Source organism: Actinosynnema sp. NPDC049800 (assembly GCF_040656635.1).
GTDB lineage: Bacteria > Actinomycetota > Actinomycetes > Mycobacteriales > Pseudonocardiaceae > Actinosynnema.
Genome location: NZ_JBFAMT010000013.1, coordinates 1 through 55,138, shown reverse-complemented (window position 1 = coordinate 55,138; position 55,138 = coordinate 1). Strand labels below are relative to the sequence as shown.

The following is a 55,138-nucleotide window of genomic DNA, read 5'->3' as shown; positions in this document are numbered from 1 at the left end:
TCGGCTGAAGTTCACGAAGGGCCCGGTTCGCCTCTGGCGAACCGGGCCCTTCGCCGTGCCGGGGTGAGGTGGGATGGAGGCGTGGGAGGGCGGCGGCGTACACGATCGGGTGAGATCAACCAAAAAGTGTACGGAAACACCGTTACCGCCCCTCGGTTAGAACGAGACGGAACCCCGAACCACCCACCCGCCTACCCACCGCCTGACCCCCCGACCCCGCCAGTCCACCCCCGACGCCGCCAGTCCACCCCCGACGCCGCCAGTCCACCTTCGACCCCGCCAGTCCGCCCCCGGACCCCGCCAGTCGACCCTCGACGCCGCCAGTCCGCCCCCGGCCCCCGCCAGTCCGCCCCGACGCCCGCCGACCGTTGCCCGACATCACCTGCCCGGCATCACCTGCGCGACACCCTTGCCGGAACTCGAGGACTGGAGTTGACCACGTGCTCATCGCGCACCTGAGCGATCCGCACCTGCGGACGGATGCGTTGGCCGCCGAGCCGGCCGCGTCGTTGCACCGCGCGTTGGGAACGGTGCTCGCGTTGGATCCCCGGCCCGACTGCGTGGTGATCACCGGTGACCTCGCCGAGCACGGGCGGGTCGAGGAGTACTTGCGGTTGCGGGAGGTGATCGGGGCGTTTCCGTTGCCGCTGCACCTGGTCACCGGCAATCACGACAATCCGGCGGCGCTGCTGGAGGTGTTCGGGGGATCGTCGTTCCTCGGCGGCGGGTCGTCGGCGCACTACGCGGTCGCGCATGCGGAGGTCACGGTGGTCGCGCTCGACTCCTGGGTGGAGGGCAGTCCGGCCGGGCGGGTCGGTGACGAGCAGTTGTCGTGGCTGGACGACGTGCTCGCCCAGCGGCCCGATGTGCCCGCGTTCGTCTGCCTGCACCACCCGCCGGTGGCGGTCGGCATCCCGTTCCTCGACGGCATGCGGCTGCACGACGGGCCGGCGCTGGGTGAGGTGCTCGCCCGGCACGGCAACGTCGCCCGCGTCCTGGCCGGGCACGTGCACCGGGCGATCAGCGTGCCGTTCGCGGGCACGGTGGTGACGGTCGCGCCCAGCACCTACCGCCAGACGTCGCTGACCCTCCGCGCGGACCGGCAGATCGGGTACCTCGCGGAGCCCACCGGGTTCCTGTTGCACGTGGCGACCGAGTCCGGGTTCGCCACGCACACGGTTGCGGTCAGTGATGCGGGAGCGGTGATCGGGGCGTTCTGACGTGGGGGAATTCGCCTGGTCGGGTGGGGTGGTGGTGGCAGAAAGTTCAGGCCCCGAAACACACGAACGGGCGACGTAGAGGGTCCGCCGCAATGGCTTCGGCGAGGGCGTGGGACACCGGTTTGCCGTCCGCCAGCAACTTGTGGAACGTGCCCATGGTCATCGCGGCGGCCCGGTCGCCGACCTGGTTGACCGCGGCGACGACGGTGCGCGAGCCGCTCGCCAGCAGCGCGCCCGCGAATCCCAGCGCCTCGTCGCCCGGCCGGATGTGACTCAGCGCGAGCGAGCACGCCGCGAGGATCACTTGTTCGGGTGTGGTTCGGAGGCGGGCGGTCTCGTGGGCGAACAGCGGGCCGTCGGCCAGCTCCAGGCGTGAGAACAGGGCGTTGTCGGCGACGTGCTCGCCGTGCGCCGCGATGTGCGCCAGGCGGGCGCCGTCCAACGCGGCCAGGACGTCACTCACCGCTTCCGCCATCACCGCATCGGGGTACGTGCCGCGCAGGTCGCTCACCTCCCCGACCACCTCGGGCAGGTTCGGGCCGGCGACCAGCACGACCCGCTTCGCCGACGTCCGCGCCGCCATCGCGTTCAGCCACGCCGTCGCCGAAGGGGCGACCACGATCGGGCGACCGTGCAGCGACGGCAGGGTGTTCCACGGCACCGCGTACAGGTCACCGGTCGGCACGACGACCAGCTCGCGCTCGCCGATCAACCCGCCGAGCGGCCCGAACAGCGCCTCGTCCAACCGCTCCGCCCGCCGCGCCGCCGACGCCGCCACCGCCGCGGCGAGCAGCGGCGACAGGTGGTCCGGCCCGAGCACGTCGACATCGGCGTGCAACTGCCGCGCCGACTCGAACACCTGCGCCGTCCGCCCCAGCCGCACCAGCCTCGCCTCGCCGGCCACCAGCACGACCGCCGACAGGACGTCACGGTGCGTCACGAAGCTCACCATCGCGCGATCACCCAGGGCGGCACGCACCTCGGTCACCCCGCGCACCGGCCGCGGCCGGCCCCACACGCTCGTGTGCCACCCGAGCCGCGCCACCTCGCGCTGCAACTCGTCCAGCCGGGCCTCCAACTCCGCCACCGGCCGACCGTCCAACCGCGCCTGCTGCACCGCCCGCGACAACGACCGCGACTGCGCCACCCGCCGGGCCAACACCGGGTCGTCGATCGCCGGCAACGGCTCGTACCGGTACACCTGCGCCCGCGTGCGCTCCAGCCAGTCGAACGTCGCCTCCGCGTCGCCGTCGTGCTCCAGCACCAGCCCGACGGCGAGTTCGCCCAGCTCACGGCCGTGCACGGCGGTGCCGCAGAGCAGGTCCAGACCACCCATCCGATCACGGACGCGGCCGAGCTCGGCCAGGCCCTCCTCCGCTTCGCGCAACGCCGGCCCCGGCTCGCCGACGGCCACGGCCAGCTCGGCCCGGCACAGCCGCAGCAGCATCCGGTGGTCGATCGGGGTGATGGGGCCCGGCGCCGGCACCTGGTCCAGCAACGCGCGCGCGGCCTTGGTGTCGCCGCGCCGGATCGCCATCCGCACGGCGAGGAGCCTGGCGACGGAGGCCTCGTCGGTCAGCCCGACCGCGGTCAGCCGCTCGGCCAGCCGCGTCGCGCGGGCCGGGGTGACCCGCGCCGACACCCGCGCCGACACCCTCGTCGAGGCGCGGGTGGGCAGGGTCTCCGTTCGCTCCTGCGCGGGCACGAAGGGGTCGGCGGGGGAGGTGCGGCCGGCGGAGGAGGTGAGGGCGGCGGCGGGCGTGGGGGCGGCGCGGCCGTGGTCGGCCGGTTCGGTGGGGGCCGGTTCGGTGGGGGCCGGTTCGGTGGGGGCCGGTTCGGTGGGGGAGGTGTGGGCGGCGGACGGGGTGGGGATGGCGGTAGAGGAGGTCGAGGGAGGGGTGGCGGCGTCGGGCGGGCGGGTGGCGGAGGCGAACTCGGCCCGCATGCGCATCAGCGCGGCCAGTTCGGCCCACGACTTGCTGCCACGTCGGCGGAACCGGCGTTGGGCCTGGTCCGCCAGTTGACGCGCGGTGGTCGGGTCGTCTTGCAGCAGGGCCGCCGCGGCGCGGGCCAGTTCGGCCTCCGCCAGGTCCTGGCCGACCCGCCGCCGGCGCAGCACGACCAGCGCCTCGTCCAGGTGCCCGGCCGCCTCGTCCGCCAACCCCGCCGCCAGCATCACGCGCGCCCGGTCGATCTGGGTCCGGGCGACCAGGTCCGGCGCCAGCAGCCGGAACACCCGTTCGGCCTGCTCGTGGTACGCCAGCGCACGGGGCACGTCACCCGTCAGGTGGGCGATGTCGCCGAGGTTGCCCAGCGCCTTCGCCTTCATCAGCGGCAGGTCCTCGGCCTCGGCCAGCTCGATCGCCCGGCGCATGTCGCGCTCCGCCGCCTCCGGCAGGCCGAACGCGATGTTGGTCAGCCCGCGGTTCACCAGCGCCGTCGACAACGTCGCCGCGCCGACCGCGCCGGACGCCCACCCGGCCTCCAGGTCGCGCACCGACTCGTCGTACAGCGCGATCGCCTCGGCGGTCCGGCCGGCCCGGTGGAGGATCAGGGCCTCCTGGTCCTTCACGATCGCCCGCAGGCCGACCGCGTCCGGCCCCTCGGGCAGCGTGGCGATCAGCTCGGCCGCCGTCCGCAGGCGCGCCAGGCCGTCCTCGACCGAGTCCGTCTCCGCCTCGCCGTACGACAGCGTGATCAGGATCCGGATGCGGACCGTGGTCGCTTCGACGCTCGGCGACATCACGGGCAGTGCACGCAGCGCGCGGCGCAGGAGCGTCACCGCATCCGCAGGCCTTCCTCCCGATGCCGCTCGGAACGCCTGTTTGTGCAGGTCGACCGCCACTTCGACACCGTTCGAAGTGTGTGAGGAGACCGGCGTTGCAGCACGAGACACGGACACGTCCTTAATGCCAGCACAGAGAACGTGTCCGAGAAGCCGTCTTGTGGATGCTCTCCGTGCGCCGAACGGGTTACTCTCCGTGAGAACACCACCGGCCGACCCACCCGTGACGCCGTCCTCGCGGCCGTCTGGCGGAACCGTTCCTACAACATGATCGTCGGTGTCACGACCGTCCGCCCCGGCTCGCCGCGCGAGTTCACCAGGTGCACCACGATCTGCGTGGTGCCGGCGGGCACGTCGGACAGCACGAACCGGCCACCGTCGTCGGCTTTGGTGGTGCTCGACTCGTGCTCGGCCACCCGGACCTCGACGGTGTGCTCACCCGCGGGCACGAGCCAGCCGTCGATGCGGTGCCGCGCGCCGATGGAGGTGAAGTTCACCATCAACGTCAGGTTGTCCACGGTGAACGTGATGGTGCCGGGGCTGCCGCCGCGCACGCCCGCGAACGAGCCCGCGCGTTCCCAGCGGGCCACCTCGACGTCCAGGTTCTCCAGTGCCACCGCGAACTGGATCCGTTCGACGAGCCCCGGCGGGGGCGCGTCCAACTCGTACACCAGGCGGTTCAGTTCAGTGAGGACAGCGGTGTCCTCTTGGCCTCTGCGGTCATCGCGCGGGTCGATGTCGTTCACCGCGATCCTCCTTCCGCGTCGAGATGTGTGCGCAACATGGTCAGGCACCGACCCCGGGTGGGGCCGATGCTGCCGCGCGGCATGGACAGTGCTTCGGCGACCGCGCGGTACTCCGCCCGGCCGGCCAGCACGGTGAGCCGCAGAAGTTCCTGGCACTTCTGCGACAAACGACCGAAGGCCCGCCACAGCCGGTGGTCCCGGTCGTCGACCAGGGCGGCGTCCTCGGGCAGGCCGTACTCGCTTTCCAGTTGGTCCGCCAGCTCGTCGCTCAGCGCCGCTTCGCGGCGAGCCGGTGTCCAGGTCCGTTGGGCCTCGCGGCGCGTCGCGACGACGAGCCACCCGGCCAGCGCGCGCGGTTCGACCAGCCGGTCGAGGTGCCGCAGCAGCGCGAGCCAGACCGTCTGCACCACGTCCTCCGCGGTGCTGCGGTCCAGCCCGTGCCCTCGGGCGACGTGCCACACCAGTGGCGTCAGGTCGGCGACCAGCACGTCCAGGGCCCTGCGGTCCCCGTCGCGGGCGGCGACGACACAGGCCGCGTGCCGGTCCGTCCCGTCGAGCCCCTCCCACGGTGGGCGCTCACCGGCCGTGCGCAGTTCTCCCACGTCGTCACCTCCTTCTCGGCGTCCCCCAGCCGAAGCTGATCGTCACACACCCGCGCCGCCACCGGCGCGGCGGCGGTCCGCGATGCCCCCCTCGCACCGCGGACCGCCTCCCCCCATTGCGGGCGACCTCCGATCGGCACCCCTCGAAGCCGACCGACTGCCACCCCTTTTTTTCCTCCCCCAGAGGTTTCAGCTGCCCGCTACCGGAGCGCTCTCGGCGTCCACCGGCGCGCTGTGCGTCTGGTGGTGGCCGGTGGGCGTCACCGGTGGCACTTCGTCCAGGTCCTGCTCGGGGTCGAACTCGTCGACCAGCTCCTCGTCACCCGCGAACTGCTTCTCCAGCTCCACGGGATCCAGTTCGTCGACGCCAGGCGGATTGGCGGTCATGCGGCCTCCTCAGTCGGGGTGAGGACCGGTCATTAGGTAAGGAGTGAGTAGTTCTACGCGAGATACACGACTTCGCTTTAACAGTTCACTGATGTCGTCCGCGGCCCGGTGAGAGCTATGGTCCAGACCATGCTTGAGGTCATCGCACTGGACGCCGTCGACGCCGAGGCCGCGCAGGCCGGCGGCGCGCACCGGCTGGAACTCACCGTGGACATGGCCGCGGACGGGCTGACGCCGCCGGTCGCCGTGCTGCGGGACGTGCTCTCCGCGACCGACCTGCCGGTCCGGGTCATGCTGCGCGACGCGCCCGGTTTCGCGCCCGGCGACCTGGACGGGCTGCGGCGCGACGCGGCGGCGCTGCGCGAGGCGGGCGCGTCGGAGTTCGTGCTCGGCTTCCTCGACGCCGGCGGGCGGGTGGACGAGGCGGCGTGCGCGGCGCTGGTCGCCGAGCTGGACGGTTGCGCGTGGACGTTCCACCGCGCGCTGGACAACTCGGCGGACCCCGAGGCGGCGTGGACCGTCGTCGGTGGACTGGGCTGCGACACGGTGCTCGCGGCCGGCAGCGCGCGCGGGGTCGGCGACGGCCTGGCCGTGCTGGAGCGGTTGGCGGCGCGGCAGGGCCCGGTGCGGCTGCTGGTCGGCGGCGGGCTCAAGGCCGAGCACGTCGCGCCGCTGAAGGCCGTCGGCGTCACGGGGTTCCACGTCGGCGGCGCGGTGCGGCCAGGCGGGTGGGACGCCCCGGTGTCGGCCGACGCCGTCCGGACCTGGGCGAACTTGGTCTAGACCGCTTGCCGATGCGGACATTAGCATCGCCGTTGCTTCCCGTGAAATAGCCGTTGCACATCACGCAACACGGGACACCTGAAGGGTGGGCGAGATGCGGTTCGCAGGAGCAGTCGTCGTGGGCGCCGTCGTGCTGGCCGGGTGCGCCCCGGTCCAGTCCGGCTCGGCGCCGACCGGTGGTGACGAGCGGGCGGGTCAGCTGAAGGTCTGGCTGTTCGACGAGGTCAACCGGGGTCCGAAGGAGGAGGTCGTCAAGGAGGCGATCACCGAGTTCGAGCAGGGGCACCAGGGCGTCACGGTCGACGTCCAGTACATCCAGGTGCAGACCCGCGCCGAGCGGTTCAAGGCCGCGTTCAGCGACCCCGAGAGCGCGCCCGACGTGGCCGAGTTCGGCAACACCGACCTCGCGGGCTACGTCGCGGGCGGCGGGTTCGCCGAGCTCGACCTCGGCGGCTGGGACGAGGCGAAGGACCTGCTGCCCGCCGTCGTCGACACCGGCAAGGTGGACGGCAAGGTCTACGGCGTGCCCTGGTACGTCGGCGTGCGCGCGCTCTACTACCGCACCGACGTCTTCCAGGAGCTGAACCTCCAGCCACCGGCCACCCTGGCCGAGATCGCGCCGCTGGCCAGGAAGATCCGCGCCGCCAAGCCGGACCTGCTCGGCATCTCCGCCGGCGGCAAGTACACCTACGGCGCGATGCCGTTCGTGTGGGCCAACGGCGGCGACATCGCCCGCAAGGACGGCGACAAGTACGTCGCCACCATCGACAGCGCCGAGTCGAAGGCGGGCCTGCGCCAGTACACCGAGCTGATCGCGGACGACATCTGCCCGCCCGCCCAGTGCGCGGGCAACGGCGGCGACGCCAGCGTCGAGGCGTTCCGCGCGGGCAAGGCGGCGATGGTCGTGGGCGGCGACTTCAACCGCAAGTCGGTCGACGCGTCCGCCGCGGCGGGCAAGTACGCGGTCGTGCCGCTGCCGGGCAAGAACGCGGGCGACATCGCGCCGGCGTTCGCGGGCGGCAACCTGCTCGGCGTGCTGAAGGGCACCGACCGCCGGACGCTGGCCACCGAGTTCGTGCGCCTGCTGGGCGGCAAGGAGTACCAGCGCAAGATGTTCGACGCGATGGGGAACCTGCCGACGTTCGGCGACGTGCAGGCCGAGGTGGCGAAGGCCAACCCGGTGCTGGAACCGTTCATCGCGACCCTGGAGGCGGGCACGCGGTTCGTGCCGGTCACGCCGAACTGGGCCAAGATCGACGCCCAGGCGGTGCTGCCGACGTTGTTGCAGCAGGTCGCCGCCGGCGGTGAGGACCTCGACAAGGCAGCCGGGGACGCGGCCGAGCAGATGAACGCCGCCTTCGGCTCGTGATGCGGACGTCGAAGGGCGACGGGCGGATCGCGTTCGCCTACCTCGCCCCCGCGCTGCTGGTGCTGGTCGGGCTGATGGGCTACCCGATCTACCAGCTCGTGCTGATCTCCCTGTTCGACTACGGCCAGGAGCAGGTCAGCGGTGGCGCGCCGCTGACCTTCCTCGGCCTGGCCAACTACGCGACCCTGCTGTCGGACGAGCGGTTCTGGTCCGTGCTCGGGCAGACGGTCGGGTTCGCCGCGGTCTGCGTGGCGGGCACCCTGCTGGTCGGCGCCGCGCTGGCGGTGCTGGCCACCAGGGTCCGCACGTGGGCGCGGACGGTGCTGTTCCTGGCCGCGCTCGGCGCGTGGGCGACGCCGGCGGTGGCCGGGTCGACGATCTGGCTGTTCCTGTTCGACGCCAACTTCGGGTTCGTCAACGAGGTCCTGGGCACCACCGGGCTCTCCTGGACCTACGACAAGTGGACGGCGTTCGGGCTGGTCGCGGCCCAGGTGATCTGGTGCTCGTTCCCGTTCGTCATGGTCACCCTGTACGCGGGGATCAAGGCGATCCCGGGCGAGGTGCTGGAGGCCGCCGCGCTGGACGGCGCGAGCACGGCCAAGGCGGCCACCAAGGTGATCCTGCCGCTGCTGCGGCCACTGCTGATCGTGGTGACGATCCAGTCGGTCATCTGGGACTTCAAGGTGTTCACCCAGATCTACATCATGACCAACGGCGGCGGCATCGCGGGCCGCAACCTGGTGCTCAACGTCTACGCCTACCAGCAGGCGTTCGCCGCCTCGGAGTACGGGCTCGGCGCGAGCATCGGCGTGGTGATGACGGCGTTGCTGCTGCTCGTCACCCTCGGCTACCTGCGTGCGCTGCGGCGGAGCGGGGAGGCGCTGTGAACCGGCGTGCGTCGCGAGGACTGGCGGAAGCGGTCACGGTCGTCGTCGCGGCCGTGGTGGCGTTCCCGCTGTACTGGATGGTGCTCACGGCGCTGAAGCCGGAGGCTGAGGTGATCTCGGCCGACCCGCGGCCGTGGACGCTCGCGCCGACGCTCGACAGCTTCGTGCGCGCGTTGACCGTGCAGAGCTTCGGCCGCTACTTGCTCAACAGCGTGGTGGTGGCGGTCGCGGTGGTGCTGCTGAGCCTGCTGATCTCGTTCCTGGCGGCCACCGCGCTGACCCGGTTCCGGTTCCGCAGCCGCACCACGCTGCTGATCATGCTGCTGGTCGTGCAGATGGTCCCGGTCGAGGCGCTGACCATCCCGCTGTTCTTCCTCATGCGGTCGGTGCGGGACGTGGCGCCGGCGTTCGGGCTGAACCACCTCGGCTCGCTGGTGCTGGTGCACCTCGCGTTCAGCCTGCCGTTCGCGATCTGGATGCTGCGCGGGTTCGTCGCGGCCGTGCCGGTGGAGCTGGAGGAGGCGGCGACGCTGGACGGCGCGTCCCGGTTCCGGTTCCTGTGGCAGGTGCTGTTCCCGCTGGTGGCTCCCGGTTTGGTGGCGACGAGCGTGCTGTCGTTCATCCACGCGTGGAATGATTTCCTCTTCGCCAAGACGTTCATCATCTCGGCGGCGGAGAACCAGACGCTGCCGTTGGCGCTGCAGGTGTTCGTGAAACCCGATCAGAACGACTGGGGGGCGATCATGGCCGGTTCGACGTTGATGACGATCCCGGTGCTGCTGTTCTTCATCCTGGTGCAGCGCCGGCTGGTCGCGGGCCTGGCCGGGGCGGTGAAGTCGTGATCCTGCCGCGTCCCGTCTCGTTCACCCGCGGTGCGGGCGAGGTGCCGTTCGACGGCGCGTTCCAGGTCGAACGGGTGGCCGGTCCCGCCGAGGGGTACCGGCTGTCGGTGTCGGCGGACGGCGTGCGGGTGCGGGCGTCCGACGACGCCGGTGAGTTCTACGCGCGCCAGACGTTGCGGCAGCTGAGCGGGCCGGCGGCGTTCCGGGCGGTGGCTCCCGGCGCGGTGACGTTGCCGGTGTGCGAGGTCGAGGACCACCCGCGGTTCGCGTGGCGCGGCGTGATGCTGGACGTGGCGCGGCACTTCCTGCCCAAGCACGACCTGCTGCGGTACGTCGACCTGCTGGCCGTGCACAAGCTGAACGTGCTGCACCTGCACCTGACCGACGACCAGGGCTGGCGGTTCGAGTCGCGGCGCTTCCCCCGGCTGCACGAGGTCGGCGGGTGGCGGCCGGACTCGCGGTTCGGCGACCGGCGTTCCGGTGGCATGGCCGGGCGGCCCCACGGCGGCTACTACACCCAGGACGACCTGCGGGAAGTCGTCGCCTACGCGGCGCAGCGGCACATCGCGGTGGTGCCGGAGATCGACGTGCCGGGGCACAGCCAGGCGGCCATCGCGGCGTACCCGGAGCTCGGCGCGTCCGGCGGCGGCGTGTGGACGGACTGGGGGATCAACCCGAACGTGCTGCGGGCCGACGAGTCCACAGTGGACTTCTACCGGCAGGTGTTCGACGAGCTGCTGGACGTGTTCCCGTCCGAGGTCGTCGGGCTCGGCGGCGACGAGGCCGAGGGCGGTGACGGCCGGTTCGTCCGGCGCATCGCCCAGCACCTGCACCAGCGCGGGCGGCGGCCGTTCGGGTGGGACGAGGTGCTCGGCGTCGGACCCCTGCCGACCCGCACGATCGTGGCGTCGTGGCGCGGCGAGGACGCCGGCCTGACCGCGCTGGACCGCGGCCACGACGTCGTGATGTGCCCGGAGGAGCACGTCTACCTGGACTACCGGCAGTCCGACCACCCCGACGAGCCGATCCCCGTCGGCACCGTCACGACCCTGGAGGACGTCTACCGCTACGAGCCGGCGGCGGCGGACCGGGTGCTCGGGGCGCAGGCGAACCTGTGGACCGAACACCTCGACTCGCCGCGGCGCCTCGACTACGCCGCGTTCCCCCGGTTGAGCGCGTTCGCCGAGGTGGTGTGGAGCCCCGCCGGGCGCGACGAGGCGGAGTTCCTGACCCGGCTGGCCGAGCACCACCTGCCGCGGCTCGACGCGCTCGGCGTCGAGTACCGCCCCCTCGACGGTCCCCGGCCGTGGCAGGCGCTGCCGGGCGTGCCCGGCCACCCGCGGTGATCAGTCCTCCTCGGGCATGAGGATCCAGCAGGCGAGGTAGAGGATCGCGCCCGCGCCGAACCCGAAGAGGGTGGCGGCGACCAGCAGGATGCGGACCAGCGCCGCGTCCACGCCGAGCAGCTTGGCGACGCCGCCGCACACGCCCGCGACCATCTTGTCGGTCCGGCTGCGGCGGAGCTTCTTGACCTTGTCGGTGGCTTGGTTGAGCACGTCGTTCGTCATGGCTCAAGAGTGCGCCGCGGGGGCCGTCCGGGGCATCGGGGACGCACCCTGACTTCACCCGGACCCCCGTTCTCAGGGTGTCACGAGGACCTTGCCCCTGAGGTCGCCCGCCTCGGCGCGGCGGTGCAGTTCGGGCAGGTGGGCGAGGCCGTGGCGTTCGGACACGTCGACCACCACGACGCCTTGGTCGACCAGGGCGACCAGGGCGGTGAGCTGAGCGGGGTCGAAGCGGGTCACGAAGTGGGCGTCGGGTGCGTCGCTCATGGTCGCGGAGACGACGACGCCGCCCAGCCGTGCCACTTCGGCGTCCGCGACGAGGTTGAGCACGACGTCGAACCGCCCGGTCGGTCCGTAGCCGACGACCTCGTCCGCGCCCAGCTCGCGCACGGCGCCGGCGCTGCGCGGGGACGCGGTGGCGGTGACGTGCGCGCCCGCGTGCTTGGCCAGCTGCACCGCGAACCCGCCGATGCCGCCGCCCGCGCCGTTGACCAGGACGCGGTGGCCCGGCCGGACGTCCCCGTGCTCGAACACCATCTGCCACGCGCTGAGGCCGGCCAGGGGCAGGGCGGCTGCGTCGGCCAGCGGGATGGCGCGCGGCGCGGTGACGAGCCGGTCGGGGGTGGTGACGGCGTACTCGGCCGCCGCGCCGTCGATCCAGCCGACCACCGGCTCGCCGTCGACCGTGCCGGCCACGTCCCACCCGGGCGTGTGGGGCAGCGGGACGTCGACCAGGCCCCGCCGCACGGCGACTTCCGTCGGGTTGAACGAGGTCGCGGCCACCCGCACCAGCACCTCGCCGGGAGCGGGTTCGGGGATCGGGACGTCGTCGACCACGATCACGTCCGGGCCGCCGTGGGTGTGGATGCGTGCGCTCTTCATGCTGTCGAACGTAGGCAGTGCCGGAGAGACGATCCATGCTTCCGAGTCCTGTTTTCCTGTCTAATCGTCTTCGTGGACGTGCTCAGCGACGTGATCGCGGTGATGCGGACCGGCCGTCCCGTGGTCGCCCGGGTGGCGTGGGAGGAGCCGTGGGCGCAGCGGTTCGCGCCGGTGCCGGGCGCGTCCGGGTTCCAGGTCGTGCTGGCGGGCACGTGCTGGCTCGTGCGCGACCACGCCGATCCGGTCGAGCTGCGCGCCGGTGACGTCGTGTTCCTGCCCGACGGGCGGGGGCACGTGCTCGCGGACAGCCCCACCACGCCCGTGGTCGGCGAGGCGTGCGACCCGGACGACCCGGACTTCGTCGCCGACCACCCCGTGCCCGCGCACCCGACCGCGGTCACGTTGTGCGGCGCGTACGAGCTGGAGCACGGCGTCCACCCGTTGCTGCGGGACCTGCCCCACACCGTGCTCGTGTCCGGCCCGGAGCTGCACGCCGCCGTCACGCTGCTGGCCGGCGAGCTCGAACACCCGCGCCTGGGCTCCGACGCCCTCGTCCCGGCCCTGCTCGACACGCTCCTGCTCTACCTGCTGCGCACGTGGTTCACCGGGGCCGACCGGACCACGGGCTGGGCCGCCGCGCTGAACGACCCCGTCACCGCGACCGCGTTGCACCACATCCACCGCGACCCCGGGCACCCGTGGACGGTGGCGGAGCTGGCGGCGGCCGCCGGCCTGTCACGGGCGCCGTTCGCCAAGCGCTTCACCGCGCTGGTGGGCCAACCACCGCTGACCTACCTGACGTGGTGGCGCATGACCACCGCCGCCCGCCTGCTCAGGGACACCGACGCGCCGCTGGCGCGGATCGCCGGCCAGGTCGGCTACACCTCGGAGTTCGCCTTCGCCGCCGCGTTCAAGCGCGCCCACGGCACCGCGCCGGGCCGCTACCGGCGCGAACGGGCGACTTCCCGGCGATCGAGCCGACGCCCGCGGCGCGGCGGCAAAATGACACCGTGACGCCAGAGGAGCTCGCCGCCGGGCTGGACCGCGCCGGCTACCTGCCCGACCAGGGCATCGCGACCGCCGCCTACCTGGCGTTGCGCATGCACCGGCCGTTGTTCTGCGAGGGCGAGCCGGGCACCGGCAAGACGTCCCTGGCCGTCGCGCTCGCCCAAGCCCTCGACCTGCCCCTGATCCGGCTCCAGTGCCACGAGGGCATCGACGCCACCCAGGCCCTCTACGACTGGGACTTCCCCCGCCAGCTCCTGCACCTGCGCGCCCTCGAAGCCGCCGGGCCCGTCGACGCCGAGCAGGCCGAAGCCTCCCTCTACACCCGCCGCTTCCTCCTCGCCCGGCCGCTCCTGCGAGCCCTCGAAGACGCGCCGTGCGTCCTGCTCGTGGACGAGGTGGACCGGGCCGACGACGAGTTCGAGGCGTTCCTGCTGGAAGTGCTCGGCGAGAACGCGGTGACGATCCCCGAACTGGGCCGCGTCACCGCGAAGACCCCGCCGCTGGTCGTGCTCACGTCCAACCGCACGCGCGAGGTGCACGACGCCCTCAAGCGCCGCTGCCTCTACCACTGGCTGGAACACCCCGACCTGGCCCGCGAGGTCGCCATCCTCCGCCGCCGGCTGCCGGGCGTCACCGAACGGCTCGCGCACCAGGTGGCGTCAGCCGTGCGGCGGTTGCGCGACCTGGACCTCCTCAAGCCGCCGGGCGTCGCGGAGTCCCTGGACTGGGCCGAAGCCCTGCTCACCCTGGGCCGGACCGAACTGGACGCGGAATCGGCGGCGACCACGCTCGGTGCCGTCCTCAAGTACCGGGAGGACGCCCAGCGCGCCCTTTCAGCCGGTGTGCTCGGCGGCGTGACCGGGAGCACAATCGTGGGATGACGGGAGCCGGGGCGTCCATCGGGCTCGTGGGGTTCGCCCGCGCGCTCCGGCACGGTGGCGTCGCGTGCGGGCCGGACCGGGTGCAGGCGTTCGTCGCGGCGGTCGACGTCCTCGACGTGGCACGGCGCGAGGACGTCTACTGGGCCGGCCGGGTGACGCTGTGCGGCGAGCCCGACGACCTGCCCCGGTACGACGCGGCGTTCGCGGCCTGGTTCGGCGGGGTGCCACCCGCGGCACCGGGCAGGCGCGTCCGGCAGACCAGCCACCTGGCCGCGCTCGGCGACGGGGCGGGCGGCCGGAGCGGTCGGCGGGCGCCCGCGGTGAAGGCGGCCGCCAGTGACGTGGAAGTGCTGCGGCGCAAGGACATCGCCACGCTCAGCCCCGCCGAGAAGCGACACCTGGACGAACTGCTGGCCGTCCTCGAACCCGTCCCGCCGAAGAGGCGCGCGCTGCGCCGGACACCGGCACGGCGAGGCGTGATCGACCCGCGCCGCACCCTTAAGGACATGCTCGCCACCGGCGAGCCGACCCGGCCGCGCCACCGCCGCCGCGCCACCCGGCCCCGCAAGGTCGTGCTGCTGATCGACGTCTCCGGCTCGATGAAGCCCTACGCCGACGCGCTGCTCCGCTTCGCGCACGTCGTCGCCCGCCGCATGCCCGTCGAGGTCTGCACGCTCGGCACCCGCCTGACCCGCGTCACCCGCCAGCTGCGCCACCGCGACCCCGGGCAGGCCCTGGCCGCCGCCGCGCGCGCCGTGCCCGACTACGAGGGCGGCACCCGGCTCGGCGAGACGCTCAAGGCGTTCCTCGACCGCTGGGGCCAACGCGGGGCCGCACGCCGTGCCGTCGTGGTCATCTGCTCGGACGGCTGGGAACGCGGCGACGCGGCCCTGCTCGCCGAGCAGGCCCGACGGCTCAAGCGGCTCGCGCACAAGGTCGTGTGGGTCAACCCGCACGCCGGCCACGACGGGTACCGGCCGGTGCAGTCCGGCATCGCCGCGGCCCTGCCGCACCTGGACCGGCTGCTCGCCGGCCACAGCCTCGACACCCTGCACGCCCTGCTGGAGGAGGTTCGACTTGCGTGATGTCCTCGCCGAACTGGCCGATCGCGTCGACCGGGGGGAGACGGTCGGCGTCGGCACGGTGGTCGCCACGTTCAGCTCCGCGCCCCGCCCACCCGGGGCGGCGATGCTGGTCGGCGCGGACGGCGCCGTCGTCGGCAGCGTCTCCGGCGGCTGCGTCGAAGGCGCCGTCTACGAGCTGGCCCAAGAGGTGGTGCGGACCGACCAGCCGGTCCTCCAGCGCTACGGCGTGACCGACGACGACGCGTTCGCGGTGGGGCTGACCTGCGGCGGGATCATCGACGTCTACGTCGAGCCGGTCAACCGGCTGACCTTCCCCGAACTGCCCGAGGTCCTGGAGACGGTCCGCGCCCAGGAACCGGTGGCCATCGCCACGATCGTGGAACACCCCGAGTGGGTCGGCCGGCGGGTGGTCGTCTGGCCCGACCGCGCCACCGGCGACATCCCCTCGGCCCGCGCCCGCGACGCCATCACCGACGACGCCCGCGGCCTGCTCGCCACCGGCCGCAGCGGCACCCTGCACTACGGGCCCGACGGGCAGCGGCGCGGCGAGGGCATGGCGGTGTTCGTGAACTCGTTCGAGCCGCCGCCCCGGATGCTGGTGTTCGGCGCGATCGACTTCGCCGCCGCCGTGGCCAGGCTGGGCGCGTTCCTCGGCTACCGCGTCACGGTGTGCGACGCGCGCCCGGTGTTCGCCACGAAGAGCCGGTTCCCCGAAGCCGACGAGGTGGTCGTCGACTGGCCGCACCGCTACCTCGCCGGGCAGGCCGACGCCGGGAAGGTGGACGAGCGCACGGTCGTCGCGGTGCTCACCCACGACCCGAAGTTCGACGTGCCGCTGCTGGAGGTCGCGCTGCGCCTCAAGCTCGGCTACGTCGGCGCGATGGGCTCCCGCCGCACGCACGACGACCGGCTGCGCCGGCTGCGCGAGGCGGGCCTGGCCGAGGGCGAGCTGGCCAGGCTCGCGTCCCCGATCGGCCTCGACCTCGGCGCGCGCACGCCCGAGGAGACGGCGGTGTCGATCGCCGCGGAGATCATCGCGCTGCGCTGGGGCGGGGGAGGTGGGCGACTGGCCCGGACGGACGGCTCCATCCACAAGTGAGGGGGTTGTTTGACGAGGCAACAAAGAGCAGTCTCGGCTGTGACCCCCATCACCACCACTCTTGGAGGGTTCATGCGGATAACGGTCACCGTCGACGGCGTCGACTACCGCGACGACGTCGAACCGCGCACGCTGCTGGTGCACTACCTGCGCGAGCGACTCGGCAAGACCGGCACGGTCGTGGGCTGCGACACCAGCAACTGCGGCGCGTGCACGGTCCACCTCGACGGCCACAGCGTGAAGTCCTGCGCCGTGCTCGCGGTCCAGGCGAACGGCCGCGAGGTCACCACCATCGAGGGCGTCGCCCGCGACGGGCAGCTGCACCCCGTCCAGCAGGCGTTCCACCAGAACCACGCGTTGCAGTGCGGTTTCTGCACCCCCGGCATGATCATGCAGGCCATCGACCTGCTCGCGGACAACCCCGACCCCGACGAGGACGAGGTGCGGCACGGCCTGGAGGGCAACCTCTGCCGCTGCACCGGCTACCAGAACATCGTGCGCGCCGTGCGTGACGCCGCGAAGAGGATGAGCCCCGGCTCCGGCCCCGAAGCGGAGCGCGTGGACGAGACGGCGCTGGTCGACCGCGCCCCGATGCACGCCGGGGGTGGCGAATGACCGCCACCGCCGAACCGGAAGCCGGCGCGCGGGAGATCGGCCAGGCCCGCCGCCGCAAGGAGGACGCCCGGCTGATCACCGGCGCGACCCGGTGGACCGACAACATCCAGCTCGCCGGGATGCTGCACCTGGCCGTGCTGCGCAGCCCGGTCGCGCACGCCCGGATCACCTCGATCGACGTCACCGAGGCCGTCCGGATGCCCGGCGTGCTGCTCGCGCTCACCGGCCAGGACCTGGCCGCCGAGCAGGGCAGCCTGCCGTGCGCGTGGCCGATCACCGAGGACATGCTGGCGCCGCCCGCGCCGTCGCTGGCCGTCGACCGGGTGAACTTCGCCGGCGAGGCCGTCGCCCTGGTCGTGGCCCGCAGCGCCGCCGAGGCGCACGACGCGCTGGCGCTGATCGACGTGGACTACGAGGACCTGCCGGTCGTGCTCGACCTGGCGGAGGCGGTCGGACCGGACGCCGACCTCGTCCACCCCGACCTGGGCACGAACAAGAGCGCCACCTGGGTGTTCGACTCCGCCGAGGCGGGCACCGGGTCCGACGTCGACCGGGCCGTGGCCGACTCGGAGGTGGTGGTCGAGCGGACGTTCCGCCAGCAGCGGCTGATCCCGGCGTTCATGGAGCCCCGCTCGGTCGTGGTCGACCCGTCACCCGACTCGGTGACGATGTGGTCGTCCACGCAGGTGCCGCACCTCCTGCGGTGGATGCTGGCGGCCGTGCTCGGCATCCCGGAGCAGCAGCTCCGCGTCATCGCGCCCGACGTCGGCGGCGGCTTCGGCGGCAAGCTCCAGGTCACGCCGGAAGAGGTGCTGACCCTGCTGGTCGCGCGCCGGCTGGGCAAGCCGGTCAAGTGGACCGAGTCGCGCACCGAGTCGATGCTGTCCGGCCACCACGGCCGCGACCAGCTGCAGCGCATCACGATCGCGGCCCGCCGCGACGGCACGGTCACCGGCCTGAAGGTGGACCTGCTCGCCGACATGGGCGCCTACCTGCGGCTGATCTCGTCGGGCGTGCCGATCCTCGGCGCGTTCATGTTCAACGCCATCTACAAGTTCCCGGCCTACCGGTTCACCTGCACGAACGTGTTCACCAACAAGGTGCCGACCGACGCGTACCGCGGCGCGGGACGGCCCGAGGCCACGTTCGCCATCGAGCGGATCATGGACGAGCTGGCCGCCGAGCTGGGCGTCGACCCGCTGGAGCTGCGCGAGCGGAACTGGATCAAGCACGACGAGTTCCCGTTCACCACGGTCGCGGGCCTGACCTACGACTCGGGCGACTACGAGACCGCCACCGCCCGCGCGAAGGAGCTGTTCGGGTACGACGCGCTGCGCGCGGAGCAGGCCGAGCGCCGCGCCAACGGCGACCAGGTGCAGCTGGGCATCGGCATCTCCACCTACACCGAGATGTGCGGGCTCGCGCCGTCACGCGTGCTCGGCGCCCTGCGGTACGCGGCGGGCGGCTGGGAGCACGCGGCGATCCGGATGCTGCCCACCGGCAAGGTCGAGCTGATCACCGGCACCTCGCCGCACGGCCAGGGCCACGTGACGGCGTGGAGCCAGATCGTGGCCGACCGGCTCGGCGTGCCGTTCGAGGACGTCGAGGTGCTGCACGGCGACACGCGCGTCTCGCACCGCGGCCTGGACAGCTACGGCTCGCGGTCGCTGGCCGTCGGCGGCGTGGCGGTGGCGCTGGCCGCGGACAAGGTGCTGGCCAAGGCGCGCACGGTCGCCGCGCACCTGATGGAGGTCGCCGAGGACGACGTCGAGTTCACCGCCGGCGCGTTCTCCGTGCGCGGCACGTCCACGACCATGGCCCTCGGCGACGTGGTGGTGGCCGCGCACGTCGCGCACGACCTGCCCGACGGCGTGGAACCCGGCCTGGACGCCGAGGCCACGTTCGACCCGGAGAACTTCTCCTACCCGCACGGCACGCACCTGTGCGCCACCGAGGTCGACACGCGGACCGGCGCGGTGAAGATCCGCTCGTACGTGTGCGTGGACGACGTCGGCAAGGTGGTCAACCCGATGATCGTGGAGGGCCAGGTGCACGGCGGCCTGGCGCAGGGCATCGCGCAGGCCCTGTACGAGGAGGCGGTGCACGACGAGAGCGGCACGCTCACCACGGCCACCTTCGCCGACTACCTGCTGCCCTCCGCGGTCGACCTGCCGCACTTCACCACCGACCGCACCGAGACGCCCGCGACCAGCAACCCGCTGGGCGTGAAGGGCGTCGGCGAGGCGGGCACGATCGCGTCCACGCCCGCCGTGGTCAACTCGATCGTCGACGCCGTGCGGCACCTGGGCGTCACCGACGTCGAGATGCCGTGCACCCCGATGCGGGTGTGGAAGGCGATCCAGGGCCGCGGCGACGGCGTGCCGACCACGCCCGGCGCGGGCGGCGGCCTCGGCTCCCTCGACTCGCGCGCCGCCGACGAGCGGGGAGGTGCGGAATGATCCCGGCCGAGTTCGACTACGTCGCGCCCACCACGGTGGACGAGGCGGTGCGCGCGCTGGCCGCCGGCGGCGAGGACGCCAAGGTGATGGCCGGCGGGCAGAGCCTCATCCCGGTGCTGCGGATGCGGCTGGCCGTGCCGACCGTGGTGGTCGACCTGTCCGGGCTGACCGAGCTGACCGGCGTGCACGACGACGGCGACTCGCTGCGCATCGGCGCCATGACCACGCACTACGAGGTGCAGCGCGACCCGCTGGTGCGCGAGCACGCGGGGCTGCTGCGGCTGGCCACGGACACCGTCGCCGACCCGCAGGTGCGCCACCGGGGCACGTTCGGCGGCTCGCTCGCCCACGCCGACCCGGCGGGCGACCTGCTCGCGCCCGCGTTGGCGCTGGACGCGGTGATGGTGTGCGCCGGGCCGGGCGGCACGCGCGAGGTGCCCGCGGCGGAGTTCTTCGTCGACTACTTCACCACCGCGTTGGCGCCCGACGAGCTGCTCACCCACGTCAAGGTGCCCAAGCTGACCGGCTGGGGCGCGCACTACGAGAAGTTCAACCGCGTGGCGCAGGCGTGGTCGATCGTGGCGGTGGCCGCGGCGGTGCGGGTGGCCGAGGGCCGGATCGCCGACGCGCGGGTCGGCCTGACCAACATGGGCTCGACCCCGGTGCGGGCCCGCGGCGTGGAGGAAGCGCTGGTCGGGCAGCCCGCGACGGCCGAGGCGATCACGGCGGCGGCCACCCGGGCCGCCGAGGGGGCCGACCCGCCCAGCGACGGCAACGCCGACGCCGAGTACCGGTCGCACCTGGCCCGCGTGCTCACCGAGCGGGCGGTGACGGCCGCGGTGAGCGCATGAAGCTCGAGCACCGGTTCGCCGTCCCCGCGCCCGTGCCGGACGTGTGGGCGGCGCTGCTCGACCCGGAGAAGGTGGCGCCGTGCATGCCGGGCGCCACCCTCACCGGGGTCGAGGGGCGGAAGTTCACCGGCACGGTCAAGGTCAAGCTCGGGCCCGTCACGCTGCTGTACAAGGGGACCGGCGAGTTCACCTCCGTCGACGAGCGGGTGCACGCGGCCGTGCTGAAGGCGTCCGGCAAGGACACCAGGGGCAACGGCACCGCGTCCGCCTCCGTGTCCGTGGCGCTGGTGTCGGCCTCGGACGGCACCGAGGTGTCCGTGGTCACGGACCTGAGCATCACCGGCCGTCCCGCCCAGCTCGGCCGGGGTCTGATCAGCGAGGTCAGCGGCAGGATCATCGGCGAGTTCGCGGAATGCCTGGCGACGCGGCTCGCGCCGGCGGAAGCTGAGGAGGTGACTGCTACGGAGACCGCCGCCAAGCCGCACCTGCGCGCCGTGCCCGACGAGCCGATCGACCTGCTCGACACGGCGGGCGTGCCCCTGCTCAAGCGGGTGCTGCCGGTCGTGGCCGGGCTGCTGGTGGTGGCGCTGCTGGTGCGCAGGCTCCGCGGGCGGCACCGCTGAACGCGCGCGGCGGGCGACCGGTCCTCGGGCTGGTCGCCTGCCTCTGCCTGCTCGCGGCCTGCACCGGGTCGCCGGTGGTGATCACGTCCGCGCGGTCCGCGCCCGTGACCACCACGTCGTCAGAGCCGGAGCCGCCGTCGTTCACCCTGGCCGCGGGCGGCGACATCCTGATCCACCCGGCGCTGACCGAGCAGGCCGACGCCGACGGCGCGCGGAACTTCGTGCCGCTGCTGGAGGGGCTGCGCGAGGCGATCGACGCCGACGTGTCGATCTGCCACCTGGAGACGCCGCTGTCCGCGCCGGGCGCGCCGACCTACGGCTACCCGGCGTTCAGCGCGCCGCCCGAGGTCGCGTCGGCGTTGAAGGAGATCGGCTACGACAGCTGCTCCACCTCCTCCAACCACACCCTCGACCGGGGCGCGCCTGCCATCAGGACGACGTTGGACGTGATGGACGCGGCCGGGCTGAAGCACACCGGCTCGTTCCGCTCGCCGGAGGAGTCCGCGACCCCGTTGCTGCTGGACGTGGGCGGGGTGAAGGTCGGGCACATCGCGTTCACCTACGGGTTCAACGGCATCCCGCTGCCGCAGCCGTGGATGGCGAACCAGCTCTCCACGGAGGGCGTGCTGGCCGCGGCGCGCGCGGCGAAGGCGGCCGGCGCGGAGGTCGTGGTGGCGAGCCTGCACTGGGGCAACGAGTACCAGCACGAGGCGACGCCGCAGCAGCGGGAGATGGCGCGGGCCGTCCTCGCCGACCCGGCGGTGGACCTGATCATCGGCACGCACGTGCACGCCGTGCAGCCGATCGAGCAGATCGGCGGCAAGTGGGTCGTCTACGGCATGGGCAACGAGGTGGCCCGCCACTCCGAGCCGCGGGGCATCACGGAAGAGGGCATCGTCACCCGCTTCAAGTTCGTGAAGGGACCGTCCGGCTGGGCGGTCCAGGAGGCGTCCTACGTCCCGACCCTGGTCGAGTTCGGCCCACCCATCCGCGTGGTCGACCTGACCCGCGTCCCGGCCACCCCGCGCCGGGCGGAAGCCCTCGCCCGCACCGACGGCGTCGTGCGCAGCCTGGGCTCCACCATCGCCCACCCGTGACCGGGGCCGGCAGGCCGTAACGCTCCGAAACCGTTGGGGCGAAACGGAAAACCACTTGTCACCCACTCAGTTATTACCGGCCGGGATCCCGAGCCGGGCAGAAGACGTACGCGGCCGGCTGTGCTCCACTCGATGGGCGAACATTCACGGGCAGCCACTGCGACGAACGTCGTGACGCCCACTGTGGAGGGAGGCTCCAATGTCTGTTCACACCTTGACCCTGCCGGTCGCCTCGCCCGGCGACCTGGCGCGGCTGAGCACGCTGGTGGCGGAGCCCGAGTCGGAGTTGTCCGACCCGCCGCTGCCCGTGCCGAACGCCGCCGGCGTCCTCCTGCTCGGCCTGCTGCTGGCGCTCTCGCCGGGCACGCCGAAGGAGCCCGCGAAGTAACGCCCACCGTCCGAGCTCGAACGAACGTGCGACGGGAGTGTCGTGGACGCGTCGTCCTGTGCGCGTGACGCCGCGGACCTGGCCGGTCGGGTGCTCGGCGCGCTGAGGGGTGGCGGTGGGGTCGACCTCGCCGCCTTCCTCGAGTCGCGCGCCGACCCGACCGCCGGGCTCGGCGCGGTCCGGTTGGTCGGCGCGGACGTCTTCCTGCCGCACGTGGTGCTGAACCGCCCGCTGGACGCCCAGGACGTGGAAGTCGTCACGGCGTCCCTCGCGGTGTTCCCGCCGGTCGCGGAGCCGGCCGCGCCGGAGCAGCGGGTGATGGCCTGGCACGACTGGTCCACCGCCCGCCTGCTCGCGCGCGTCACGGGCGACGCGGCCGTCGCGACGCCCGAGGACCCGGCCGGCGTGCTGGGCCCGGCGCGGGAGTGGGCGCGGTGGTCGGTGGCCGTGGCGCAGCTGTCGTCGTTGGCCCACCCCGGCGCGACCGGTCCCGTGGTGGACGCGGTGGTGGCGCAGCCGCTGGCCCTGTGCCGGGGCGTGCTGCGGACCGTGCTGCGGCGGGACTTCGCCACCGCGAGCCGCCTGACCCGCTGGGTCGCCTTCGTGCACGCCGCGGGCGCCCCGCTGCCGTTCAGTCCGGTGATGCTGGTCGAGCACGTCGCGTTGCGGGTGGGCCCGGAGCCGCGACGGCTGCTCGACCTCGCGGTCGCCCGTCACCTGGTGGGTGAGCCGTGACCACGGTGGTCCACATCGCCCACGACGTCACCGCGGGAGCCCTCGGCTGGTTGCACGCCCACCGCGAGCTGGGCGCGTTCGAGGACGACGCCACCGCGGACCTCAACGACCCGAACGGGGTCTACAAGTCGCTGTGCGAGCTGGCGCTCGTGTCGTCGCTGGTGCTGCGCGAGGGCGTGGCCGGCACGGCGGAGCAGGCGGCGGCGCGCGAGCTGCTGGACTTCTCCTGGGGCCAGTTGCGCGACGGCGACCTGCTCTACGAACGCCAGCTGCGGCACGCCCTGCTCACCGACCCGCTGGAGACCTACGTCCACCACGCCCGCAGCGGCTACCACCACGAGTCGCTGGAGGAGGCCCTCCGCGAGGGCTCGGCCGCGGACTCCCTGACCGAGGTGCTGCCCAACCGGAGGCTGGCCGTGGCCAACGCCCACCGCGTGGTGGGCATCCACCGGGACGACGACCTCATGGCCATGCTCCGGCAGACGTGGCTGGGTCGCACGCCGCAGCCGTGGGCGCTGGACTGGTACACCGCCTACCACCTCACGCACGCCGTCTTCCACTTCACCGACTGGGGCGCGCTGCCGGACGCCCTGCCGGCCGACGTGGTCGAGTACCTGGAGAACTGGCTCCCGGTGTGGGTCGACGTGTGGGCGGAAGCGGGGCAGTGGGACCTGCTCGGCGAGTTCCTGATCGTGGGCGCGTGCCTGCCCGAGCCGCGCTGCGAGGTGGCCGAGTGGGAGCTGTTCGCGAAGGCCCAGCACCCCGACGGGTTCGTGCCGCGCGACACCGACCCGGTCGTCGACGACCCGCGCAAGCGGTTCCACGACCACCAGCACACCGCCGTGGTGGCCGCCGTCGCGGGCACGCTGGCCATGTCCCGGTTGCTCGGCAGCCGCACGTGAGGGACCTGGTCGAGCACCTGCCGGCCGCCGCGCCCGACGCCACGGGGGTGGCGGTCGCGCTGCGCCAGGGCGACCGGGAACTCGTCCTGGTCGGCGGCACGACCGGTCGCCGGGCGTCCTCGCCGGTCACCGGGCACACCCGCTTCGAGCTGGGCTCGCTGACCAAGACGTTCACCGGCCTGCTGCTCGCCGAGATGGCCGGGCGGGGCGAGGTGGACCCGGCCGACCCCGTCCGACGCCACCTGCCGCCGGGATCGGCGCCCTTCCTGGGCCCCGACGTCACCCTGGAGCGCCTGGCCACCCACACCTCCGGCCTGCCCCGCCTCCCGCCCGGCCTGCTGCCGCGGGCGGCGCCGCGCTGGCGCACCAACCCCTACCGCGACTTCGACGCCGACGACTTCGCCGCCGCGCTGCGCCGCACCCGGGCCCGCGCGCCCGGCCGCTACCGCTACTCGAACTTCGGCGGTGCGCTGCTGGGCGAGGCCCTGGCCGCCGCGGCGGGCCGGCCCTACGCCGACCTGCTGGCCGACCGCGTGCTGCGCCCGCTGAACCTGACCGACACGGACTGCTCGGCGTCCGCGCAGGTCACCGGGCATCTGCGGGGACGTCCCCGGCCGCCGTGGGAGATTCCCGGCCTGCCCGCCGCCGGCGCCCTGCGCTCGTCGGCGCTCGACCTGCTGCGCTACCTGACCGCCCACCTGCCGCCGTTCACCGGGCCGCTGGGCCGGGCCGTCGCCGACGCCGCCCGGCCGCGGGTGTCGGCCGGCGACCACGAGGTGTGCCTGGTGTGGAACCTGCGCCGCCGAGCGGGCCGCGAGCTGCTGTTCCACTCCGGCGCCACGCGCGGCTGCACGGCGTTCGCCGCCTTCAGCCCCTCCACGTCGACCGCGTTCGCCGCCCTGGCCAACGCGGGTCCGACCGTGGGCGGCACGTTCGTGCAACGCTGCTACGACGCCGCCTGGTCACTGGTCGACCGCGCCGCGAGCCGCACCTCCAAGCCCCTCGTGTCGAACACCCAGGACCCCTGAACCCCACGCTCAGGACCCGGCGCGGACCCGGTCGAGACGGGCCAGCCACCGGGCCGCGGTCACGTCGTCGGCGGCGAACTCGGCGAAGCGGTCGGGCTCCGGGGCGCGCGCCGGCACGGGCAGGTAGCCGTCCACCGGCAGCAGCGGGTCACCGGTCACGTCACCGTCCATCAGCGACAACGTGCCCAGGCCGCACGCGAAGTCCAGCTCCGGCAACGCACCCGCCAACGCCAACCCGGCCGCCATCCCGACCGACGTCTCCACCGCCGACGACACCACGCACGGCAGCCCGCACGCCTGCGCCACGGCCAACGCCCGCCGCACACCGCCCAGCGGCGCGACCTTGATCACCGCGATGTCCGCCGCACCGGCCACCGCCACCTTCAACGGGTCCTCCGCCCGCCGGATCGACTCGTCCGCCGCGATCCGCACGTCGACCCGCCGCCGCACCGCCGCCAACTCCTCGATCGACGGGCACGGCTGCTCGACGTACTCCAGGCCCTGGGCCGCCCGTTCCAGCTCGCGGATCGCGCGCACGGCCGCGTCCACGTCCCACGCCATGTTCGCGTCCACCCGGATGGCACCGGACGGCCCGAGCGCGTCCCGCACCGCCTCGACGCGCGCCAGGTCGTCGGCGAGCGGCGTGCCCGGGTCGGCCACCTTCACCTTCGCCGTGGCGCAACCCGAACGGGCCACGATGGCGTGCGCGCGTTCCGGGGAGACGACGGGAACCGTGCAGTTGACCGGGATCCGGTCGCGGACCGGCGCGGGCCACCCCTGCTCGGCGGCCTCCAGCGCGCACGCCAGCCACGGCGCGCACTCGTCGTCGGAGTAGTCGAGGAACGCGCAGAACTCACCCCACCCGGCGGGCCCTTCCAGCAGCACGCCCTCGCGCACCGTGATGCCGCGGAACCGGTTGCGCATCGGGATCGAGTAGACCAGCACCGGACGAGCTTAGAGCGGGTCCAGCGCGGCGACCCGGCGCAGTGCGGCGCCGGTGAGCTCCGGGTCCAGCTCCTCCACGACGATCCGCAGCGCCGACTCGAACTGGTCGAGGCGACGGTCCAGTTCGGCCAGCTCGCGGGTCGGCTCGGCGATCGCGGCGGCCAGGCCGGGCCGGTTCTCGGTCCGCCGCAACGCCTCCCGCACCGGCTGGCTGTCCCGCAACGCCAGCAACGCCCGCCACAGCAGCAGTTCCACCCGCGCGACCCGCCGCGCGTCCAGGTCCCGCATGGCGTCGAAGTGGGCGCACAGGCGGCCGGCGCGGCGGCGTTGGCCGGGATCGGTGAACTGCTCGCAGTGCACGACGTCCCGCGCGTCGGCCGCCAGCACGACGTCCCACTCGGACGGCCGCGCCCAGACCCGTTTCCCCTTCGCCGCACGGCGGATCGCGTCGAGGTCGGCCTCGGGCCGCCACATCCACCAACGGGGTAACGGCGCGATCCGGGTCACCGGTCCTTAATAGCGTTCTTCTCCCGGAGCGCAAAATCCTCGGGTTCGCCCCGACCCGGAGGCGGGTCGGGGCGGGCCGGTGCGTCGGCTCAGCCGACCTCGGGCAGCTTCGGGCCGAGCAGGTCGTCCGCGTCCACGATCTTGTACGCGTAGCCCTGCTCCGCCAGGAACCGCTGCCGGTGCGCCGCGTAGTCGGTGTCCAACGTGTCCCGCGACACGACCGAGTAGAAGTGCGCCTGCCGACCGTCGCCCTTGGGCCGCAACAACCGGCCCAGCCGCTGCGCCTCCTCCTGCCGCGACCCGAACGTCCCCGACACCTGCACGGCCACCGACGCCTCGGGCAGGTCGATGGAGAAGTTCGCCACCTTCGACACCACCAACGTCCGCAGCTCGCCGCGGCGGAACCGGTCGAACAGGGCCTCGCGCTCCTTGTTCTTCGTCGAGCCCTGGATGATCGGCGCGTCCAGCGCCTCGCCGAGCGACTCCAGCTGGTCCAGGTAGGCCCCGATCACCAACGTCGGCTCGTCGGGGTGCCGGTCCAGGATCGCCTTCACCACCGGCAGCTTCGTCCGGGCCGTGGAGCACAGCTTGTAGCGCTCCTCCGCCTCGGCCGTCGCGTACTCCAGCCGCTCGTTGTCGGTCAACGTCACCCGCACCTCGACGCACTCGGCGGGCGCGATCCAGCCCTGCGCCTCGATGTCGCGCCACGGCACGTCGTACCGCTTCGGCCCGATCAGCGAGAACACGTCGCCCTCCTGGCCGTCCTCGCGCACCAGCGTCGCGGTCAGCCCGAGGCGGCGGCGCGACTGGAGGTCGGCCGTCATCCGGAACACCGGCGCGGGCAGCAGGTGCACCTCGTCGTAGACGATCAGGCCCCAGTCCCGCGAGTCGAACAGCTCCAGGTGCTTGTACTCGCCCTTCGACTTGCGGGTGATCACCTGGTAGGTCGCGATGGTGACCGGCCGGATCTCCTTGCGCTCGCCGGAGTACTCGCCGATCTCGTCCTCGGTCAACGAGGTCCGCGCGACCAGCTCCCGCTTCCACTGCCGACCGGCCACGGTGTTGGTGACCAGGATCAACGTGGTCGCGCCCGCCTCGGCCATCGCCGCCGCGCCGACCAGCGTCTTGCCCGCGCCGCACGGCAGCACGACCACGCCCGAGCCGCCCGCCCAGAACGCCTGCGCGGCCCGGCGCTGGTAGTCGCGCAGCTCCCAGCCGTCCTCGACCAGGTCGATCGGGTGGGCCTCGCCGTCGACGTACCCGGCCAGGTCCTCCGCCGGCCAGCCGATCTTGAGCAGCAGCTGCTTGAGCCGGCCGCGTTCGCTCGGGTGCACGACCACCGTGTCGTCGTCCACTCGCGCGCCCAGCATCGGCTTGACCTTCTTGTGCCGGAGGACCTCCTCCAGCACGGCGCGGTCCAGCGAGTTCAGCACCAGGCCGTGCGCGGGGTGGTTGGCCAGCTGGAGCCGGCCGAACCGGCCCATCGTGTCGACCACGTCCACCAGCAACGGCTGCGGCACGGGGTAGCGGGAGAACCGGACCAGCGCGTCGACCACCTGCTCGGCGTCGTGGCCGGCGGCGCGCGCGTTCCACAGCGCCAGCGGCGTGATGCGGTAGGTGTGGACGTGCTCGGGCGCGCGTTCGAGCTCGGCGAACGGCGCGATGGCGGTGCGCGCGTCGTCCGACAGCGGGTGCTCGACCTCCAGCAGCAGTGTCTTGTCCGACTGGACGATCAAAGGGCCGTCGGTCACGGGTGCGCGCTCCTGTCGCTTGGTGTCCTTCAAGTGTGCCTACCGCGTGCAAGTCGAAAGCGGACAGTACGCGCACGTGCACGCAACGCTTACGGACTCGGTTCGGTAAAGCCGCGTACGCCCTTGTGGTGCAGCCGATAGCGTCCCTGCGCCCCACCGCGACCCTACGCGCGGATGCACTGGGGCCCTCCCCGGATGAACGAAGGTCCACATGAGCACGGACATGCCCGCGTCCGCACCGCAGTACCAGAACGGTCCGCAGCACCAGGGCGCCCCGCAGTTCCACAACGCCCCGCAGGGCCAGCCGATTCCGCCTGCGCCGAAGAAGAAGGGCATCGTCGCGCGCATCCTCACCGCGATCATCGGTATCGCGGTGGCCGGTGTGGTCGTCTACGGCATCAACTACTTCACCAGCGACGCGGCGCAGACCAAGGCCGGCGACTGCGCGAACGTGACCGGCACGAACACGAACCCGGAGTTCAAGACCGTCGACTGCGGCACCCCCGAGGCGAACTACACCGTCGGCCAGGTGCTCGACTCCACCAGCGCGAAGTGCGCCGGCGACTACTACGACGAGTACACCGAGCGCGCCCGTCGTGGCCCGGACGCGAAGCTGTGCCTGGTGCCGAACCTGGTCGAGGGCAGCTGCTACGACCTCGACAACACCTCGCAGATGGGCTACCCGGCCGTCGACTGCGGCAAGGCGGGCACGGTCAAGCTGGTCAAGCTGATCAAGGGCACCGCCGACGAGAGCGCCTGCACCGAGGGCGCGCCGCTGACGTTCCCCGAGCCGAAGACGACCCTCTGCTTCGCGCCCACCGAGGAAGCCTGACCCACCTCGCGAGCGCGCGGCCGTCCCTGACGTCCTCGTCCGGCAGGACGGGGCGGGACACCCGCCGAGCCGCGAGCGGCTGATCCACCTCGCGGGTGCGCGTGGCGCTACCTTCTGTGGCGTCACGCGCACCCGTCCAGCGAGGATGATCATGAGCAACGAGCCGAGTCGACCCGCCGACGACGACGCGCCGACCGGGGCCGCCGGCGATCCCGCCGCCCGCCCCGACGTGCCGCCCGCCGACGCCGAGCGCATCGCGGCCTCGCGGGACGCCGCCGCGTCGGCCGACGAGCGGGACCTCGCAAGCCCCGCGTCGTCCGGTCTGGGCTCCGGCCCCGGCTCCACCGAGCCCGACGACACCGCCCCCGAGCCGGGCTCCGCGGCCAGGGAACGCCCGGTGGCCGGCAACGAGCCCGTGACGCCCGCCGGCCCGACCGCCGTGCCCGGCGCGCGACCGGCCCCCGCCGCGGACCCCGTGGCCGAGCCCGCCTCCCAGGCGCCCGCGGCGAACGGGACCGGCAAGCCCGGCGGCGGTGGCCGGAAGATCCTCATCGGCGTGCTGGTCGTGCTGCTGATCGGCATCGTCGTCTACGGCGTGCGCTACCTCACCAGTGATCCCGCCAACGCCGAGGTCGGCGACTGCGTCAGCGTGTCCGCCGAGGCCGACAACCGGGCCGAGGTCGACACCCTCGACTGCTCCGCCGACGAGGCCTCCTACAAGGTGGCCAAGGTCCTGGAGACCACCGACGCCACCTGCCCCGAGGACGGCCTCTACACCGAGATCGTCCCGGCCGCGAGCGTCGGCGACGGCTACAAGCTGTGCCTGCTGCCCAACATGGCCGAGGGCTCCTGCTACAAGCCCGACGAGGGCACCGGGTTCGTCAAGACCGGGTGCACCGGCCCCGAGACCATCAAGGTGGTCAAGGTCATCGAGGGCTCCGCGGACCTGGAGGCCTGCCCCGACGGCGCGGGCATGGCCTACCCGGAGCCGCCCGTCACGTACTGCCTGGCGCCCGCCGAGATGTGACGCCCGTGACCACCGGCGGGTGAACCCGCTCAACCCGGCGCGCGACCGTGCCGATGCCCTGTTCCATGCGGAAGATCGGGTGGGGCCTCGGGGTGGTCGCGGTCGTGGTGGCGGGCGCGTTCGCGTTCACGCTGCTCACCGGCGGGCCCGAGCGCGCCGAGCCGGGCGGCTGCGGGCACATCGAGAAGGCCGAGAAGGGTGTCGCCAGGTACCGGCCGCTCGACTGCGGGGCCCACGAGGCCAACGTGCGGGTGGCCAAGGTCGTCGACCAGGGCTCGCAGTGCCCCACGGGCGGCGCGCCGTACACGGTCTTCACGCTCGCGGAGACGTTGTGCCTGATGCCCAACTTCGTGCAGGGCGCCTGCTACCAGGGCGACCGCGAGTCGGGGATGAAGAAGGTGGAGTGCACGGCCGCCATGGCGATCCGGGTGGCGAACGTGGCCCGTGAGCCGGTGGAGTGCGCCAACGGCCAGAAGTTGACCTACGTGGAGCCCTCCGTCACGTTCTGCCTGGTCCGCGCGTCCGACAAGGGCTGAAATCGCTGCGCCCACGCGGCGCGCGAGGGTACGTTCCGCTCGTTCGCAGTCGAGAGGAACGCCAGGTGACCACCCCACCCGACCAGCCGCCCCACGGCTTCCCGCCACCCCAGCAGCCCGGCTGGGGTCCGCCGTCGTCGCCGCAGGGCTTCCCGGCCCCACCGCCCTACCCGCACCAGTCGTACCCGCAGCAGCCCCACCAGCAGCCCTACCCGCAGCCGGGGTACGGGCAGGAGCCCGGTCACGCGCAGCAGGCCCCCGGCTACCAGCCGATGCCCGGCTACCCGGACCAGCCGCCGCAGTACGCGCAGCCCCAGCACCCTGACCAGGGCCAATTCCCGGGCGGGCCCCAGTACCCGGGTCAGCCCGGCCAGTTCGGTCAGCCGGGTCAGCCAGGTCAGTTCGGTCAGCCGGGTCAGCCAGGTCAGTTCGGCCAGCCCGGCCAGCCCGGTCAGTTCGGCCAGCCCGGTTACCCGCAGCAGTTCCCGCCCCCACCGGCCAAGGGCACGTCCCACGGTGCGAAAGCGCTGGTCGCGGTGGTGGCGCTGGGCATCGTGGGCATCGTCGTCGCGGGCATCATCGCGAACATCACCGGCCCGTCGGGCGCCGAGGCGGGCGACTGCATCAAGGTCATCTCCGCCTCGGTCACGGACGCCGACGTCGAGAAGATCGAGTGCTCGTCGCCCGAGGCGGCCTTCAAGGTGGCCGCCAACCTGGACAGCAGCACCGACTCCTGCCCGCCCGGCGACTACTCCGAGTACTCCGACCGTGGCGGTCGGCGCAGCAACGGCTTCAAGCTGTGCCTGATGCTCAACGCGGAGGAGGGCGACTGCTTCAAGGAGGACGGCACGATTGTCGCGGCCAAAACCACCAAGGTGACCTGCGATTCGAGCGCCTCGTACAAGGTGGGCAAGGTCGTGCGGGGCCGGGCGGACGAGAACGAGTGCGAGAGTGGCGACACCGTGACCGTTTACTCACAGCCCGCTACGACGATCTGCTTGACGGAAGCTTGATCGAGTGACCGCGTCGTGACGCGGTCGCCGCCGGATCGAGTTCCAACCGACGCGGAAATCGAAAAGAACAAGGGGCCTTCCCGCAATGGGAAGGCCCCTATCGCACGAGTTTCGCTGACGGTGAGTCAGTTGGTGGTTCCAGGCGGCAACAACCCGCCGACGTCCAACCGCTCCGGCAGCACCTCTTCGGTGTCCATCATGTCGGCGACGCGCTGCAGCCGGACCGGGTTGAGCGACAGCGGGAACGTGCCGACGGACACCAGCGCCGCGGTCTGCTGGTCGACGTCCATGTAGCCGGTCAGCGCGTTCTGCACGGACAGCTTGTCGTTCGACGCCGCCTCCTGCGCGTCCCGCAGGACCTGCCGGAACAGGGCCAGCGTGCGCGGGTTGCCGTCGGCGAACTTCTTGCTCGACGCGTACCCGGACATGGGGAAGTCCTTGGTCGGGCCGACGGCGGTGTCGGTGAGGATGCGCGCACCTGCCCCTGCCTGGGCCTGCGTGATGTACGGCTCGGTCATCCACGCCGCGTCGACCTGCTTGGCCTGCATCGCGGAGACCATCTGCTCGAACGGCATCTCGGACGGCCTGATCCGCTGCTTCTCCACGCCCGCCGTCTTGAGCACGGCCTTCGTGGTCAGCGCGCCGACGTCACCGGTCGACGGCACCGCGATGCGCGGGTTGGGCAGCTTGCCGGGGCTGTCGTAGTTCGGGTCGAGCGTGACCAGCGCCATCGTGTTCGCGCCCGCCTGGTACGCCTCGCCCTGCAGCTGCAGCTGGGTGCCCTCGGCGTAGCTGCGGAACAGCGTGACGTGCGTCGCCCAGGTCAGGTCCAGCGTGGTGTCGAGCTGCTTGATGCCCTCGGACTCGTTGTTCAGCGGCACCAGCTGCACCTGCAACCCGGCCTTCTCGAACAGCTTGTTGTTGAACGCGAGGCGCAGCGGTGCGACGTCCACCACCGGCAGCACACCGATGCGCAGTGTGTTGCGTTCCACCTCGGGGCGGCTGTTCCCGTCGGTGCCGGGGATCAGTCCGCACGCCGTCAAGGTGGCGGCACAAGCGAACAACGCTGCCGCACGTCGCAGAACACGCGCTGGGGTAGGCATGGCACCTCTCGCCGGGATGACCTCGAGAGCGGGGTCTTTTGATCAACGAATTTCTCGACGCACTTGTCGATGTCCGGGATGGTAACCACCCGGAGGTATGAAACGACAGCCCTGCTCCGATACGGTGAGTGCTTCCGGAGTCTTCCCCGGGGCTGGGGTCGAGCACTACGCTCCCCGGCTGGTGGCACAGGTCGTCGCAGACCGTCGTGTCCCCGCGAGGGGTGGGGGTGACTAGCCGGCACCACCGCTCCTGTGCTGCAATTCGGCCCGAATTCGAGTCCATGCTTCGGTCCGCGGGGGAGAGGCCGGAACCACTGCTGCCGGAAGAGGAAGCCCAGGGTGGCCCGTCGAGAGAGAGGTCCCAGCCAGTCAGGCGTGGGGATTACACCGCGCTCCGAAAGGCCCGGAACGGGTGACGGACTGGTTGCGCTGAGTGATGGAACTGTGACCGAGCAAACGGGACCGACGACGGGCTCGACCGCGGCCGGACGGGTCGAGCCGACCCGCACGGCCGGCTGGCGCCTGCGCAACTGGCGACTGCCCACCAAGCTGACGGCCGTCCTGCTGATCCCGACCATCGCCGCGGTCGCGCTCGGCGGCCTGCGCGTGAACTCGGACCTCGCCGACGCGGCGGACCTCAACCGGCTCGCGAACCAGATCCAGCTGGAGTCGGCGGTCGCCGACCTGGTGCAGCAGCTGCAGCGCGAGCGCGACCTGAGCGCGAGCCACGTGGCGTCGGGCAAGCAGCTCGACCGCGTGGTCCTCGACCGCCAGCTGCGCCGCGTCGAGGACACCGTCCAGGCCCTCAACGCCAAGATCGTGGACCTCAGCGCCGACCTCGACGACGAGGTGGTGACCCGGTTCCGCCGGGCGTCCAGCCAGCTCAACCGGCTCAACAGCCTCCGCAACGCGGTCCGCGAGACGCAGTACCCGTCCGACGCCGTGATGCGCACCTACTCCGAGTCCGTGGAGAGCCTCCTCGACCTCGGCGAGCAGGCCATCGCCGGCATCAACGAGCCCGAGCTCGTGCGGCTGCACCTGGCCACCAACGCCATCGCCCGCATCAAGGAGCAGGAGTCGCGCAAGCGCGGCATCATGCTCGACGTCTTCCAGCGCGGCGCGTTCGGCCCGGGCCAGGAACGCCAGCTGCTGGCCGCGAACGCCGAGCTGGACGCGGCCCGCAACGACTTCCGCAAGTCCGCCACGGCCGACCAGGCGAAGATCTACGACGACACCGTCACGGGTCTGATCGTCGACACCGCGAACGACATGCAGGAGACGGCGCTGAACCTGGCCGCCGCCGACAAGCCGATGACGTCGCTGCGCCCGGAGAAGTGGGACATCGCGTCCACGCTGACCGTGAACCTCACCCGGGACGTGGAGAACCTGCTGCTGGAGCAGCTGCAGAACCGGACCGACGAGCTGACCGGCGTGGCCCGCGCCGCGGCGTTCCGCGACTCCGGCATCGTGCTGGGCGCGTTGCTGCTGGCCCTGGTCATGGCGCTGTTCGTGGCCCGCTCGATCCTCAACCCGCTGCGCACGCTGCGCCGCACCGCGCTCGCGGTGGCCGACCACGGCCTGCCCGAGGCGGTCAACCGGATCCTCGCCGACCCGAACCCGCAGGAAGCGGCGAAGACGGCCATCGCGCCGGTGCCGATCACCACCCGCGAAGAGGTCGGCCAGGTGGCCCGGGCGTTCGACGCGGTGCACGGCGAGGCCGTGCGGCTGGCCGCCGAGCAGGCCCTCCTGCGCGACAACGTCAACTCGATGTTCGTCAACCTGTCCCGCCGCTCGCAGGCCCTGGTCGAGCGCCAGCTGAACCTGATCGACCGGCTGGAGCAGGACGAGCAGGACCCCGACCAGCTGGCCAGCCTGTTCGAGCTGGACCACCTCGCCACCCGCATGCGGCGCAACAGCGAGAACCTGCTGGTCCTGTCCGGCACGGACCTGTCCCGGCGGCTGACCCGCCCGGTCCCGGCCGCCGAGGTGCTCGGCGCCGCGGTGTCCGAGGTCGAGCAGTACGCCCGCGTGCAGGTCGGCCAGACCCCCGAGCTCACCGTCCAGGGCCGCGCGGTCAACGACCTCGTGCACCTGATCGCGGAGCTGCTCGACAACGCCACCGCGTTCTCCGACCCGGTGACGAAGGTCACCGTGCGCACCGCCCGCACCCGCAAGGGCGAGCTGGCGATCGAGATCCAGGACCGCGGCGTCGGCATGGGCGAGCAGGAGATCAACGACGCCAACGAGCGGCTGGCCGACCCGCCGGACGTGGATGTCGCGGTGTCCCGCCGGATGGGCCTGTACGTGGTCGCGCGGCTGGCCAAGCGGCACGACATCAAGGTGCGGCTGCGGTCGAACGAGGACATCGAGGGCGGCACCACCGCGCTCGTGCTCGTGCCCGACACGCTGGTCGCCTCGCCCGGCGCGATGGGCTCCCCGATGGGCGCCGAGCCCGCCTCGGCGTTCGGCGACTCCGGTTTCGCGGACGCCGGGTTCGGCGACTCGGCCGGGTTCGGCGACGCCGCGGGCTTCGGCGACTCCGGGTTCGGGACGACGGCGCAGCGCGCGTCCGGCATCGCCGGCGCGTTCGGCACCGGCACCGTGTCCCGCCTGGACGACGACGCGAGCTTCCCGAGCCTGCCGCGCGTCGAGGAGGAGCCGGCGTTCCCGGTGAGCTTCGTGCAGGGCCAGGGCGAGCAGGACCCGGCCCGCGTGCCCGCCTTCGGCGAGGCGCCGGCGTTCGGGCAGGCGCCCGAGGAGACCCCCGCCGAGGTGTCGCAGCCGTGGATGCGCGCGGCGGACGAGCGCGACGTGGAGCGGGAGCCGGAGGGCTCGTTCGGCGAGCCGACCCTGTTCACCGCCTACGAGGACCGCTCCGAGCACGACGCCGACTACGAGCACGGCTTCGAGACCACCCAGTTCGCGCCGCTGGACAGCGGCTTCCTCGTCGAACCGGAGCCCGAGCCCGCCCCGGAGCCCGCGCACCGCAACGGCTCGGCCCCGCAGGCCGCGCCCGCGGCCAGGGAGGTCGACCGCGACCTGGACGCGCCGACCGAGCGGCTGCCGATCTACGAGGCGGTCCTCTCGCAGTGGTTCCAGGCCGTGGGCAGCGAGACGTCGGCGGCGACCGCGCAGGCGGTGCCACCGGCGCCGGCCGCGGAGCCGGAGCCGGTCGAGTCGGCGCTGCCGACCCGCAGGCCGCGCCCGATCCCGCCGGTCGCGCCCACCACGTCGGCCGACCCGTTGCCCTCGCGAGGGCTGCTCGACTCGGGCCAGAACGCCCAGCCCAGGCGCGAGCAGGAGGGCGGTGCGCTGCCCCAACGGGGCGAAGCGACGACCGACCGCGCCGAGGGCACTAGTCTGACCGAGGGCGGGCTGCCCAAGCGGCGGCCCGGATCACCCAACAACCTGCCCAAGCGCGCCGCGGAGGTGTCCCGCGTGACCGAGCCCGAACCGGTCGCCGAACCCGAGCCGGCCGCGCCCGCCGCCGAGGCGGTGTGGGAATCCCCCGCCGACGAGGGCTGGCAGGCGGCACAGGCCTTGCTGAACAAGGCGCCCGAGACCACGACACAGGCGGGGTTGCCCAAGCGGGTGCCCAAGGCTCAGCTTGTGCCGGGATCCGCCGCACCGAAGCCGACGGCCTCGGAGCGGCAACCGCAGCGGCCCCCGCTGCCACCACGATCGGCTGACGCGATCCGTGGACGCATGTCGAGTCTTCAGCAGGGCGTCCGTCGAGGGCGACACGCTTTGATCGACGCTTACGCTGGTGACATGTCGAGCCGGCAAGACGAGGAGCAGGAGTGACGACCGCAGCTCAGCCAGGCAGCTTTGGTTGGCTTATCACCGACTTCGTGCGCCGGGTTCCCGGTGTGGCACATTCCGTGGTCGTGTCGGCGGACGGGCTGTTGCTCGCCGGCTCGCAGGGCCTGCCCCGCGACCGCGCCGAACAGCTGTCCGCCGTGGCATCCGGGCTCGTCAGCCTCACGGCGGGCGCGGCTCGGTGCTTCGAGGCGGGCACGGTCAACCAGACCGTGGTCGAGATGGAACGGGGCTACCTGTTCCTGATGTCGATCAGCGACGGGTCGTGCCTCGCGGTGCTCGCGGCCCCCAACTGCGACATCGGCCTCGTCGCGTACGAGATGACGTTGCTGGTCGAGCGCGTGGGCCAGCAGCTCACCCCGGAGCTGCGCGCGCAGCTCCAGGGCGTGGTTCGGCGGTAGATCCTCATGAGATCGTGGGGGTGAAGGTAAATGGCTGAACGATCTGGCGCCGGCGGCCGACGCTTCGGTAGGAACTTCGACTACCAGGAGTGGGCGGTCGGCGGCTTCCAATTCGCTGAGCCGGATGCCGACCCCGCACAGGACGAGGAAGCCGAGGACGCACCCAACTCGTGGCGAGGCCGCCGGGCGGAACAGGCGCAGCGGTCACGGGTCGAAGGCACAGGGCAGGGGCAAGGCGATATGTCTCAGCGTGAGGTTGACGACTCGTCGTACGACTACGACGACGTTCCCAACCGGTTCGACATCGACGGGTACGGCAGCGGCCTGTTCGGAGGTCCGGGAGCCGATCTCTTCGGCGCGCACGGCCTGCCGGACAGCGTGCCGGAACAGGTGCCCTACACGACCGGCCCGCAGCCGGTCGTGCGGCGCGAGGAGAACCCCGCGGCGGAGTCCGGGTCGCTGGTCCGCCCGTACACCCGGACCGGTGGCCGGACCCGGCCCGACTACGACCTCGCGATCGAGGCGCTGGTGTCGACCAGCGAGCGAGGTCTCGAACGCGACGCGGCCGTGCTCCCCGAGCACCGGTCGATCTGCGGGCTGTGCACCGACACCAGGTCGGTGGCCGAGGTCGCCGCCCACCTCCGGCTCCCGCTCGGCGTGGCCAGGGTGTTGATCGGCGACATGGCGAGCATGGGTTTGGTTTTGATTCATCAGGGTGGCTTGATCACGGGGGACAAGCCGTCCATTGATTTCCTTGAGAGGGTGCTCAGTGGGCTTCGCAGGCTCTAGCCCCAACGCGGCCGATGGCGAACGGAAGCCGACGACCTCCGCGAAGATCGTGGTGGCCGGTGGCTTCGGCGTGGGCAAGACTACGTTCGTCGGTTCCGTGTCGGAGATCGTTCCGCTGACCACCGAAGCGGTGATGACGGAGGCCAGTGCGGGGGTCGACGACCTCTCGGCGACGCCGAACAAGGTCACCACGACGGTGGCCATGGACTTCGGTCGGGTGTCGTTGGACCAGGATCTGATCCTGTACTTGTTCGGGACACCGGGTCAGCACCGGTTCTGGTTCATGTGGGACGACCTGGTGAAGGGTGCGATCGGTGCGATCGTGCTGGTGGACACGCGTCGGTTGGCGGACGCGTTCGCGTCGATCGACTTCTTCGACGACCGGCAGTTGCCGTACGTGGTCGGGGTGAACTGCTTCGACGGTCTGCTGCACCACCGGATCGAGGATGTCCGGGAGGCGTTGACGATCGACCAGTCGGTGCCGATAGTGACGTGCGACGCGCGCAACCGGCAGTCGACCAAGCAGACGTTGATCACGCTGGTCGAGCACGCCATGCGCCAGTGGATGTCGGTCCGCGCGGGTTGATCGGCTTCCCGGTCGGCCGGTGCGGGTGGTGACGGTTTCGCGTCGAAGGGCGGTCTCCTCGTAGGAGGCCGCCCTTCAGCGTCCGTCGACCTGGCTCGGCGACGGTCCTCGTCGGTCGTCCGGTTGGGCCAGGCGGAAGCCGAGGATGAACGCCTGCGTCCGGTTGCGCGCGTCTTCACGGGCGCGTGCCATGTCGCGGCCGGCTTCGCCGTCACGGCGAGCCTTGTCCGCCTTGACGTCCTTCCACGAACGAGCCATCGGTCAGTCCCTCCACGGGCGTGCGTGCGGTCGGCGAGGTGCTCGGGCGAACCTCCGATCGGCCACCGGGACGTCGCGTTCGCACCAGCTCCGCCGATCGCGGCCTCTCCTTGTCCCGGCGGTGCCACCACGTCGAAGGGCGGTCTCCTCGTAGGAGGCCGCCCTTCGACGTGCCCGAGCAGGCGGGGGTGGCCCGGCCGTTCGACGCACGGGTGGTGTGCGGCGCGAGCACCGCGACTCGACGCTAGGGCGTGAAGGGTTCACCGATCGGGTGATCATCAGTGCCGAACGGGGGGTTACGCGTCGTCACCCTCGACCAGGGCGGCGGACGTGATGCGGTGCAGGGGGAACCGGCGCACCTCGCCGTAGCTGACGTCGACGCCCTCCAGCACGCCACCGCCCACGACCTGCGGCGTGATCACGCGGCGGGCCGCCGTGCCGTGGCCGTCCACGAAGTCGACCAGCACGCTGCGACCCTCCCGCGCCGCCCGCTGCAGCAACGCGAGCGTGGCCGACGGTCCCGCGCCCAGGTGACCCGGCACCGAGACCCGCGCACCGCCGGTGGTCGTCGCCGCGCGGTCGCCCGCCCGCACCAGCCGCACCAGCTCGTCCAGCTGCTCGTCCGACGGCGCGCCCGGCTGCACCGGCCTGCGCCGCCCCTTGCCCGCGATCCGCCGGCCACCGGCCCGCAGGTCCAGCACGTGGCCGTCCGGGCCCTCGGCGGCGGGCGCGAAACCGGCCTCGCGCAACCCGTCCAGCACCTCCGCCAGCGGCAACGGGCTGACCAGCACGGTCGGCGCGATCTTGCGCAGCGCCAACCGCTCGGCCGCGGCGTGCGACATCACCTCGGTGATCAGCACGGGGTCGTCGCAGCGCAGGAACGACCCGGCCGCACCACCCCGCAACCGGCCGTGCTTTCGCGCCGCGTCGTCGATCAGGTACGTCAACGACTGCGGCACCGGCGTGCGCGACCGGGTCTTGAACAGCTCGTGCAGGTCGGCGGCGCTGCGCCCGGCGTCGAACGCCCGCCGCACCGAGCCCTCGCGCACCCGGTAGACGGTGGCGCTGCCGGCCGACTCGACGTCCGCGACCAGCGCGATCTCGTCGGCCAGCTCCGGGTCCAACCGCCCGGGCGCGACCACGGTCAGGTCGGCCTGCACCAGCACGTGGTCGACCGGCGCGGGCAGCGCGTCGCCCAGCCGCTTCGCCGCCGCGCCGGGACCCTCGGACAGCAGCGTGCGGCCCTGGGCGGTGATGGCGTTGTGCGCGAGGACGCCGACCTGCGTGCCCTCGTCCACGGTCCACCGCACCAGCTCGTCGCGCAGCCGCCCGCCACGCCGCGGCGCCCGCCACGCCAGCACGGCGGCCAGCTCGTCCGGCTCCATCACGGCGGTGCCGGGCTCCAACGCGGCCAGCGCCTCGAGGATGCGCTTGCGGTCACGGGGCGCGCCCGGCCGGTTCAGCTCCGGCGCCAGCGGGTTGAGCAGCCGGTCCCGGTCGTCGCGCCGCCCGATCAGACCGGGCAGCCGGGGCAGGTCGAGCCACGCCTGGGCCAGCGTCGCCCACCGGTGCTCGGGCGCGGCGACCAGCCACGCGTCGGTCTGCGTGGTGGGCACCCACTCGGGTTCGAGGCCCTCGGTGTCGGCGACCAGGCCCGCGTTGACGACCAGCTCGACCAGCAGCGCGGCCCGGCGCTCGTCCACGTCGAGGTCCTTGGCGAGCTTGCGCAGCTCCCGCACGCCGACGCCGCCCGACCGCAGCACCGCCGGCGGGTCCTCCGACCAGCTCTTGAGCAGCGTCTCCACGTGCCGGCAGAGCTCCAACGCCTCCCCGCCGCCGGTGTGGTCGACGTCGGACGGGTCGCGGCGGAACGTGGTGAGCGGCGGTTCGGTGGTCTGGATCGCGCCGAGCGGTCGGTCGCCGCGCACCTTCAGCCCGATCTCGCGGGGCAGCTCGACGGTCTGCGCGTCGCGCCGGACCAGCAGGCCGCGGGCGAGCAGCTTCTGGATCGGCGTGCGGGCTCCCGCGAGGGAGACGACGTGCGCGGCGTCCTTGGTCTGGCCGACGGGCGGACCGGCCGCGAGGGTCTGCAGGACGCGGAGCTCGTCGGGGTCGAGGGCGGTGAGGTCGGCGGTGGCGAGCCGGGGCACCGAGCGGCCGAGGCCGCAGGGGAACGGGTTGACCGCGTCACGGCTGGCCGGCGGGGTGCTGAGCGCGTGGTCGCCGCCCCAGAGCAGGGCACGGGCGCGCAGCGCGTCGAGCGGCGCGCTGATGTCGGTCGGCCCGAACAGCTCCTGCACGGCGGTCCGGCCGACCGGCGCGAGGTCGGCGTCCAGCACGAGCAGCGCTTCGAGGACGGTCAACGTCAGCGTGTCGAGGTCTTCACAGGCCCGCGCCACGGACGCCCGCGACCCGATGCGGGTGGCGAGCACGGTCGTGTCCGCCGGTGGGGGCGTGGCCAGGTCCGGCCGGGCGCGCAGCAGAGCCACGAGCGCGGAGTCGTCCTGCGCCCGCAGCCACTCGGCGAGGGTCGTGCCGGACATCCTCACCACGGTATATGCCGACCACCCGCACCGGGCCGGCCAGCCCCCGCAACCCTGCGGTCGGCCGGAATCGCCGGACCCCGCCCGGCGTCAGTCCGCGGTGGGTTCGGCCGGCCAGGCGTCGCGACCGGTCAGGTGCAGGACCAGGGCGGCGATGTTCCACGCGTCGTCCGCGCCGCGGTGGTGCCTGCCCTCCAGCGGCAGGTCGGCGATCCGCAGGGCCTGCGCCATCCCCGGGCGCTTGCGCAGCCCGTGCGCCCGCGTGAACACCAGCTTCGCGTTCCAGTGCCGCCTACCGAACGGGTACGGCACGCCCGTCGCCCCGCACTGCCGCGTGAACTGCCTGCGGTCGTAGTCGCCCCAGCTCGCCCACGGCCTCGAACCGGCCCGGTGCTCGACGGCCAGCTGCCGGCACGCCTCGGCGAAGTCCACGCCGCCGTCGACCTCCGCCTGCGTCAGGCCGGTCAGCTCGGTGCAGAACGGGCTGACCGCGGAACGCCGCGGTCGGACCAGGAGCCGGTGCTTGCCGACCCGTTCGCCCGACGCGAGGTCGACCTCGGTCAGGCCGATCTCGATGATCTCGCTCACCTGGCCGGGCGGCGGGTCGCCCGCCCAGCACGTGGCCTCGATGTCGACCACGTTGAGCAGTGCCGTCGTGTCGCTCACCGGCCCGAGGGTAGGGATCACACCGGTGACGTGGCTCTCGCTTTTCGCCGCCGGGCACCGCGCGTCGTCACCCGGGCGGATGAGGCACACTTGTCCCGACGAAGGCACGACCGAGGAGGAACCGTGGCCAAGGCCCGCCCCGAGCGCATCGACCCGCACTGGCCGGAGCCGCCCGCCGACGGCAAGTACGCCGTGTCCGAGCTGGCCAGCGACGTGCAGGGCGCGATGTCCCCGTTCGGCAAGGTCACCTTCCCGCTGCCGGTCGAAGAGCTCGGCTACCACCACCCCGTGACGGAGATCAACCGCTAGCCCGGACGCGCGCGGCCGTCGAGCCGCGCGCGTTCCGTATATCCGCGCGGACTACGCTCGATCCCTCTTGAGCTGTGCTGTTCTGGGAGGTTCGATGCCGGTCCCCGGCCCTGGTTACTCGATCACCGTCCGGCTGGAGGCCCCGCCGTCGGCGTCGGCCGCCGGCGACCTCACCTCGGCCGTCGGCCGGGCGGGCGGCGTGATCACCGCGTTCGACGTCGTCGAGTCGCACACCGACCGGGTGATCATCGACCTCACCTGCAACGCGCTGTCGGCCAACCACGCCAAGGACATCACCGACACCCTGGAGCTGCTGCCCGGGATCGTGGTCCGCAAGGTGTCGGACCGGACGTTCCTGGTCCACCTCGGCGGCAAGATCGAGATCTCGTCCAAGGTGCCGCTCCGCAACCGCGACGACCTCTCCCGCGCCTACACGCCCGGCGTCGCCCGCGTCTGCATGGCCATCGCGGAGAACCCGGACGACGCCCGCCGGCTCACCATCAAGCGCAACACGGTCGCCGTGGTCACCGACGGCTCGGCCGTGCTCGGCCTCGGCAACATCGGCCCGGCCGCCGCGCTGCCCGTGATGGAGGGCAAGGCCGCGCTGTTCAAGAAGTTCGCCGGCGTCGACGCCTGGCCGGTCTGCCTGGACACCCAGGACACCGAGGAGATCATCCGCGCGGTCGAGCTGATCGCGCCGGTCTACGGCGGCATCAACCTGGAGGACATCGCCGCGCCGCGCTGCTTCGAGATCGAGGCGCGGCTGCGGGAGAAGCTGGACATCCCGGTCTTCCACGACGACCAGCACGGCACCGCGATCGTCGTGGTCGGCGCGCTGCGCAACGCCCTGCGCGTGGTCGGCAAGAAGATCACCGACTGCAAGGTCGTGGTGTGCGGGGTCGGCGCGGCGGGCAGCGCGATCATCCGGCTGCTGCTCAAGCAGGAGCCCGGCGACGTGGTGGCGGTCGACGTGGACGGCATCGTGCACCGCGACCGGCCGGGGCTGGACGACAACCTGAAGTCCGTCGCCGCGTCGACCAACAAGGAGAACGTCAGCGGCCGGCTGCACGACGCGCTGGTCGGCGCGGACGTGTTCATCGGCGTGTCGGCGCCGAACCTGTTCGGCGCCGAGCAGGTCGCCACGATGAACAGCGACGCGATCGTGTTCGCGCTGGCGAACCCGGACCCGGAGATCGACCCGATGGAGGCGCAGAAGCACGCCGCCGTCGTGGCCACCGGGCGCAGCGACTTCCCGAACCAGATCAACAACGTGCTGGCGTTCCCGGGCGTGTTCCGGGGCCTGCTCGACGCCCACGCCCGCACGATCACGGACTCGATGCTGATCGCGGCGGCCAACGCCATCGCCGACGTGGTGGACGGCGAACGCCTCAACGCCTCGTTCATCGTGCCCAGCGTGTTCGACACCTCGGTCGCGCCCGCGGTCGCCGAGGCGGTCCGGAAGGCCGCCACCGAATCCGCCTAGCATCGCGGGTATGAGCAACCAGTTCACCCACCTGGACGCCGCCGGCGCGGCACGCATGGTCGACGTGTCCGAGAAGGAGCCGACCACGCGCACGGCGGTGGCCTCCGGTGTCCTGCGCACGACGGACGAGGTGGTGGCGTTGCTGGGCAGCGACGGGCTGCCGAAGGGCGACGCGCTGGCCACGGCCCGCATCGCCGGGATCATGGCGGCCAAGCGGACCTGGGAGCTGGTGCCGCTGTGTCACCCGATCGCGTTGTCCGGGGTGAAGGTTGACCTCGTGCTCGGCGACGCCGAGGTGCGCATCACCGCGACCGTCCGCACGACGGACCGCACGGGCGTGGAGATGGAGGCGTTGACGGCCGTGTCGGTGGCCGGGCTGACGCTGCACGACATGGTGAAGGCGGTCGACCCGGCGGCGTCGCTGGACGCGGTGCGGGTCGAGCGCAAGGAGGGCGGCAAGACCGGCCTGTGGGAGCGCCCGTGACGGCCGGCTCCGCGCCCGTGACGCCTGGCCCCGCGGTCCGGACCGCGCGCGTGATCACGGCGTCGAACCGGGCGTCCGCCGGTGTGTACGCCGACCGCGGCGGGCCGATCATCGTGGCGTGGCTGCGGGAGCGGTCCTACGACGTGCCGGACCCGGTGGTCGTGCCGGACGGCGAGCCGGTGGCCGACGCGCTTCGGGCGGCCGTGGCGGACGGTGTCGCGGTCGTCATCACGACCGGTGGCACGGGCGTGAGCCCCACCGACCGCACGCCGGAGGCGACCAGGTCGGTGCTGGACTTCGAGGTGCCGGGTGTGGCCGACGCCATCCGCATGTCAGGCTGGCCCCGCGTGCCGACGTCCGTGCTGTCGCGCGGGGTGGCCGGTGTGGCGGGCCGCACGCTCGTGGTGAACCTGCCGGGCTCGACCGGCGGGGTGCGCGACGGGCTGGAGGTGCTCGCGACCGTGCTGGAGCACGCCGTCGACCAGGTGTCCGGAGGTGACCACGCATGACCGAGGTCCTGCGCGCGACCGTCAGCGATCAGCCGCTGTCCGTGGACGAGCACGCCAAGCTCGTGGAGCACGCGGCGGCGGGCGCGGTGGTGACGTTCGCCGGGGTGGTGCGCGACCACGACCACGGGCGGTCGGTGCGCGAGCTGGAGTACGTCGGGCACCCGACGGCCGGCGCGGTGGTGGCCGAGGTGGTGGCGGACGTGGTGGCCCGGTTCGAGGGCGTGCGGGCCGTCGCCGTGTCGCACCGGGTCGGTCCGCTCGCGATCGGGGACGTGGCGCTGGCCTGCGCCGTGTCCGCCGACCACCGGGGTGAGGCGTTCGCGGTGTGCTCGGAGCTCGTCGACGAGGTGAAGCGGCGGCTGCCGGTGTGGAAGCGCCAGGTCTTCACCGACGGCACCGACGAGTGGGTCAACATGCCCTGACCAGGGCCACGGGGAACCCGGCGACGAGATCCCCGACAACCCGGTGCGGACCCACGACCGGCAGGTCCGACCGGGGCGACGACAACTCGGTGACGGGAACTCAGCCCGGAAACGGGTCGGGGACCCCGGATCGCCGAGGGGGGCGGTCCGGGGTCCCTGTTCCGTCGTGCACCGACTCGCGCCGGCCACGGATCACTTGGTGGCGATCTTGTGACCCGGCAGGATGAGGTCGGCGTTCGGGATGAACTGCTTGTTGAGCTCGTGCAGCTTGGCCCAGCCGCCTTCGACCTTCAGCTCCTCCGCGATCTTCGACAGGCTGTCGCCGGCCTTGATCTCGTAGTCGCCGTTCGGGTTGGAGGACGGCAGCGCCACGGTCACGGGAGCGGGGGCCTCCTGGACCGGCGCGGCCTGCTGGACCGGCGCGGGGGCGGCCTGACGCGGCTGCGCCGGGGCCGGGGCGGTCCTGGCGGGCGCGGGGGCGCCGCCGAGGCCCTTCGGCCCGCAGACGGGCCAGGCGCCGATGCCCTGGGTCTTCATCACGTTCTCCGCGACGCGGATCTGCTCCTCGCGGGAAGCCTGGTGGGGCATTCCGGAACCACCGTGCGCGGTCCACGTGGACGGCAGGAACTGCAGGCCGCCGTAGTAGCCGTTGCCGGTGTTGATGCTCCAGTTGCCGCCACTCTCACACGCGGCGACCGCGTCCCAGTTGACGCCGGACTGCGCGTTCGCGGTGCCGGCGGCCATGGCCAGCGGCGCGCCGACGATGACGCCGGCGACGGCGACCTTCGCGATGCTCCGGGCGGTGGAACTGGTGGTCGGACGGTGCTTGCCTCGGTAAGAAGCCATTTCCCTCTCGTCCACCCGCACCTGCGCGTCCGGCTCGGGTTCGGGCCCGGTACGCCGTTCGGCTTGATTCCTGTCCGGTGGTTGTCTCTCGCTCGGGGGTGTTCCGGGACACCGTTGGACAGGTTCGGTGCGAGGCGTCCCGGTCTAGCTCTGGTCGGTCGGGGCCAACCGAGAAGCGACGGTACGTAACCGGGAGGCTCGCGCCAAATGATCTGCCATGTGACGCACATCACTGTAACGCGACCGAGTGACTCCCCGACCGTCCCGTTTAGCCAGCTCAGGGCACCGTTACCGGTCTGTTTCCGTTCCGAGATTCGCCGAGATCAATCACCGTAAGTGAGGTTTAGCTCACGTACTAAGCCGCAAGGGTGGAGAAGCCTCATCCCCCGGCGAAGGGTGGCAACACGTCGAGTTGCGCCCCGGACCACACGGCCGTGTCATGATCGCGAACGGCCACACCGTCCAACAGGTAGCTGCACGCGGGCAGCACGCGGGCCGCTTCCGCGCCGTGCCGGCCGCGGACCGCCTCGATCGCGGCCCGCACCGTGGCCGCGTCGCCGGGCAGCTCGAAGCTCTCCTCCGCCACGCCCACCGCCGCCCTGGCGCCCGCGAAGTACCGCACCGTCAGCCGCACCTCACCCTCCGATCGCGCTCATGGGCCGGTCGGGCTGGCTGAACCCGGCCGAGTTGATGCCGTGCCCGGCGGCCTTGGCCCACGAGTTGCCGCGCCACACGTGCGCGATGTCCTCGTCCGACGCGCCACCGCGCAGCAACGCCCGCAGGTCCGTCTCCGACCGGCTGAACAGGCAGTTCCGCACCTGGCCGTCGGCGGTGAGCCTGGTCCGGTCGCACGCCGAGCAGAACGGCCGGGTGACCGACGCGATCACGCCGACCACGGCCGGGCCGCCGTCCACCAGCCACCGCTCGGCCGGCGCGCCGCCCCGCTCGCCCGGCTCGGGCGTCAGGGTGAACCCGGTGCTCAGGGACTCGAGGATCTCCTCGGCGGTGACCATGTCGTCGCGGTTCCAGCCGTGCTGCGGGTCGAGCGGCATCTGCTCGATGAACCGCAGCTGGTAGCCGTGCTCCAGGCAGTGGCGCAGCAGCGGCACGGCCTCGTCCTCGTTCACGCCGCGCATCAGCACGGTGTTCACCTTGACCGGCGTCAACCCGGCGTCGCGGGCGGCGGCCAGGCCCGCGAACACGTCCGCCAGCCGGTTGCGGCGGGTGAGCCGGTGGAAGCGCTCGGGGTCGAGGGTGTCGAGCGAGACGTTCACCCGGTCGAGGCCCGCGGCGACCAACCCGGCCGCGCGCTTGGCCAAGGTCAACCCGTTCGTGGTCATCGAGATGCGCGGCCGGGGGTCGAGCGCCGCGGTCGCCGCGATCACGCCGTCCAGGCCGGGCCGCAGCAGCGGCTCGCCGCCGGTGAACCGGATGTCGGTCACGCCGAGGCGGGTCACCGCGATGCCGATGAGGCGGGTGAGCTCGTCGTCGGAGAGCAGGTCCGGCTTCGGCAGCCAGTCCAGGCCCTCGGCGGGCATGCAGTAGGTGCACCGCAGGTTGCAGCGGTCGGTCAACGACACGCGCAGGTCGGTGGCGATCCGGCCGAACCGGTCCACCAGCAGGGGTGAGTCCGGTCGCTCGGAGGTGTCCGGGTTGCCGCGCACGGCGGGTAGCCCCAACTCGACAGCTGTCACCCCTGCCAGGGTAATCGGCTGACACTTGTGGGTGCTGGTGGAAATGGGGGACGGCGGCGGGCGGTGAGTTGGGCGAAGATGCCGAACACGTTCGCCGGAACCACGGGTCGGAACGCTAAATTGCCTGACATGAGCAGTGAGCACGAGGTGCCCGCGGACGTGCTGGAGCGGTTCAGCGTCTACGCGCGGGAGACCAGCGCGCTCACCGTCCTGTTCCACAGCCGGGTGGCCGAGCGGATGGGCCTGTCGCCGACCGACGAGAAGTGCCTCGACCTGGCCCTGCGGGCGAGCGGCCCGATCACCGCGGGCAAGATCGCCGAGCTGTCCGGGCTGTCCACCGGCGCGGTGACCGGCGTGATCGACCGGCTGGAGCGCGCCGGCTACGTGCGGCGGGTCCGCGACCCGCACGACCGGCGCAAGGTGCTCGTCGAGGTCACCGTGGCGGACGGGGGCAAGTTCGACCACCTGTTCGTCGGCGCGCAGGAGACGCTGCGCGAGGTGCTGTCGCGCTTCACGCCGGCGGAGCGGGACGTGCTGGAGCGCTACAACCAGGCGCTCATCGAAACGTTCCGGCGACGCGTGATCGAGGCCTGAGCCGGCAGCATGTCCGCCATGGCCGCTCAGTGGAACTACCTGATGGACATGGACGGCGTGCTCGTGCACGAGGAGCACCCGATCCCGGGGTCGAGCGAGTTCGTCGCCGAGCTGACCGCGAACGGCATCCCGTTCATGGTGCTCACGAACAACTCCATCTACACCCAGCGCGACCTGCGGGCCCGCCTGGCCCGCACGGGCCTGGAGGTGCCGGAGTCCGCGATCTGGACCTCGGCGCTGGCCACCGCCAAGTTCCTCGACTCGCAGCGGCCGGGCGGCTCGGCGTACGTGATCGGCGAGGCGGGCCTGACCACGGCGCTGCACGAGATCGGCTACGTGCTGACCGACCGCGACCCGGACTACGTGGTGCTCGGCGAGACCCGCACCTACAGCTTCACCGCGATCACCAAGGCGATCCGGCTGGTGGAGGAGGGCGCGCGGTTCATCGCGACGAACCCGGACGCCACCGGCCCGTCCCGCGAGGGCTCGCTGCCCGCCACCGGCTCGATCGCCGCGCTGATCGAACGCGCGTCCGGCCGCGCGCCTTATTACGTCGGCAAGCCGAACCCGTTGATGATGCGGTCGGCGCTGCGGGCGCTGGGCGCGCACTCGGAGAGCACGCTGATGATCGGCGACCGGATGGACACCGATGTGCGGTCCGGCCTGGAGGCGGGGTTGCGCACGATCCTGGTGCTCACGGGGATCTCGACGGAGTCGACGGCCGAGCTGTACCCGTACCGGCCGACGCGGGTGGTCAAGTCGATCGCGGACCTGGTCGGCAACTCGGCGAACCCCTTCCCGGACGGGCTCGCGGACGAGGGCTGAGCCCGGGGCCGGAGCCGTGGGCCGACGTCCGGGAATAGTCGGTGGTCGGGGCTAGCTTGATCGGCCATGGGAATCAATCACCTGGCGGTCATCGAGGAGTACAGCGGGTCCTTCACCAAGGCGGTCGTGGGCAACCTCGGCGCACCGGTGCCGAGCTGTCCGGGCTGGACCGTGGACGACCTGGTCGCGCACATGGCCGAGGTGCAGTCCTGGTGGACCGCCGTCGTGCTGGCCAAGGCCGCGTACCCGGACGAGGAGGCGGCGCGGCGGGCCGCCGACACCGGGCCGGACCGGATCGAGGGGTGGCGGGAGATCAGCGCCCGGTTCGTCGCCGTGCAGGAGGACTACCTGCGCGTCGGCGGGCCGGACGCGCCGGTGTGGGTGTTCTGGAACGAGGAGAAGCGCGACACGGCGGCGGCGCTGGCCTCGCGGCAGGCGCACGAGGTGGTCGTGCACTGCTGGGACGCCCAGCAGGCGGCGGGCGCGGTCGAGCCGATCCCGGCCGAGCTGGCGGCGGACGGGGTGGACGAGTTCCTGGAGCGCTTCCTCAACGGCAAGGAGTGGGAGGGCGGGCCGCTGGTGCTCCAGCTGGCGGCGACCGACACCGGCGCGACGTGGCTGCTCGGCACGGACGGGTCGGCCAGGCCGGCGCGGCTGGCCGGGGGCGAGCCGGACGTCCGGGTCAGCGGCACGGCCGAGCAGCTGTACCTACTGCTGTGGCGGCGCCTCGGGGTGGAGGAGCTGACCGTGGCGGGCGACCGCGCGAAGGTGGACGCGCTGCTCGGGTGGCCCAAGCTGTCGTGACGGGAAGCCGCCCTCGGCGGAGGGCATCCCGTTGATCCGGTCGGCCATCCGCTCGGCCCGGTCGCGCAGCAGTTCGGCGCGGCACGAGCCGGGGCCGCCGAACGCCGCGCCCAGGCGGTCCAGCAGGTCCGCCTGGAGGCGCAGCCACTCGATGTGCTGCCACGGGTGCCAGTTCGCGCCCGCCCGCGCGGCCACCGAGACCATCGCCTCGTCCAGTTCGCCGGCGACCTGTTCCAGTTGCTCTCTCATGGTGGGTGAGAGCCCGCCGGCCGGCTTTCGTCACGGCAAACCACCCGGATCTCACCCTGACGGGTGAGGTTCGCGGTGGTGCGGCCGAAGCGTCCGGGCCGAGCGCTGATCGACTTTTGCGCACCACACCCCCGCGTCGCTTATCGTCGCAGGTGTGGAACGACCGCTCTTCGTGGTTGGCGACGTGCACGGGCACCTCGCCGAGCTGACCCGCGCCCTGCACGCCTCGGGCCTGGTCGACGCCGACGGTGACTGGTGCGGCGGTGACGCGGAGCTGTGGTTCCTCGGCGACTTCGTCGATCGCGGCCCCGACGGGATCGGGGTGATCGAGTTCGTGATGCGGCTGGCCGAGCAGAGCGGCGGCCAGGTCGACGCGCTCATCGGCAACCACGAGGTGCTGCTCCTGGGCATGCACCGGTTCGGCGACCGCAACGTGCCCGGCGCGCCGACCCCGCGCAGCTTCGCCCGCAGCTGGCTGCTCAACGGCGGCCTGCGCAGCGACCAGGACCGGCTCACCGACGCCCACATCGAGTGGCTGACCTCCCGCCGCGTGCTCACCGAGGTCGACGGGCACCTGCTGATGCACTCCGACACCCTCGCCTACCTCGAGTGGGGCGACACGATCGACGAGGTCAACGAGGCGGTGTGGGACGTGCTCAAGGGCGACGACCTGGACCACTGGTGGGAGTGCTGGCGCAAGATGACCACCCGCTACGCGTTCCGCGGCCCGGACGGCGCGCTGGTGGCGGGCGAGCTGCTCGAGGTGCTCGGCGGGCACGAGGTGGTGCACGGGCACAGCGTCATCGCCGACCAGCTCGGCGTGCCGCCGGAGGAGATCGACGGCCCGCTGCGGTACGCCGACGACAAGGTGCTGGCGGTCGACGCGGGCCTCTACAGCGGCGGTCCGTGCCTGGTCGTCCAACTGGCGGACCAGGCGGAGTAGGCGCAGCATTGCCCCACCCGCAAGTCGGGCCCCACCCGCAAGTCGGGCCCCGACCGCTGACGGCCCCACCCCAGGAGGGCTCCACCCCGCAAGGAGGAGCGACATGCTCACCGCGACGCGGACCACGACGATCCTGCCCGTGACCGACTCGGACCGGGCGGCCCACTTCTACGCCGACCGGCTCGGCCTCACGCCGCTGGGCGGCAGCGACGACGGCACCCGCCTGTTCGAGCTCGGCCGGGGCGACGTGCTCGGCCTGATGCCCGCCGAGGAGGGCGCGCAGAGCGGCCACACCGTGCTGAGCTTCGAGGTCGACGACCTGGACGCCGAGATGGGCGAGCTGGAACGGCGCGGCGTGCGGTTCGAGGACTACGACCTGCCCGAGCTGAAGACGGTGAACCACGTCGCCGTGCTCGGGTCGGAGAAGGCGGCGTGGTTCCACGACAGCGAGGGCAACGTGCTGTGCCTGCACGAGGTGACCGGCTGACGGGCCCCGGGCCCCGGGCGCGTTCGGGGACGGGTCAGGGGAGGGAGACGATCTCCTTGCCCAGCGGCATCAGGGAGACCGGCACCATCTTGAAGTTCGCCACGCCCAGCGGGATGCCGATGATCGTCACGCACAGCAGCACGCCGGTCACCACGTGGCCGATGGCCAGCCAGATCCCCGCGACGACGATCCACACGACGTTGCCGAGCAGGGACGGCGCGCCGGCGCCGGGCCGGTCCACGACCGTGCGGCCGAACGGCCACAACGCGTAGTTCGCGATGCGGAACGACGCCAGCCCCCACGGGATGGTGATGATCAGCACGCAGCACACCACGCCGGCGACCACGTACCCGACGGCCAGCCAGAAGCCGCTCAGGACCAGCCAGATCAGGTTCAGGATGAGCCTCACACCTCCATCTTGCCCGATTAAGCTCCCGTCCCGTGCTGAACAAACTCCGCTGGGGCGTCGTGGCGACGGGCGGCATCGCCGACGTCGTCACCGGTGACCTCCGCCTGCTGCCCGACGTCGAGGTGCTCGCGGTGTCGTCGCGCGCGCTGCCCAAGGCCGAGTCCTTCGCGGCCAAGCACGGGATCCCGCGCGCGTACGGCGACTACGCCGACCTGCTGGCCGACCCGGACGTGGACGTCGTCTACGTGGCGACGCCGCACGTCCAGCACCACGCGGTGACCCGCGCGGCGTTGGAGGCGGGCAAGCACGTGCTGTGCGAGAAGCCGGCCACGCTGACCCTGCGCGAGCTGCAGGACGTGGTGGACCTGGCGTGCGAGCGCGGGCTGTTCTTCATGGAGGCCATCTGGACCAGGTTCAACCCGCTCATCGTGCGGATGGCGGAGCTGGTCGCGGACGGCGCGATCGGCGAGGTCCGGTCGGTCCGGGCGGACTTCGGCTTCACGCTGGAGCACGACCCGGCGCACCGGCTGTGGAACAAGGCGCTGGGCGGCGGGTCGTTGTTCGACCTCGGGATCTACCCGGTGTCGTTCGCGCACCTGCTGCTGGGCGAGCCGGAGACGGTCCAGGCGCACGGGCGGATGGTCGGCGGTGTGGACGCCGAGATCGGGATGCTGCTCGGCTACGAGGGTGGCGCGCACGCGCTGCTGGGGTCGTCGTTGGTCAGCCCGCTGAAGTCCGGCGCGGTCGTGTACGGGACGCGCGGTCTGGTCGAGCTGCCGGAGGCGTTGTTCAACCCGAGCCGGATCGTGGTCAACGGGGTGGAGCACCGGCACGAGCAGGAGGGCGCGGGGTACGTTCCACAGCTGCGCGAGGTCGTGGACCGGGTGCGGGCGGGTGAGACGGAGAGCCCGTCGATGCGGCCCGCCGAGTCGTTGGCGATCCTGCGCACCCTCACCAGGGCCGCCGAGCGGGTGGGCCTGACCTACGACGACGTGGCGGTGGGTTGAGCATGGGCAAGAAGTGGGTGCTCGCGGCGGTGGCCGGGCTGGTGGGCGCGGCGGGGTTGGTCGTGTTCTCGCGCCGGGGCGCGGGGAGCGACGAGCCGGTGCGGCCCGCGGCGGTGCGCACGCGTGAGGTGCCGCGACGGGCGGACGCGCGGCGGGTCGTCGTGGCGCGGCAGGTCGGTGCGGGGAAGGTCGGGGCCGGGAAGGCCGGGGCCGGTAGGGGCGGTGCGGGGAAGGCCGGTGTGCGGCGGGTCAGGGTCGCGGCGCGGCGGTGACGGTCAGTCGGCCAGCAGCGCTTCGGTCACCTGGATCACCGACTCGACGCGGCGGCTGCTGGGCGTGAGCAGGTGGCTCAACGCCATCCGCACGATCGTGTCCGCGATCAGGTGCACGCGCGCGTCCGGCATCGTCGGCCAGTGCTTGCGGAGGTGCTGGGCGAACACCGAGGTGGCGAACGTCAGGACCGGTCGCCCCTTGGTGGTCAGCAGGGGCAGCATGTCCTCGGCGTTCGCGCCGCCCAGCACGGACTTGGCCAGCGCGTCCCGGGCGGCCAGGTCGAACGCGAACCTGATGGCCCGCCGCAGGCCCTCCACGGGGTCGGGCGTGCTCGCCAGCTGCGCGCGGACGCCGTCGAGGAACTCGGCGGTCTTGTGCAGCGCCACGGCCTGCACGAGCCGCTCCTTGTTGCCGAACTCGTTGTAGACGGTCTGCCTGCTCACGCCCACCTTGGCGGCGACCTCCGCCATGCGCAGGCCACGTGAGCCGTGTGCGGCGATCAGGTCCACCGCCGCGTCGAGCAGCGCCCGGGTGAGTTCCGTCACGGCGCAAAGCTTTGCACAGCGCATAGGGTGCGAACCGTGCCTTTGACCGTGGGTTTCGACCTGGACATGACGTTGATCGACCCCAGGCCGGGCATGGCCGCCGTGATGGACGCGGTCGCGGCGGAGAGCGGCTACCCGCTGGACGGGGCCCACTTCGCGGCCAACCTCGGCCCGCCCCTGGACATGATCTACCGCGACTTCGGCGTGGTCGAAGAGGACATCCCGGGGTTGATCGCCCGGTTCCGCGAGCTGTACCCGGAGGTCGTCATCCCGGCCACGGTCGCCCTGCCGGGCGCGGCGCAAGCGCTTGCGGCGGTGCGTGAGCTGGGCGGGACGACGATCGTGGTCACCGGCAAGTACCGGGCCAACGCGGCGCTGCACCTGGCGGCGTTGGACTGGGAGGTGGACCACTTGTTCGGCGAGCTGTGGGCGGCCGGCAAGGCCGAGGCGCTGAAGGCGCACGGCGCGGCCGTGTACGTGGGCGACCACGTGGGTGACGTGCGCGGTGCGAAGGCGGCCGGTGCGGTGGCCGTGGGCGTGGTGAGCGGGCCGTGCGACGCCGCGGAGTTGACGGCCGAGGGCGCGGACGTGGTGCTGGCGGACCTGACGGAGTTCCCGGGGTGGCTGCGGGCGAACGTCGACCGGCTCAGCGCCGGGGCCGGGCGTTCCGCACCGCGCTGAGCACGCCCAGCGCGAGACCCGCGGGGGCGAGCAGCCAGCCCGCGGCGAACACCCAGGCGGGCAGGCCGCGTTCGCCGGCGATGAACATCGCGACGATGGCCGCCACGCCGAGCGCGAACAACGCCACCGCAGGCGGCATCAGCTTCGAGGTCGACATGGCTGAAGCGTAGTCGCGGGTGGGGGCGGGTGCGGGCGGGGCGGTGCGGGTACGGGTGCGGGCGGTGCGGGTGTGGGTGGCGGGCGGTGGGGTGGCGGGGTGGCGCAGTCGCGCGATCGGAGGTGCCCCGGCGGTGGTGTTCTGGATAGTCTGGTGGGACGCGCCTTGGGCACGCCCCGGGGCGCGTTCGTCGTGTGATCGCATAAGGATTGGTGAGAACGGTGCCGACCGGCAAGGTCAAGTGGTACGACTCGGAGAAGGGCTTCGGCTTCGTCACACAGGACGGTGGCGAAGACGTCTACGTGCGGAAATCCGCGCTGCCTCCGGGTGTCGAGGGCTTGAAGGCCGGTCAGCGGATCGAGTTCGGCATGGCCGAGGGCAGGCGCGGTCCGCAGGCGTTGTCGGTCCGGCTGGTCGACCCCGCGCCGTCGGTGGCCGAGGCCCGTCGTCGGCCGGCTGAGGAGCTGCACGGCCTGGTCGAGGACATGATCAAGCTGCTGGAGATGAAGGTGCAGCCCGAGCTGCGGCGGGGGCGGTACCCGGATCGGAAGAACACGAAGCTGATCGCCGAGGTGGTTCGGGCGGTGGCGCGGGAGTTGGATCCGTAAAGCCCGAGCGGTGTGGTGGTTGGTGGTTGTGCGTTGGTGGTCGGGTTTGGGGTCGGGCCGGTGGTCACGCTCGGGTCCGGCTGCTCGGGTCAGGTCCGGCTCGATTTGACATGGGGCCCTTACGGGCACTCCAGGCTGGTCGAAGCCGGCAGGCCCGGCGGGGAAAAGCGTCCCGCCGGGCCGCAGCGTGAACG

60 protein-coding genes and 1 pseudogene are annotated in these 55,138 nt (G+C 72.6%); 40 read left to right on the top strand and 21 right to left on the bottom strand.

Annotated features, from left to right (window positions below):
- The first annotated feature begins 440 nt into the window (after positions 1-440).
- A complete protein-coding gene (locus AB0I91_RS18000; protein ID WP_498777710.1) occupies positions 441-1,220 on the top strand; it encodes a phosphodiesterase in 780 nt (259 codons plus the stop codon).
- A 46-nt stretch (positions 1,221-1,266) separates the two neighbouring features.
- On the opposite strand, the gene AB0I91_RS17995 is transcribed toward AB0I91_RS18000, so the two are convergent.
- From AB0I91_RS17995 to AB0I91_RS17980, 4 genes are all read right to left on the bottom strand, one after another.
- Positions 1,267-4,002 carry a CHAT domain-containing protein gene (locus AB0I91_RS17995; protein ID WP_499637576.1) on the bottom strand — a complete coding sequence of 912 codons (2,736 nt, stop codon included), beginning with the start codon at positions 4,000-4,002 and terminating at the stop codon, positions 1,267-1,269.
- Positions 4,003-4,265: 263 nt separating this feature from the next.
- A complete protein-coding gene (locus tag AB0I91_RS17990; protein WP_268997141.1) occupies positions 4,266-4,688 on the bottom strand; it encodes a carboxypeptidase regulatory-like domain-containing protein in 423 nt (140 codons plus the stop codon).
- Positions 4,689-4,747: 59 nt separating this feature from the next.
- Entirely contained in the window at positions 4,748-5,353 is a 606-nt protein-coding gene (locus tag AB0I91_RS17985) for an RNA polymerase sigma factor (protein ID WP_230569746.1), read from the bottom strand.
- 189 nt (positions 5,354-5,542) lie between these two features.
- Entirely contained in the window at positions 5,543-5,740 is a 198-nt protein-coding gene (locus AB0I91_RS17980) for a hypothetical protein (protein WP_498777706.1), read from the bottom strand.
- A 129-nt stretch (positions 5,741-5,869) separates the two neighbouring features.
- On the opposite strand from AB0I91_RS17980, the gene AB0I91_RS17975 reads away from it, so the two are divergent.
- The 5 genes from AB0I91_RS17975 (at position 5,870) to AB0I91_RS17955 (ending at position 10,967) form a co-directional block, all read left to right on the top strand.
- Positions 5,870-6,523, top strand: a complete 654-nt coding sequence (locus tag AB0I91_RS17975) for a copper homeostasis protein CutC (protein ID WP_499612011.1) — start codon at positions 5,870-5,872, stop codon at positions 6,521-6,523.
- Positions 6,524-6,617: 94 nt separating this feature from the next.
- Positions 6,618-7,892 (top strand): extracellular solute-binding protein, encoded by a 1,275-nt coding sequence (locus AB0I91_RS17970; protein WP_499637573.1) that lies wholly within the window; start codon positions 6,618-6,620, stop codon positions 7,890-7,892.
- Entirely contained in the window at positions 7,892-8,779 is an 888-nt protein-coding gene (locus tag AB0I91_RS17965; RefSeq protein WP_499612093.1) for a carbohydrate ABC transporter permease, read from the top strand. The genes AB0I91_RS17970 and AB0I91_RS17965 overlap by 1 nt, the downstream gene beginning before the upstream one ends.
- The gene (locus tag AB0I91_RS17960) at positions 8,776-9,621 is read left to right on the top strand and encodes a carbohydrate ABC transporter permease (RefSeq protein ID WP_498777700.1); all 846 of its coding nucleotides are present in this window, start codon (positions 8,776-8,778) and stop codon (positions 9,619-9,621) included. Before AB0I91_RS17965 ends, AB0I91_RS17960 begins: the two co-directional genes overlap by 4 nt.
- Positions 9,618-10,967: a beta-N-acetylhexosaminidase gene (locus AB0I91_RS17955; protein ID WP_498777698.1), complete on the top strand. Its 1,350-nt coding sequence runs from the start codon at positions 9,618-9,620 to the stop codon at positions 10,965-10,967. The genes AB0I91_RS17960 and AB0I91_RS17955 overlap by 4 nt, the downstream gene beginning before the upstream one ends.
- Here AB0I91_RS17955 and AB0I91_RS17950 read toward each other — a convergent pair whose 3' ends face one another.
- Both AB0I91_RS17950 and AB0I91_RS17945 read right to left on the bottom strand, forming a co-directional pair.
- Positions 10,968-11,189 (bottom strand): PspC domain-containing protein, encoded by a 222-nt coding sequence (locus AB0I91_RS17950; RefSeq protein WP_230569752.1) that lies wholly within the window; start codon positions 11,187-11,189, stop codon positions 10,968-10,970.
- A gap of 72 nt (positions 11,190-11,261) precedes the next feature.
- Positions 11,262-12,068 carry an NADP-dependent oxidoreductase gene (locus AB0I91_RS17945; protein ID WP_498777696.1) on the bottom strand — a complete coding sequence of 269 codons (807 nt, stop codon included), beginning with the start codon at positions 12,066-12,068 and terminating at the stop codon, positions 11,262-11,264.
- Positions 12,069-12,140: 72 nt separating this feature from the next.
- On the opposite strand from AB0I91_RS17945, the gene AB0I91_RS17940 reads away from it, so the two are divergent.
- From AB0I91_RS17940 to AB0I91_RS17880, 13 genes are all read left to right on the top strand, one after another.
- On the top strand, positions 12,141-13,082 hold the full coding sequence (locus AB0I91_RS17940) for an AraC family transcriptional regulator (RefSeq protein WP_499637570.1): 942 nt from the start codon (positions 12,141-12,143) through the stop codon (positions 13,080-13,082).
- Positions 13,079-13,957: an AAA family ATPase gene (locus AB0I91_RS17935; RefSeq protein ID WP_499612020.1), complete on the top strand. Its 879-nt coding sequence runs from the start codon at positions 13,079-13,081 to the stop codon at positions 13,955-13,957. Before AB0I91_RS17940 ends, AB0I91_RS17935 begins: the two co-directional genes overlap by 4 nt.
- Positions 13,954-15,042, top strand: coding sequence for a vWA domain-containing protein (locus AB0I91_RS17930; protein ID WP_499637567.1), 1,089 nt, complete (start codon positions 13,954-13,956; stop codon positions 15,040-15,042). The genes AB0I91_RS17935 and AB0I91_RS17930 overlap by 4 nt, the downstream gene beginning before the upstream one ends.
- Entirely contained in the window at positions 15,035-16,141 is a 1,107-nt protein-coding gene (locus tag AB0I91_RS17925; protein WP_498777687.1) for an XdhC family protein, read from the top strand. The genes AB0I91_RS17930 and AB0I91_RS17925 overlap by 8 nt, the downstream gene beginning before the upstream one ends.
- A 72-nt stretch (positions 16,142-16,213) precedes the next feature.
- The gene (locus AB0I91_RS17920) at positions 16,214-16,756 is read left to right on the top strand and encodes a (2Fe-2S)-binding protein (RefSeq protein WP_498777685.1); all 543 of its coding nucleotides are present in this window, start codon (positions 16,214-16,216) and stop codon (positions 16,754-16,756) included.
- The gene (locus tag AB0I91_RS17915; RefSeq protein ID WP_498777683.1) at positions 16,753-19,215 is read left to right on the top strand and encodes a xanthine dehydrogenase family protein molybdopterin-binding subunit; all 2,463 of its coding nucleotides are present in this window, start codon (positions 16,753-16,755) and stop codon (positions 19,213-19,215) included. The genes AB0I91_RS17920 and AB0I91_RS17915 overlap by 4 nt, the downstream gene beginning before the upstream one ends.
- Positions 19,212-20,066, top strand: a complete 855-nt coding sequence (locus AB0I91_RS17910; RefSeq protein ID WP_499612027.1) for an FAD binding domain-containing protein — start codon at positions 19,212-19,214, stop codon at positions 20,064-20,066. Before AB0I91_RS17915 ends, AB0I91_RS17910 begins: the two co-directional genes overlap by 4 nt.
- Positions 20,063-20,689 carry an SRPBCC family protein gene (locus AB0I91_RS17905; protein ID WP_498777679.1) on the top strand — a complete coding sequence of 209 codons (627 nt, stop codon included), beginning with the start codon at positions 20,063-20,065 and terminating at the stop codon, positions 20,687-20,689. The genes AB0I91_RS17910 and AB0I91_RS17905 overlap by 4 nt, the downstream gene beginning before the upstream one ends.
- Positions 20,686-21,786, top strand: a complete 1,101-nt coding sequence (locus AB0I91_RS17900) for a CapA family protein (RefSeq protein WP_498777882.1) — start codon at positions 20,686-20,688, stop codon at positions 21,784-21,786. The genes AB0I91_RS17905 and AB0I91_RS17900 overlap by 4 nt, the downstream gene beginning before the upstream one ends.
- Before the next feature lie 199 nt (positions 21,787-21,985).
- Entirely contained in the window at positions 21,986-22,174 is a 189-nt protein-coding gene (locus AB0I91_RS17895) for a hypothetical protein (RefSeq protein WP_498777677.1), read from the top strand.
- Between the two features lie 42 nt (positions 22,175-22,216).
- The gene (locus AB0I91_RS17890; protein ID WP_498777675.1) at positions 22,217-22,909 is read left to right on the top strand and encodes a hypothetical protein; all 693 of its coding nucleotides are present in this window, start codon (positions 22,217-22,219) and stop codon (positions 22,907-22,909) included.
- Positions 22,906-23,811, top strand: a complete 906-nt coding sequence (locus AB0I91_RS17885) for a DUF6895 family protein (protein ID WP_498777673.1) — start codon at positions 22,906-22,908, stop codon at positions 23,809-23,811. The genes AB0I91_RS17890 and AB0I91_RS17885 overlap by 4 nt, the downstream gene beginning before the upstream one ends.
- A complete protein-coding gene (locus AB0I91_RS17880) occupies positions 23,808-24,839 on the top strand; it encodes a serine hydrolase domain-containing protein (RefSeq protein WP_499612033.1) in 1,032 nt (343 codons plus the stop codon). Before AB0I91_RS17885 ends, AB0I91_RS17880 begins: the two co-directional genes overlap by 4 nt.
- Positions 24,840-24,848: 9 nt before the next feature.
- On the opposite strand, the gene AB0I91_RS17875 is transcribed toward AB0I91_RS17880, so the two are convergent.
- From AB0I91_RS17875 to AB0I91_RS17865, 3 genes are all read right to left on the bottom strand, one after another.
- Positions 24,849-25,784: an o-succinylbenzoate synthase gene (locus AB0I91_RS17875; RefSeq protein ID WP_498777668.1), complete on the bottom strand. Its 936-nt coding sequence runs from the start codon at positions 25,782-25,784 to the stop codon at positions 24,849-24,851.
- Positions 25,785-25,793: 9 nt separating this feature from the next.
- Positions 25,794-26,258, bottom strand: coding sequence for a hypothetical protein (locus AB0I91_RS17870; protein ID WP_498777666.1), 465 nt, complete (start codon positions 26,256-26,258; stop codon positions 25,794-25,796).
- Positions 26,259-26,380: 122 nt separating this feature from the next.
- Positions 26,381-28,042, bottom strand: coding sequence for a DNA repair helicase XPB (locus AB0I91_RS17865; RefSeq protein ID WP_498777664.1), 1,662 nt, complete (start codon positions 28,040-28,042; stop codon positions 26,381-26,383).
- A gap of 211 nt (positions 28,043-28,253) precedes the next feature.
- Here AB0I91_RS17865 and AB0I91_RS17860 point away from each other — a divergent pair, with 211 nt between their 5' ends.
- The 3 genes from AB0I91_RS17860 (at position 28,254) to AB0I91_RS17850 (ending at position 30,437) form a co-directional block, all read left to right on the top strand.
- Positions 28,254-28,874 (top strand): LppU/SCO3897 family protein, encoded by a 621-nt coding sequence (locus tag AB0I91_RS17860; RefSeq protein WP_499612038.1) that lies wholly within the window; start codon positions 28,254-28,256, stop codon positions 28,872-28,874.
- 151 nt (positions 28,875-29,025) lie between these two features.
- The gene (locus tag AB0I91_RS17855) at positions 29,026-29,901 is read left to right on the top strand and encodes an LppU/SCO3897 family protein (protein WP_499637562.1); all 876 of its coding nucleotides are present in this window, start codon (positions 29,026-29,028) and stop codon (positions 29,899-29,901) included.
- 65 nt (positions 29,902-29,966) lie between these two features.
- Positions 29,967-30,437 (top strand): LppU/SCO3897 family protein, encoded by a 471-nt coding sequence (locus tag AB0I91_RS17850; protein WP_498777658.1) that lies wholly within the window; start codon positions 29,967-29,969, stop codon positions 30,435-30,437.
- Here the strand turns inward: AB0I91_RS17850 and AB0I91_RS17845 are convergent.
- Positions 30,383-30,952 carry a hypothetical protein gene (locus AB0I91_RS17845; protein WP_499637559.1) on the bottom strand — a complete coding sequence of 190 codons (570 nt, stop codon included), beginning with the start codon at positions 30,950-30,952 and terminating at the stop codon, positions 30,383-30,385. The genes AB0I91_RS17850 and AB0I91_RS17845 overlap by 55 nt on opposite strands.
- 24 nt (positions 30,953-30,976) lie before the next feature.
- On the opposite strand from AB0I91_RS17845, the gene AB0I91_RS17840 reads away from it, so the two are divergent.
- Positions 30,977-31,450, top strand: a complete 474-nt coding sequence (locus tag AB0I91_RS17840) for an LppU/SCO3897 family protein (protein ID WP_499637556.1) — start codon at positions 30,977-30,979, stop codon at positions 31,448-31,450.
- A gap of 125 nt (positions 31,451-31,575) precedes the next feature.
- On the opposite strand, the gene AB0I91_RS17835 is transcribed toward AB0I91_RS17840, so the two are convergent.
- Positions 31,576-32,442, bottom strand: coding sequence for an ABC transporter substrate-binding protein (locus tag AB0I91_RS17835; RefSeq protein WP_498777654.1), 867 nt, complete (start codon positions 32,440-32,442; stop codon positions 31,576-31,578).
- Between the two features lie 555 nt (positions 32,443-32,997).
- Between AB0I91_RS17835 and AB0I91_RS17830 the strand changes: the two genes are divergently transcribed.
- The 4 genes from AB0I91_RS17830 to AB0I91_RS17815 are packed head-to-tail and all read left to right on the top strand — an operon-like array spanning position 32,998 to position 38,148.
- A complete protein-coding gene (locus AB0I91_RS17830; RefSeq protein WP_499637553.1) occupies positions 32,998-36,357 on the top strand; it encodes a sensor histidine kinase in 3,360 nt (1,119 codons plus the stop codon).
- Positions 36,354-36,773 (top strand): roadblock/LC7 domain-containing protein, encoded by a 420-nt coding sequence (locus AB0I91_RS17825; RefSeq protein WP_033442969.1) that lies wholly within the window; start codon positions 36,354-36,356, stop codon positions 36,771-36,773. The genes AB0I91_RS17830 and AB0I91_RS17825 overlap by 4 nt, the downstream gene beginning before the upstream one ends.
- A 30-nt stretch (positions 36,774-36,803) precedes the next feature.
- Complete coding sequence (locus AB0I91_RS17820; protein ID WP_498777650.1) at positions 36,804-37,562, top strand: DUF742 domain-containing protein; 759 nt, start codon at positions 36,804-36,806, stop codon at positions 37,560-37,562.
- A complete protein-coding gene (locus AB0I91_RS17815) occupies positions 37,543-38,148 on the top strand; it encodes a GTP-binding protein (RefSeq protein WP_230569779.1) in 606 nt (201 codons plus the stop codon). The genes AB0I91_RS17820 and AB0I91_RS17815 overlap by 20 nt, the downstream gene beginning before the upstream one ends.
- A gap of 75 nt (positions 38,149-38,223) precedes the next feature.
- On the opposite strand, the gene AB0I91_RS17810 is transcribed toward AB0I91_RS17815, so the two are convergent.
- From AB0I91_RS17810 to AB0I91_RS17800, 3 genes are all read right to left on the bottom strand, one after another.
- Positions 38,224-38,406, bottom strand: coding sequence for a hypothetical protein (locus tag AB0I91_RS17810; protein WP_498777648.1), 183 nt, complete (start codon positions 38,404-38,406; stop codon positions 38,224-38,226).
- 296 nt (positions 38,407-38,702) lie between these two features.
- Positions 38,703-40,949: a helicase-associated domain-containing protein gene (locus tag AB0I91_RS17805; RefSeq protein ID WP_499612046.1), complete on the bottom strand. Its 2,247-nt coding sequence runs from the start codon at positions 40,947-40,949 to the stop codon at positions 38,703-38,705.
- A gap of 90 nt (positions 40,950-41,039) precedes the next feature.
- Entirely contained in the window at positions 41,040-41,615 is a 576-nt protein-coding gene (locus AB0I91_RS17800) for a 3'-5' exonuclease (RefSeq protein WP_499637550.1), read from the bottom strand.
- Positions 41,616-41,738: 123 nt separating this feature from the next.
- On the opposite strand from AB0I91_RS17800, the gene AB0I91_RS17795 reads away from it, so the two are divergent.
- The 4 genes and pseudogenes from AB0I91_RS17795 (at position 41,739) to AB0I91_RS17780 (ending at position 44,822) form a co-directional block, all read left to right on the top strand.
- Positions 41,739-41,924, top strand: a complete 186-nt coding sequence (locus AB0I91_RS17795; protein WP_498777641.1) for a hypothetical protein — start codon at positions 41,739-41,741, stop codon at positions 41,922-41,924.
- A gap of 94 nt (positions 41,925-42,018) precedes the next feature.
- Complete coding sequence (locus AB0I91_RS17790; protein WP_230569782.1) at positions 42,019-43,407, top strand: NAD-dependent malic enzyme; 1,389 nt, start codon at positions 42,019-42,021, stop codon at positions 43,405-43,407.
- 10 nt (positions 43,408-43,417) lie between these two features.
- Positions 43,418-43,891 carry a cyclic pyranopterin monophosphate synthase MoaC gene (gene moaC / locus AB0I91_RS17785; protein WP_230569783.1) on the top strand — a complete coding sequence of 158 codons (474 nt, stop codon included), beginning with the start codon at positions 43,418-43,420 and terminating at the stop codon, positions 43,889-43,891.
- A 17-nt stretch (positions 43,892-43,908) separates the two neighbouring features.
- Positions 43,909-44,822 (top strand): annotated as a pseudogene (locus AB0I91_RS17780) (molybdenum cofactor biosynthesis protein MoaE).
- A gap of 192 nt (positions 44,823-45,014) precedes the next feature.
- On the opposite strand, the gene AB0I91_RS17775 reads toward AB0I91_RS17780, so the two are convergent.
- The 3 genes from AB0I91_RS17775 to moaA all read right to left on the bottom strand — a co-directional run bounded on the left by AB0I91_RS17775 (position 45,015) and on the right by moaA (position 47,362).
- Positions 45,015-45,668: a LysM peptidoglycan-binding domain-containing protein gene (locus AB0I91_RS17775; protein ID WP_230569786.1), complete on the bottom strand. Its 654-nt coding sequence runs from the start codon at positions 45,666-45,668 to the stop codon at positions 45,015-45,017.
- 379 nt (positions 45,669-46,047) lie between these two features.
- On the bottom strand, positions 46,048-46,302 hold the full coding sequence (locus AB0I91_RS17770) for a MoaD/ThiS family protein (protein WP_498777638.1): 255 nt from the start codon (positions 46,300-46,302) through the stop codon (positions 46,048-46,050).
- A gap of 1 nt (position 46,303) precedes the next feature.
- Positions 46,304-47,362, bottom strand: a complete 1,059-nt coding sequence (gene moaA / locus AB0I91_RS17765; RefSeq protein ID WP_498777636.1) for a GTP 3',8-cyclase MoaA — start codon at positions 47,360-47,362, stop codon at positions 46,304-46,306.
- Between the two features lie 129 nt (positions 47,363-47,491).
- On the opposite strand from moaA, the gene AB0I91_RS17760 reads away from it, so the two are divergent.
- The 3 genes from AB0I91_RS17760 to AB0I91_RS17750 all read left to right on the top strand — a co-directional run bounded on the left by AB0I91_RS17760 (position 47,492) and on the right by AB0I91_RS17750 (position 49,585).
- Positions 47,492-47,956, top strand: a complete 465-nt coding sequence (locus AB0I91_RS17760; RefSeq protein WP_499612051.1) for a MarR family winged helix-turn-helix transcriptional regulator — start codon at positions 47,492-47,494, stop codon at positions 47,954-47,956.
- An 18-nt stretch (positions 47,957-47,974) separates the two neighbouring features.
- Positions 47,975-48,781, top strand: coding sequence for an HAD-IIA family hydrolase (locus AB0I91_RS17755; protein ID WP_498777631.1), 807 nt, complete (start codon positions 47,975-47,977; stop codon positions 48,779-48,781).
- 66 nt (positions 48,782-48,847) lie between these two features.
- Entirely contained in the window at positions 48,848-49,585 is a 738-nt protein-coding gene (locus tag AB0I91_RS17750) for a maleylpyruvate isomerase family mycothiol-dependent enzyme (protein WP_499637547.1), read from the top strand.
- Here the strand turns inward: AB0I91_RS17750 and AB0I91_RS17745 are convergent.
- Positions 49,490-49,834: a hypothetical protein gene (locus AB0I91_RS17745; RefSeq protein ID WP_498777624.1), complete on the bottom strand. Its 345-nt coding sequence runs from the start codon at positions 49,832-49,834 to the stop codon at positions 49,490-49,492. The genes AB0I91_RS17750 and AB0I91_RS17745 overlap by 96 nt on opposite strands.
- A gap of 154 nt (positions 49,835-49,988) precedes the next feature.
- On the opposite strand from AB0I91_RS17745, the gene AB0I91_RS17740 reads away from it, so the two are divergent.
- Positions 49,989-50,777, top strand: coding sequence for a metallophosphoesterase (locus AB0I91_RS17740; protein ID WP_498777622.1), 789 nt, complete (start codon positions 49,989-49,991; stop codon positions 50,775-50,777).
- 103 nt (positions 50,778-50,880) lie between these two features.
- The gene (locus AB0I91_RS17735) at positions 50,881-51,264 is read left to right on the top strand and encodes a VOC family protein (RefSeq protein ID WP_498777620.1); all 384 of its coding nucleotides are present in this window, start codon (positions 50,881-50,883) and stop codon (positions 51,262-51,264) included.
- 34 nt (positions 51,265-51,298) lie between these two features.
- On the opposite strand, the gene AB0I91_RS17730 is transcribed toward AB0I91_RS17735, so the two are convergent.
- On the bottom strand, positions 51,299-51,673 hold the full coding sequence (locus AB0I91_RS17730; RefSeq protein WP_498777618.1) for a YccF domain-containing protein: 375 nt from the start codon (positions 51,671-51,673) through the stop codon (positions 51,299-51,301).
- 32 nt (positions 51,674-51,705) lie between these two features.
- Here AB0I91_RS17730 and AB0I91_RS17725 point away from each other — a divergent pair, with 32 nt between their 5' ends.
- Positions 51,706-52,680 carry a Gfo/Idh/MocA family protein gene (locus AB0I91_RS17725; RefSeq protein WP_498777616.1) on the top strand — a complete coding sequence of 325 codons (975 nt, stop codon included), beginning with the start codon at positions 51,706-51,708 and terminating at the stop codon, positions 52,678-52,680.
- 2 nt (positions 52,681-52,682) lie between these two features.
- Entirely contained in the window at positions 52,683-52,952 is a 270-nt protein-coding gene (locus AB0I91_RS17720) for a hypothetical protein (protein ID WP_499637543.1), read from the top strand.
- Positions 52,953-52,955: 3 nt separating this feature from the next.
- Here the strand turns inward: AB0I91_RS17720 and AB0I91_RS17715 are convergent, their stop codons facing one another.
- On the bottom strand, positions 52,956-53,498 hold the full coding sequence (locus AB0I91_RS17715; RefSeq protein ID WP_498777610.1) for a TetR/AcrR family transcriptional regulator: 543 nt from the start codon (positions 53,496-53,498) through the stop codon (positions 52,956-52,958).
- 36 nt (positions 53,499-53,534) lie between these two features.
- Here AB0I91_RS17715 and AB0I91_RS17710 point away from each other — a divergent pair, with 36 nt between their 5' ends.
- The gene (locus AB0I91_RS17710) at positions 53,535-54,179 is read left to right on the top strand and encodes an HAD family hydrolase (RefSeq protein WP_498777607.1); all 645 of its coding nucleotides are present in this window, start codon (positions 53,535-53,537) and stop codon (positions 54,177-54,179) included.
- Here the strand turns inward: AB0I91_RS17710 and AB0I91_RS17705 are convergent.
- On the bottom strand, positions 54,145-54,336 hold the full coding sequence (locus tag AB0I91_RS17705; RefSeq protein WP_498777603.1) for a hypothetical protein: 192 nt from the start codon (positions 54,334-54,336) through the stop codon (positions 54,145-54,147). The genes AB0I91_RS17710 and AB0I91_RS17705 overlap by 35 nt on opposite strands.
- Before the next feature lie 221 nt (positions 54,337-54,557).
- Between AB0I91_RS17705 and AB0I91_RS17700 the strand changes: the two genes are divergently transcribed.
- Positions 54,558-54,944, top strand: a complete 387-nt coding sequence (locus AB0I91_RS17700; RefSeq protein ID WP_498777880.1) for a cold-shock protein — start codon at positions 54,558-54,560, stop codon at positions 54,942-54,944.
- The last annotated feature ends 194 nt before the right edge of the window (positions 54,945-55,138 follow it).

What these genes read in the sequence shown, in the direction of transcription:
- AB0I91_RS17910 (WP_499612027.1), top strand. Translation starts at nt 19,212, where the DNA reads ATGATCCCGGCCGAGTTCGACTACGTCGCGCCCACCACGGTGGACGAG.
- AB0I91_RS17950 (WP_230569752.1), bottom strand. Translation starts at nt 11,189, where the DNA reads ATGACGAACGACGTGCTCAACCAAGCCACCGACAAGGTCAAGAAGCTC.
- AB0I91_RS17905 (WP_498777679.1), top strand. Translation starts at nt 20,063, where the DNA reads ATGAAGCTCGAGCACCGGTTCGCCGTCCCCGCGCCCGTGCCGGACGTG.
- AB0I91_RS17745 (WP_498777624.1), bottom strand. Translation starts at nt 49,834, where the DNA reads ATGAGAGAGCAACTGGAACAGGTCGCCGGCGAACTGGACGAGGCGATG.
- AB0I91_RS17720 (WP_499637543.1), top strand. Translation starts at nt 52,683, where the DNA reads ATGGGCAAGAAGTGGGTGCTCGCGGCGGTGGCCGGGCTGGTGGGCGCG.
- AB0I91_RS17855 (WP_499637562.1), top strand. Translation starts at nt 29,026, where the DNA reads ATGAGCAACGAGCCGAGTCGACCCGCCGACGACGACGCGCCGACCGGG.
- AB0I91_RS17755 (WP_498777631.1), top strand. Translation starts at nt 47,975, where the DNA reads ATGGCCGCTCAGTGGAACTACCTGATGGACATGGACGGCGTGCTCGTG.
- AB0I91_RS17930 (WP_499637567.1), top strand. Translation starts at nt 13,954, where the DNA reads ATGACGGGAGCCGGGGCGTCCATCGGGCTCGTGGGGTTCGCCCGCGCG.
- AB0I91_RS17750 (WP_499637547.1), top strand. Translation starts at nt 48,848, where the DNA reads ATGGGAATCAATCACCTGGCGGTCATCGAGGAGTACAGCGGGTCCTTC.
- AB0I91_RS17965 (WP_499612093.1), top strand. Translation starts at nt 7,892, where the DNA reads ATGCGGACGTCGAAGGGCGACGGGCGGATCGCGTTCGCCTACCTCGCC.
- AB0I91_RS17980 (WP_498777706.1), bottom strand. Translation starts at nt 5,740, where the DNA reads ATGACCGCCAATCCGCCTGGCGTCGACGAACTGGATCCCGTGGAGCTG.
- AB0I91_RS17915 (WP_498777683.1), top strand. Translation starts at nt 16,753, where the DNA reads ATGACCGCCACCGCCGAACCGGAAGCCGGCGCGCGGGAGATCGGCCAG.
- AB0I91_RS17970 (WP_499637573.1), top strand. Translation starts at nt 6,618, where the DNA reads ATGCGGTTCGCAGGAGCAGTCGTCGTGGGCGCCGTCGTGCTGGCCGGG.
- AB0I91_RS17895 (WP_498777677.1), top strand. Translation starts at nt 21,986, where the DNA reads ATGTCTGTTCACACCTTGACCCTGCCGGTCGCCTCGCCCGGCGACCTG.
- AB0I91_RS17850 (WP_498777658.1), top strand. Translation starts at nt 29,967, where the DNA reads ATGCGGAAGATCGGGTGGGGCCTCGGGGTGGTCGCGGTCGTGGTGGCG.
- AB0I91_RS17760 (WP_499612051.1), top strand. Translation starts at nt 47,492, where the DNA reads ATGAGCAGTGAGCACGAGGTGCCCGCGGACGTGCTGGAGCGGTTCAGC.
- AB0I91_RS17860 (WP_499612038.1), top strand. Translation starts at nt 28,254, where the DNA reads ATGAGCACGGACATGCCCGCGTCCGCACCGCAGTACCAGAACGGTCCG.
- AB0I91_RS17775 (WP_230569786.1), bottom strand. Translation starts at nt 45,668, where the DNA reads ATGGCTTCTTACCGAGGCAAGCACCGTCCGACCACCAGTTCCACCGCC.
- AB0I91_RS17870 (WP_498777666.1), bottom strand. Translation starts at nt 26,258, where the DNA reads ATGTGGCGGCCCGAGGCCGACCTCGACGCGATCCGCCGTGCGGCGAAG.
- moaC (WP_230569783.1), top strand. Translation starts at nt 43,418, where the DNA reads ATGAGCAACCAGTTCACCCACCTGGACGCCGCCGGCGCGGCACGCATG.
- AB0I91_RS17790 (WP_230569782.1), top strand. Translation starts at nt 42,019, where the DNA reads ATGCCGGTCCCCGGCCCTGGTTACTCGATCACCGTCCGGCTGGAGGCC.
- AB0I91_RS17945 (WP_498777696.1), bottom strand. Translation starts at nt 12,068, where the DNA reads ATGAAGAGCGCACGCATCCACACCCACGGCGGCCCGGACGTGATCGTG.
- AB0I91_RS17805 (WP_499612046.1), bottom strand. Translation starts at nt 40,949, where the DNA reads ATGTCCGGCACGACCCTCGCCGAGTGGCTGCGGGCGCAGGACGACTCC.
- AB0I91_RS17810 (WP_498777648.1), bottom strand. Translation starts at nt 38,406, where the DNA reads ATGGCTCGTTCGTGGAAGGACGTCAAGGCGGACAAGGCTCGCCGTGAC.
- AB0I91_RS17920 (WP_498777685.1), top strand. Translation starts at nt 16,214, where the DNA reads ATGCGGATAACGGTCACCGTCGACGGCGTCGACTACCGCGACGACGTC.
- AB0I91_RS17975 (WP_499612011.1), top strand. Translation starts at nt 5,870, where the DNA reads ATGCTTGAGGTCATCGCACTGGACGCCGTCGACGCCGAGGCCGCGCAG.
- AB0I91_RS17705 (WP_498777603.1), bottom strand. Translation starts at nt 54,336, where the DNA reads ATGTCGACCTCGAAGCTGATGCCGCCTGCGGTGGCGTTGTTCGCGCTC.
- AB0I91_RS17735 (WP_498777620.1), top strand. Translation starts at nt 50,881, where the DNA reads ATGCTCACCGCGACGCGGACCACGACGATCCTGCCCGTGACCGACTCG.
- AB0I91_RS17820 (WP_498777650.1), top strand. Translation starts at nt 36,804, where the DNA reads ATGGCTGAACGATCTGGCGCCGGCGGCCGACGCTTCGGTAGGAACTTC.